This is a genomic window from Mesorhizobium sp. M2A.F.Ca.ET.046.03.2.1 (assembly GCF_003952425.1).
Taxonomy (GTDB): Bacteria; Pseudomonadota; Alphaproteobacteria; order Rhizobiales; family Rhizobiaceae; genus Mesorhizobium.
This window is the reverse complement of the sequence record NZ_CP034449.1, coordinates 4,101,051-4,158,721: the sequence shown is the minus strand read 5'-3', so window position 1 is coordinate 4,158,721 and position 57,671 is coordinate 4,101,051. Positions and strand designations below refer to the sequence as shown.

The 57,671-nt window shown below is 61.8% G+C and carries 51 protein-coding genes and 2 pseudogenes (2 of these 53 cut by a window edge); 25 read left to right on the top strand and 28 right to left on the bottom strand.

The genetic code is table 11. The features are described from left to right. From EJ072_RS19875 to EJ072_RS19855, 5 genes are all read right to left on the bottom strand, one after another. On the bottom strand, positions 1-554 hold the 5' portion of the coding sequence (locus EJ072_RS19875) for an NAD(P)H-binding protein (protein ID WP_210211600.1). It extends 385 nt beyond the left edge of the window; 554 of the gene's 939 nt are visible here — the first part of the coding sequence; it begins with the start codon at positions 552-554; its stop codon lies beyond the left edge, outside the window. A 230-nt stretch (positions 555-784) separates the two neighbouring features. Beyond that, positions 785-1,477 carry a VOC family protein gene (locus tag EJ072_RS19870; RefSeq protein WP_126083688.1) on the bottom strand — a complete coding sequence of 231 codons (693 nt, stop codon included), beginning with the start codon at positions 1,475-1,477 and terminating at the stop codon, positions 785-787. Positions 1,478-1,882: 405 nt separating this feature from the next. Then, positions 1,883-3,172: an epoxide hydrolase family protein gene (locus tag EJ072_RS19865; RefSeq protein WP_126080934.1), complete on the bottom strand. Its 1,290-nt coding sequence runs from the start codon at positions 3,170-3,172 to the stop codon at positions 1,883-1,885. Between the two features lie 461 nt (positions 3,173-3,633). Next, positions 3,634-5,169 carry an MDR family MFS transporter gene (locus tag EJ072_RS19860; RefSeq protein ID WP_245467369.1) on the bottom strand — a complete coding sequence of 512 codons (1,536 nt, stop codon included), beginning with the start codon at positions 5,167-5,169 and terminating at the stop codon, positions 3,634-3,636. 132 nt (positions 5,170-5,301) lie between these two features. After that, the gene (locus EJ072_RS19855) at positions 5,302-6,516 is read right to left on the bottom strand and encodes an HlyD family secretion protein (protein WP_126080933.1); all 1,215 of its coding nucleotides are present in this window, start codon (positions 6,514-6,516) and stop codon (positions 5,302-5,304) included. Positions 6,517-6,639: 123 nt separating this feature from the next. On the opposite strand from EJ072_RS19855, the gene EJ072_RS19850 reads away from it, so the two are divergent. Then, the gene (locus tag EJ072_RS19850) at positions 6,640-7,308 is read left to right on the top strand and encodes a TetR/AcrR family transcriptional regulator (RefSeq protein WP_126080932.1); all 669 of its coding nucleotides are present in this window, start codon (positions 6,640-6,642) and stop codon (positions 7,306-7,308) included. A 1,022-nt stretch (positions 7,309-8,330) separates the two neighbouring features. Here EJ072_RS19850 and EJ072_RS19840 read toward each other — a convergent pair. The 3 genes from EJ072_RS19840 to EJ072_RS19830 form a co-directional block, all read right to left on the bottom strand. Continuing rightward, positions 8,331-9,977: an MASE4 domain-containing protein gene (locus EJ072_RS19840; protein ID WP_126080931.1), complete on the bottom strand. Its 1,647-nt coding sequence runs from the start codon at positions 9,975-9,977 to the stop codon at positions 8,331-8,333. Between the two features lie 118 nt (positions 9,978-10,095). Further along, positions 10,096-10,473 carry a response regulator gene (locus EJ072_RS19835; RefSeq protein WP_126080930.1) on the bottom strand — a complete coding sequence of 126 codons (378 nt, stop codon included), beginning with the start codon at positions 10,471-10,473 and terminating at the stop codon, positions 10,096-10,098. Positions 10,474-10,561: 88 nt separating this feature from the next. Beyond that, a complete protein-coding gene (locus EJ072_RS19830) occupies positions 10,562-11,206 on the bottom strand; it encodes a response regulator transcription factor (protein WP_126080929.1) in 645 nt (214 codons plus the stop codon). A gap of 696 nt (positions 11,207-11,902) precedes the next feature. Between EJ072_RS19830 and EJ072_RS19825 the strand changes: the two genes are divergently transcribed. The 11 genes and pseudogenes from EJ072_RS19825 (at position 11,903) to EJ072_RS19775 (ending at position 21,790) form a co-directional block, all read left to right on the top strand. Then, complete coding sequence (locus tag EJ072_RS19825) at positions 11,903-12,517, top strand: response regulator (RefSeq protein WP_126083686.1); 615 nt, start codon at positions 11,903-11,905, stop codon at positions 12,515-12,517. A gap of 238 nt (positions 12,518-12,755) precedes the next feature. Next, positions 12,756-13,466, top strand: a complete 711-nt coding sequence (locus EJ072_RS19820; RefSeq protein WP_126080928.1) for an SDR family oxidoreductase — start codon at positions 12,756-12,758, stop codon at positions 13,464-13,466. Between the two features lie 40 nt (positions 13,467-13,506). Beyond that, positions 13,507-13,743 carry a 4-oxalocrotonate tautomerase family protein gene (locus EJ072_RS19815; protein ID WP_189343055.1) on the top strand — a complete coding sequence of 79 codons (237 nt, stop codon included), beginning with the start codon at positions 13,507-13,509 and terminating at the stop codon, positions 13,741-13,743. A gap of 35 nt (positions 13,744-13,778) precedes the next feature. Continuing rightward, positions 13,779-13,925, top strand: a pseudogene (locus EJ072_RS36940) (type 1 glutamine amidotransferase domain-containing protein); the annotation flags it as partial. Positions 13,926-14,385: 460 nt separating this feature from the next. Continuing rightward, positions 14,386-16,764, top strand: coding sequence for a PAS domain-containing protein (locus tag EJ072_RS19805; protein WP_126080926.1), 2,379 nt, complete (start codon positions 14,386-14,388; stop codon positions 16,762-16,764). Beyond that, positions 16,761-17,135 (top strand): response regulator, encoded by a 375-nt coding sequence (locus EJ072_RS19800; RefSeq protein WP_126080925.1) that lies wholly within the window; start codon positions 16,761-16,763, stop codon positions 17,133-17,135. Before EJ072_RS19805 ends, EJ072_RS19800 begins: the two co-directional genes overlap by 4 nt. 210 nt (positions 17,136-17,345) lie before the next feature. Beyond that, complete coding sequence (locus EJ072_RS19795) at positions 17,346-17,972, top strand: VOC family protein (RefSeq protein ID WP_126080924.1); 627 nt, start codon at positions 17,346-17,348, stop codon at positions 17,970-17,972. A gap of 346 nt (positions 17,973-18,318) precedes the next feature. Then, positions 18,319-18,591, top strand: coding sequence for a hypothetical protein (locus EJ072_RS19790; RefSeq protein WP_126080923.1), 273 nt, complete (start codon positions 18,319-18,321; stop codon positions 18,589-18,591). 245 nt (positions 18,592-18,836) lie between these two features. After that, entirely contained in the window at positions 18,837-20,162 is a 1,326-nt protein-coding gene (locus EJ072_RS19785; protein ID WP_126080922.1) for an epoxide hydrolase family protein, read from the top strand. Between the two features lie 68 nt (positions 20,163-20,230). Then, a complete protein-coding gene (locus EJ072_RS19780) occupies positions 20,231-20,641 on the top strand; it encodes a cupin domain-containing protein (RefSeq protein WP_126080921.1) in 411 nt (136 codons plus the stop codon). A 39-nt stretch (positions 20,642-20,680) separates the two neighbouring features. Next, positions 20,681-21,790, top strand: a complete 1,110-nt coding sequence (locus tag EJ072_RS19775) for a redoxin domain-containing protein (RefSeq protein ID WP_126080920.1) — start codon at positions 20,681-20,683, stop codon at positions 21,788-21,790. Positions 21,791-21,910: 120 nt separating this feature from the next. Here EJ072_RS19775 and EJ072_RS36935 read toward each other — a convergent pair whose 3' ends face one another. The 6 genes and pseudogenes from EJ072_RS36935 to EJ072_RS19745 form a co-directional block, all read right to left on the bottom strand. Beyond that, positions 21,911-22,237 carry a hypothetical protein gene (locus EJ072_RS36935; RefSeq protein ID WP_245466918.1) on the bottom strand — a complete coding sequence of 109 codons (327 nt, stop codon included), beginning with the start codon at positions 22,235-22,237 and terminating at the stop codon, positions 21,911-21,913. Positions 22,238-22,271: 34 nt separating this feature from the next. Then, entirely contained in the window at positions 22,272-23,225 is a 954-nt protein-coding gene (locus tag EJ072_RS19770; protein ID WP_245466917.1) for an integrase arm-type DNA-binding domain-containing protein, read from the bottom strand. Positions 23,226-23,536: 311 nt separating this feature from the next. Then, entirely contained in the window at positions 23,537-24,946 is a 1,410-nt protein-coding gene (gene ltrA, locus EJ072_RS19760) for a group II intron reverse transcriptase/maturase (RefSeq protein WP_126080919.1), read from the bottom strand. Between the two features lie 604 nt (positions 24,947-25,550). Further along, the gene (locus EJ072_RS19755; RefSeq protein ID WP_126080918.1) at positions 25,551-26,408 is read right to left on the bottom strand and encodes a carbohydrate ABC transporter permease; all 858 of its coding nucleotides are present in this window, start codon (positions 26,406-26,408) and stop codon (positions 25,551-25,553) included. After that, a pseudogene (locus EJ072_RS19750) lies at positions 26,408-27,327 on the bottom strand (sugar ABC transporter permease). The gene EJ072_RS19755 and the pseudogene EJ072_RS19750 overlap by 1 nt, the downstream one beginning before the upstream one ends. Further along, entirely contained in the window at positions 27,324-28,544 is a 1,221-nt protein-coding gene (locus EJ072_RS19745) for an extracellular solute-binding protein (protein WP_245467367.1), read from the bottom strand. Before EJ072_RS19745 ends, EJ072_RS19750 begins: the two are co-directional and overlap by 4 nt. On the opposite strand from EJ072_RS19745, the gene EJ072_RS19740 reads away from it, so the two are divergent. Further along, entirely contained in the window at positions 28,504-28,776 is a 273-nt protein-coding gene (locus EJ072_RS19740; RefSeq protein WP_189343389.1) for a hypothetical protein, read from the top strand. The genes EJ072_RS19745 and EJ072_RS19740 overlap by 41 nt on opposite strands. A 25-nt stretch (positions 28,777-28,801) precedes the next feature. Here EJ072_RS19740 and EJ072_RS19735 read toward each other — a convergent pair whose 3' ends face one another. Then, positions 28,802-29,746 (bottom strand): helix-turn-helix domain-containing protein, encoded by a 945-nt coding sequence (locus tag EJ072_RS19735; protein WP_126080915.1) that lies wholly within the window; start codon positions 29,744-29,746, stop codon positions 28,802-28,804. Between the two features lie 78 nt (positions 29,747-29,824). Between EJ072_RS19735 and EJ072_RS19730 the strand changes: the two genes are divergently transcribed. Together EJ072_RS19730 and EJ072_RS19725 are read left to right on the top strand one after the other, a co-directional pair. Further along, entirely contained in the window at positions 29,825-31,159 is a 1,335-nt protein-coding gene (locus EJ072_RS19730; RefSeq protein ID WP_126080914.1) for an alpha-glucosidase/alpha-galactosidase, read from the top strand. Beyond that, the gene (locus tag EJ072_RS19725) at positions 31,156-31,950 is read left to right on the top strand and encodes an SDR family oxidoreductase (RefSeq protein ID WP_126080913.1); all 795 of its coding nucleotides are present in this window, start codon (positions 31,156-31,158) and stop codon (positions 31,948-31,950) included. The genes EJ072_RS19730 and EJ072_RS19725 overlap by 4 nt, the downstream gene beginning before the upstream one ends. A gap of 58 nt (positions 31,951-32,008) precedes the next feature. Here the strand turns inward: EJ072_RS19725 and EJ072_RS19720 are convergent, their stop codons facing one another. The 7 genes from EJ072_RS19720 to EJ072_RS19695 all read right to left on the bottom strand — a co-directional run bounded on the left by EJ072_RS19720 (position 32,009) and on the right by EJ072_RS19695 (position 38,336). Next, positions 32,009-32,902 (bottom strand): adenylate/guanylate cyclase domain-containing protein, encoded by an 894-nt coding sequence (locus tag EJ072_RS19720; protein WP_126080912.1) that lies wholly within the window; start codon positions 32,900-32,902, stop codon positions 32,009-32,011. A gap of 197 nt (positions 32,903-33,099) precedes the next feature. After that, entirely contained in the window at positions 33,100-34,035 is a 936-nt protein-coding gene (locus EJ072_RS19715) for an anti-sigma factor (protein ID WP_126080911.1), read from the bottom strand. After that, a complete protein-coding gene (locus EJ072_RS19710) occupies positions 34,022-34,591 on the bottom strand; it encodes a sigma-70 family RNA polymerase sigma factor (RefSeq protein ID WP_126080910.1) in 570 nt (189 codons plus the stop codon). Before EJ072_RS19710 ends, EJ072_RS19715 begins: the two co-directional genes overlap by 14 nt. A 229-nt stretch (positions 34,592-34,820) precedes the next feature. Next, positions 34,821-34,946 (bottom strand): hypothetical protein, encoded by a 126-nt coding sequence (locus EJ072_RS37320; protein WP_281059467.1) that lies wholly within the window; start codon positions 34,944-34,946, stop codon positions 34,821-34,823. Between the two features lie 119 nt (positions 34,947-35,065). After that, on the bottom strand, positions 35,066-36,454 hold the full coding sequence (gene chrA / locus EJ072_RS19705; protein ID WP_126080909.1) for a chromate transporter: 1,389 nt from the start codon (positions 36,452-36,454) through the stop codon (positions 35,066-35,068). Continuing rightward, positions 36,451-37,269, bottom strand: a complete 819-nt coding sequence (locus EJ072_RS19700) for a sulfurtransferase/chromate resistance protein (RefSeq protein WP_126080908.1) — start codon at positions 37,267-37,269, stop codon at positions 36,451-36,453. The genes chrA and EJ072_RS19700 overlap by 4 nt, the downstream gene beginning before the upstream one ends. Before the next feature lie 278 nt (positions 37,270-37,547). After that, positions 37,548-38,336: a 3-hydroxybutyrate dehydrogenase gene (locus EJ072_RS19695; RefSeq protein WP_126080907.1), complete on the bottom strand. Its 789-nt coding sequence runs from the start codon at positions 38,334-38,336 to the stop codon at positions 37,548-37,550. A 226-nt stretch (positions 38,337-38,562) separates the two neighbouring features. Between EJ072_RS19695 and EJ072_RS19690 the strand changes: the two genes are divergently transcribed. Together EJ072_RS19690 and EJ072_RS19685 are read left to right on the top strand one after the other, a co-directional pair. After that, on the top strand, positions 38,563-39,351 hold the full coding sequence (locus EJ072_RS19690; protein ID WP_126080906.1) for an acetoacetate decarboxylase: 789 nt from the start codon (positions 38,563-38,565) through the stop codon (positions 39,349-39,351). Further along, a complete protein-coding gene (locus EJ072_RS19685; RefSeq protein ID WP_126080905.1) occupies positions 39,344-40,504 on the top strand; it encodes a patatin-like phospholipase family protein in 1,161 nt (386 codons plus the stop codon). The genes EJ072_RS19690 and EJ072_RS19685 overlap by 8 nt, the downstream gene beginning before the upstream one ends. Positions 40,505-40,952: 448 nt before the next feature. On the opposite strand, the gene EJ072_RS19680 is transcribed toward EJ072_RS19685, so the two are convergent. Both EJ072_RS19680 and EJ072_RS19675 read right to left on the bottom strand, forming a co-directional pair. Then, a complete protein-coding gene (locus EJ072_RS19680) occupies positions 40,953-42,563 on the bottom strand; it encodes an inorganic phosphate transporter (protein WP_126080904.1) in 1,611 nt (536 codons plus the stop codon). A 91-nt stretch (positions 42,564-42,654) separates the two neighbouring features. Further along, positions 42,655-43,188 (bottom strand): TetR/AcrR family transcriptional regulator, encoded by a 534-nt coding sequence (locus tag EJ072_RS19675; RefSeq protein ID WP_126080903.1) that lies wholly within the window; start codon positions 43,186-43,188, stop codon positions 42,655-42,657. A gap of 138 nt (positions 43,189-43,326) precedes the next feature. Here EJ072_RS19675 and EJ072_RS19670 point away from each other — a divergent pair, with 138 nt between their 5' ends. Further along, the gene (locus tag EJ072_RS19670) at positions 43,327-44,586 is read left to right on the top strand and encodes an efflux RND transporter periplasmic adaptor subunit (RefSeq protein WP_245463393.1); all 1,260 of its coding nucleotides are present in this window, start codon (positions 43,327-43,329) and stop codon (positions 44,584-44,586) included. Continuing rightward, on the top strand, positions 44,583-47,666 hold the full coding sequence (locus EJ072_RS19665) for an efflux RND transporter permease subunit (protein WP_126080902.1): 3,084 nt from the start codon (positions 44,583-44,585) through the stop codon (positions 47,664-47,666). Before EJ072_RS19670 ends, EJ072_RS19665 begins: the two co-directional genes overlap by 4 nt. Positions 47,667-47,842: 176 nt before the next feature. Here EJ072_RS19665 and EJ072_RS19660 read toward each other — a convergent pair whose 3' ends face one another. After that, a complete protein-coding gene (locus tag EJ072_RS19660; RefSeq protein ID WP_126080901.1) occupies positions 47,843-48,298 on the bottom strand; it encodes a L,D-transpeptidase in 456 nt (151 codons plus the stop codon). A gap of 352 nt (positions 48,299-48,650) precedes the next feature. Here EJ072_RS19660 and EJ072_RS19655 point away from each other — a divergent pair, with 352 nt between their 5' ends. Then, positions 48,651-48,983 (top strand): hypothetical protein, encoded by a 333-nt coding sequence (locus EJ072_RS19655; RefSeq protein WP_126064138.1) that lies wholly within the window; start codon positions 48,651-48,653, stop codon positions 48,981-48,983. Between the two features lie 33 nt (positions 48,984-49,016). After that, positions 49,017-49,181, top strand: a complete 165-nt coding sequence (locus tag EJ072_RS19650) for a hypothetical protein (protein ID WP_108702949.1) — start codon at positions 49,017-49,019, stop codon at positions 49,179-49,181. A gap of 72 nt (positions 49,182-49,253) precedes the next feature. Here EJ072_RS19650 and EJ072_RS19645 read toward each other — a convergent pair whose 3' ends face one another. Further along, entirely contained in the window at positions 49,254-49,955 is a 702-nt protein-coding gene (locus EJ072_RS19645; protein ID WP_126064136.1) for a response regulator transcription factor, read from the bottom strand. A gap of 93 nt (positions 49,956-50,048) precedes the next feature. Here EJ072_RS19645 and EJ072_RS19640 point away from each other — a divergent pair, with 93 nt between their 5' ends. Beyond that, positions 50,049-50,777 carry a response regulator transcription factor gene (locus EJ072_RS19640; protein WP_245466915.1) on the top strand — a complete coding sequence of 243 codons (729 nt, stop codon included), beginning with the start codon at positions 50,049-50,051 and terminating at the stop codon, positions 50,775-50,777. A gap of 153 nt (positions 50,778-50,930) precedes the next feature. After that, positions 50,931-53,039 (top strand): sensor histidine kinase, encoded by a 2,109-nt coding sequence (locus EJ072_RS19635; RefSeq protein ID WP_245466914.1) that lies wholly within the window; start codon positions 50,931-50,933, stop codon positions 53,037-53,039. Between the two features lie 269 nt (positions 53,040-53,308). Here the strand turns inward: EJ072_RS19635 and EJ072_RS19630 are convergent, their stop codons facing one another. Continuing rightward, positions 53,309-53,719: a hypothetical protein gene (locus tag EJ072_RS19630; RefSeq protein ID WP_126080900.1), complete on the bottom strand. Its 411-nt coding sequence runs from the start codon at positions 53,717-53,719 to the stop codon at positions 53,309-53,311. Between the two features lie 477 nt (positions 53,720-54,196). On the opposite strand from EJ072_RS19630, the gene EJ072_RS19625 reads away from it, so the two are divergent. Then, positions 54,197-55,399, top strand: coding sequence for an aromatic ring-hydroxylating dioxygenase subunit alpha (locus EJ072_RS19625; RefSeq protein WP_126080899.1), 1,203 nt, complete (start codon positions 54,197-54,199; stop codon positions 55,397-55,399). A 40-nt stretch (positions 55,400-55,439) separates the two neighbouring features. Here EJ072_RS19625 and EJ072_RS19620 read toward each other — a convergent pair whose 3' ends face one another. Then, positions 55,440-56,858: an aminotransferase gene (locus EJ072_RS19620; protein ID WP_126080898.1), complete on the bottom strand. Its 1,419-nt coding sequence runs from the start codon at positions 56,856-56,858 to the stop codon at positions 55,440-55,442. 387 nt (positions 56,859-57,245) lie between these two features. On the opposite strand from EJ072_RS19620, the gene EJ072_RS19615 reads away from it, so the two are divergent. Next, positions 57,246-57,671, top strand: the start of a protein-coding gene (locus EJ072_RS19615) for an ABC transporter permease (protein ID WP_245466913.1). 441 nt of this gene lie beyond the right edge of the window; only the first 426 of its 867 coding nucleotides appear in the window; its start codon is at positions 57,246-57,248; its stop codon lies off the right edge, out of view.

The window sequence follows — 57,671 nt, the reverse complement described above, 5'->3', positions numbered from 1 at the left end:
GAGGTCCTGCTGTCGCCCAGCGGCAGCGCCAGCTCGTCATTGTCCCGGACGCTTGCCTTGGCGAGACGCAGGAAGAAGCTTTCGAGAAAAACCGTCGGCCGCACGGTGACAACCGACAGCTCCGACCAGGCCAATGCCTGTTCCGCAAGCCAGTGCAGCTTGTGCTGCGGGCTGCCAGTGGTATCGGTGATGCTCATCTGTGTCACGGTCATCTGCGACATGTTCACAAATGCCTCGGCGCCGTGGTGGCGCGCCACCGCTGCTAGGTTCACCGTCGCTTCGAGATAAGCCGCCGAGATCGACATTCCGAAATAGATGCGCGGGCAACCTTCGACCGCACGGTGCACCGAGGCAAGATCCGTCAGATCGCCCTGCACAACCTCGGCCCCGAGCTGGCGCAAGCCCTCAGCGCGTTCATCCTCCCGCCGTACCAAGGCTCGCACCTTATGCCCCTTGGCGAGCAGCATTCCGGTGAGGTGGCGGCCGATAGCACCAATGTCCCCGGCCGCTCCGGTCACCAGGATCGAGCCCCCAAGTGTCGATTTCATCGTCATATCATTTACCTTACATTTGCGTTGTACCGCCGCCCCGAGCGACAAACGCCGGAGCCACCGCCTCCCGGGGTACAGCAGTGTCTTGGACGGAATGCAGGCCAAGTAGGAGCATTCGCAGCCTGCCAGCTCGGCCTCGACGAGCGCGACGCGTAGCCCGCCTTCTGCAAGCGCACCGGCGCAGTGCTCGCCTGGCGAGCCGCCGCCGATGATGATGACGTCTTAGCCGCTGATCACAAAGGCAGCTCCTTGCCGGCGTGCTCCGCCACCATGTACGCGGCGTACCAGTCCGGCCAGTTTTCATCACGCTGGCCGCCCGTCCGCGCTTCGTGCTCGCCATGGGCGGCCGAGGCGCGTCGGAGCGCGGCCGCCAGCTCGGTCGGCGAGGTGAATGTCGTGAGGTTCGCTTCGACACGCCCGGGCAATCGCGCGGTGACTTCCTGGAGCAGCCAGCCGTTGCCGTCCGGATCGCTGAACGAGGCGTACGAGCGGTAGCTGCGGTGCTCGGGATCCGGGCCGCTGACCCGAGCTCGCCCAAACAGGTAGGGCTCGTCTGTGCCCGCATACACGCCGCCCGCGTCGTGAAAAACCTCGCTGATGTCGACGTCGCGACCAAGCAGCTCGTTGCGGGCGGCCTTTATGTCAGAGACAATCAAGTACAGTCCCTGAGCGGAGCCGGGTGCTGCCGCGGTGACGTTCTTGCCGAAAATGACCGAGCACTCGGAACCGGGCGGCGTGAACTGGATCACGCGCCAGTCGTCACCGGCAGCGAAGTCGGCGTCGAGCCTCCACCCCAAGCCGCAGTAAAAACTCTTGGCGCGATCAACGTCCGAAACAGGAATGACCACGATCTCGAACTTCATGTCGAGCGTCCGTGCTTTCGGAGTCCCGATTGCAGTTTCGCTGCGCTCCTGAGTACTGCTCATGTTGATCTCCTCGGGATTTATTGTCTTGAGAGTTGGCAAGCCGCTCGAACGGCGCCAGACGCTCGGCGACACGCAGCCGCATTTCCACCCTGGCCAGAGCGAGTACGCCATTGTCCGGGGCGGCATCCCCAACTCGAAACGGGCGAGGACAGAGTTGCTGCGAACAGATGACAAACCCGTCAGCGGCAGCGTAGGATTATTCATGGGTGGTGTGGTCTTCGGAACATCGCGCGGATCGGCCAAAGCAAACAAATCCTACGCCATTTCAACGGTTGCCCCGCATCCGCCACCTGCCATGAATCTCCAGGCTAAGAACCGGCAATCGGTACTTCGATTGCCGTTGCGAGTACAGCGGCTACTACCCACTGGTTTGTCTTCGCCGGTCAATGGGCGCGCCGACGTTTTTCAGATGGATCCACGGAGGGTTCTGAACGCTGCCCGAAGCTCACTGCAGAAGACCTCTGGCTGTTCCCAGGAGGCGAAGTGCCCGCCTTTATCGAGCTTGTTGTAGTAGATGAGCTTGGGATACGCCCGCGCCGCCCAACTCCGCGGGATTGTACAGACCTCGTCAGGAAAGGCGCTCACGGCGACGGGTATGGCGACCCCTTTCGGGGCGAAAAAGGCGAACTTGTTTTCCCAATAGATACGCGCCGACGACGTCGCCGTATTCGTCAACCAGTAGAGCGTGATGTTGTCGAGGACATCGTCTCGCGTGAGGCCGCCGGGTTGTCCGTCAAAGGCGCGTGCGATGAGCTCATAACTGCGCGGGTCGTGGTCGAGTAGGAAGGCTGCCAGGCCGATCGGTGAATCTCCGAGTCCGTACAATGTCTGTGGGCGGTTCGCCATCTCGACGGCGTAGCCCACACCTGTCTTGTAGAAGAAGGCCAGTTGCTCGCACGCCCGTCGTTCGTCGACTGAGAGATCGGAGGGCAGCGGGCTGCCGGTCTGGATCGCCTTATCGATGTCTGGTGGAACCGCGAAAACCCAGTTGAGGTGAATGCCGATCAATTCGGGAGGCGCCTGCGTACCCATCACATCCGAGACCATCGCACCCCAATCGCCGCCTTGCGCCACAAACCGCGTGTATCCGAGGCGCTTCATCAGCACGCCCCAGGCACGTGCCATGCGGGCCGGGTCCCAGCCGGTCGTGGTTGGCTTGCCTGAAAACCCGAAGCCCGGCAGCGACGGAATCACCAGATGGAAAGCGTCCGACGCACTGCCTCCGTGCGCTGTGGGATTGGTCAGCGGATCGACGATCTTCAGCTGCTCGATGATCGAGCCGGGCCACCCGTGCGTGACGATCAGCGGCAGAGCATTCTCATGTTTTGAACGAACGTGGATGAAATGAATGTCGAGCCCGTCGATCTCGGTGATGAACTGCGGCAAGGCGTTGAGCCGCGTCTCGACCTTGCGCCAGTCGTAGTCGGTTTCCCAGTAGCGCGCGAGTTTCTGGATCGTCCCGAGTTGCACGCCCTGCGAATTGTCCGCGACCGTTTCGCGGTCGGGCCAGCGGCTGGCAGCGATGCGCCGTCGAAGCTCGGCCAGCTCTTCGTCTGAGGCGTTGAACGTGAAGGGGCGGACCGAGTCGCCGCCCGCTGCCGCGTTCAGCGGGTCGGGAAGCAGGCTGACGGCCCCGACCGCAGCTGCGGTGGCAAGAAGTTCACGCCGCGTAGGCGAGAGCGGTAATGTTGACATGACATCCTCCTCTGTCTGCCCGATCTGTTCGGGTGCGACACAGATCGACTATCAGGACGCGCAAATCTATTGCACGATGGTATCGGCAATACTTTCGGATTGGCGAGGGCAGTGAGCAATCGGACCAAAGGTGGAAACCGGTTCGCCCGCGGCGAGCACCGCGCGATCTCGGGCGGCACGATCACATGCAGATTGATGTGGACGCCCAGCAAGGCAGACGGCGCCTAGCGCAATGAAGCTCCATCAGCCGACCTCCAGCGCATTCCAAGGTCCAGTCTCAGCTGCGGGGAAAAGACGCCTCACACACGCTCAGCGACGAGGGAACGAAGTTCCTCGTGAATAGGACGGGCTAGAGTCCCCGACTCTGCTCGGTTCCAGCACAGAGATCGACTTTCAAGCAGGTCAATCCATTGCACGTTGGTATCGGCAATAATAGGTCCGCCGGCAGGCGGTTCGGGTCGCTAATGGCCTCCACCGCCGCTAGCACCGCCGATCTGGATCTTGCGGGCAAAGAGCAGGGCAACCGCGGCGAGCGAAAGTACGACACCAATCACCGCGAACGTGTCACTAAACCCCAGGATGAGAGCCTGGCGGTGCACCGTGGCGCCGATCGCAGCGACTGCCTTGTGCTGCGCGACAGCCGGATCGGTGACCCCGTGCGCCATGAAGTATTGTGTCAGCTGGGCGATTCTGTCGCGCACTTCCTCGCGTGCGAAGGTGACGGACTGGCCGATGATGTTCGAATGGAACTGCTCGCGCTTGGTCAGCACCGTCGCAAGCATCGCCGTGCCGACCGCGCCGCCGAGATTGCGCAGCATGTTCGACAGGCCCGACGCGGCGCCGGCCTCGCTCGGTGCGATGCCCGCCGTGGTGATCACGGTAATCGGGGTCAGCACCAGAGCCTGGCCTATGGCGCGCACGAGGTTGGGCAGAAAGAACTGGTCGCCGGCGCTGTCCAGCGACAGGGTGATGTTCATGAAACAGCTTGCGGCGAAAATGCTAATACCGACAAAGCCGACATACCGCACGTCAAAGCGTTTTATCAGCAGCGGCACGAACGGAATGATGAGCAGCTGCGGCAGGCCGGTCCAAGCCAGCACAAGCCCGATCTGCTCGGCGTTGTAGCGCTGTACCTGGCCTAGATACTGCGGCAGGATGTAGACGGTGCCGAACAGCGCGACGCCGACCAGCACGTTGACGACGATGCCGATGCCGAAATTGCGCCGCTTGAGGAGACGCAGCTGGACCAACGGCTTCGCCACGGTGAGCTCGATCGCCACGAAGACGGTCAGGAACACGGCCGCCGTCAGCGCGAGCTTCACGATGAACGGCGACTGGAACCAGTCCTCCTTGTTGCCTTCCTCGAGTACCGTCTGCAGGGCCGCAAGCCCGATCGCCATGGTAGCGATGCCGGCCCAGTCGCCCTCCTTGAGCTGCGACAGCTGCATCGGCTTCTTCTCCAGTGTGAAGAACAGAGCAACGATCATCACGATGCTGGGCGGCGTATTGACAAAGAAGATGGACTGCCAACTGTAATTCTCGGTCAGGTAGCCGCCGATGGTCGGGCCGACCGCCGGCGCGAAGGTGACGGAGAGCGCGAACAGTGCCAACCCAAGCGGCTGCTGCGCCTTAGGGAGCCTGGTAAGCACCATAGTGAAGGCCATCGGGATGAGGACGCCGCCGGCGAAGCCTTGCAGGCCGCGCAGGGCGATCATCGAACCGAGGTCGTGGGAGAAGGCGCAGGCCGCCGAGAAGAGCGGGAACAGCACGGCGTTCGCCAGCATGTAGCGGCGGAACGAGAAGACGCGGCTCAGATAGTCCGTTAGCGGGATCACCACGATCTCGCCGATGAGATAGGAGGTCGAGATCCAGGCGCCGTTGTCGACGCCGGTGCCGATGCCGCCTTCGATGTCGAGCAGCGAGGCGTTGGTGATCTGGATGTTCAGGATGGCCATAAATGCGCCGATCATCGCGGCGAGGACGGCGATCCATGCCATCGTGCTCGCTCTCTCGGGAAGAGGCGCCGCTACGGTGGCGGAACCGGGAGAACCGACCTGGATGTTTTGCGTCATGGTGGCCATCGCACTCTCCTGCCATGTCTGGCTGGCGAAACGGGCGTCCGGTCGGTGTCAGTGGATGCTTTCCGATGCCGAGGCGACCTGGGTTGCCACAGCCTTGGTGTCGATCGTCGGGTAGACCGACATGCCGGGGCGCAGCACGACGGAAAGCGGGCTTGTCCGGTCGAGCACGATCTTCACCGGGATGCGCTGCACCACCTTGGTGAAATTGCCGGTCGCGTTGTCGGGCGGCAGCAGCGCGAATTCCTGGCCGCTAGTCGGCGAGAGGCTGTCGACATGGCCCTTGAAGACCTGCCCGGGAAAGGAGTCTACCTTGATATCCACCGGCTCTCCGCGCTGCACGTTGGCGAGCTGGGTCTCCTTGTAGTTGGCGATGATATAGGGGGTCTGGTTTGGCACCACTGACATCAGCTGCGAACCGGTCTGGACATATTGGCCGATCCGCAAGGTGCGGTTGCCTATCACGCCGTCAACCGGCGAGACGAGAGCGGTGTAAGAGAGGTTCAGCTCGGCTTGTGCCTCGGCTGCCTGGGCGCGGCTCAGCGCCGCCTGCGCCTGCGCAAGCTCGGCCTTGATCACATCGAGCTGCTTGGCTGCGGTGCCGATCACGGCGGTATCGCGCGTTACGGCTGCCCGCGCCGCGGCGATCTTCGAGGCCGCCTCCTGGGCGTTCTGGACGCTGCCGTAGCCCTTCTTCGCCAGTTCGGCATAGCGCTGGTCGTCCTGCTCGGCGAACGTCGCGTTTGCCCGATCGAGCGCAACCGTGGCCTGCGCCGCCTCAATCGCGGACTGTTGGGCGACGATCGCCGCCTGCTTGTTGGCGATGTTGGCCTTGGCTGCCCCGACCTCGGCCCTGGCCTGCTCGAGATTCACCTTGAAATCGCGATCGTCAATGCGGGCGAGGACCTGCCCCGCCGTCACGGGCTGGTTGTCATCCACTAGCACTGCCGCGATGTAGCCGGAGATTCGCGGCGCGATCGTCGTGTTGTCGGCCTTGACATAGGCATCGTCGGTCGAGACCTCGAAGCGGCCGACAGTCCAATACTGCCAGCCGAAATCGGCAGCGCCCGCGAGGACGGCGACGGCCGCGCCGGCTAGCAGCAGGTTCCGCAGCAAGCGCTTGCGCGACGTGTTCGGCACGTCAGCGACTACCGTCGGAACCTGCGGAACAGTAATGGGAAGCTCTCGCGGCAGCTCCAGGCCGGGTGCCGCCTCGGCGGTGGGGAGAGCCTTCTCCGCGGTGAAGACTGCCTGGTGCTCGCTCATGGTAAGCTTCCTTTCCCCGTGGCTGGGGCGCCGGGTCACCGGCTTGCCTTATTTAGGAAAACTGATAGTTTCCGAAACATAGGCAGGCCGAAACTGAGAGTCAAGGGGTTTTGGAAAACGATCATGGTCCATAATACCAAAGTCGCAAAGCGGTCGCGCGGACGACCGCAGGTTCGCCCGGACGAGGAGACGCGGCAGCTCATCATCGCAGCCGCACGTGACGAGTTTCATGCCAGTGGCTATGCAGGGGCCAGCATGGGTCGCGTCGCGCACCGCGCTGGCGTCTCCACGAAGACCATGTACCGTTTGATCCCGACCAAGGCCGAGTTGTTTCAAAGCGTTGTCTCGAATCGGATCTCGCGTTTCATTCTGGAGATTGACGAAGAGCATCTCGATGCGTTGCCCATTGAGGAGGCGCTCGAACACATTCTCATTTCCTATGGCACTTTGACCCTCGATGAGGAGACGCCCGCGACACTTCGCCTGGTCTATGCCGAGTGCGAACGCTTTCCGGAAATCGCTTCTGCCTTCTTCGAGTTCGCGATCCGCCGCACCACCCAGACGATGGAGCGCTGGGTGAAGCGACAGTGTGACCGCGGCAGGATCGAGATCGATGAGCCGTCGGTGGCGGTCGGCATGCTCAGGGGCATGATGATCATGGAACCCCAGCGCGCCCTTATGTTCGGCCAGCGCACGCCGCCGAGCCGCTCCGAGATCGCGAAACGCGCGCGCTATTGCGCCCGACTGTTTCTGGACGGATGCAGGCCACGACGGACTTCTAGTCGAACCTAAAGCATTTACGGCGGAACCGGTTCGAAACCATCCTGCGGGCCTCCGCCGAGTGCCGTTGGATCCGTGAGCGGGCCGATCGTCTTGATCTGCCGAAACGAAGCCCAGCCAATCATGCGTCATGATTAGCGGCAGGACATTGGGATGCTTCGAACGGACGTGGACAAAGTGAATGCCGAGCCTGTCGATCTCGGTAATGATGCGGGAGATCGTTCGGCGTAGCTTCGTCGTTGCGCCAGTAGTACTCGGCTCCCCAGTAGCGGACGATCCCCTGCAATCTTGCGAACTGCACGCCCCGCGACCGGTCATCGATCGTCTCTTGGTCCGGACACCGGGTCGCGGCAAATGCGCTGGCAAAGCTTGGTGATCTCCACCTGTGGGATATTGGCGGAGAATGGGCCGATTGAACCATCTCGGGCCCATGCCCGGAGCGTCCCGGGAAGCAAGCCGACAACCCCTGCGGCAGCCGTCGCGGCAAGTAGTTCCCGCTCTGTGGGCGATAGTGATCTTGCTGACATCACGTCCTCCCCTTGTATACCCGACCTGTTGGGCTGCCGCACAGAGATCGACTGTCAGAGAAAGCAAATCTATTGCCCGATGGTGTCGGCGATACTTTTGTATTGGCGGCAACAGAGACAACGGGACGGTCACATTGTGGTGGCGCAAAAATCACCTAAACCTCGCACGCGCGAACGGATGGCAATGGAGATCAATCTCTCCCCTGTCGGATGCGTTGCCGGCCACAATATGGACTGCGGTGCCTGACGGGCAGATCGACTTCGTCGATCAAGTCCGGCCCACACCGATGCGAAGGTCACTGCTGGGAGTGAAGGCCGTACTTAATCCCGAAACTTGCCGCAGCTACTCGAACGCTGGCGATCGATCCTACGGCCCGCTAACCCGGCGAATGGAAGAACGCACGCGCTTAGACGGGGAGTACAGCTGATTCCGACTCCTATGCAGTCCAATGCGCGACGACTCCGAAATGATGATCAAATGGTGCGTGGTCTCGACTCTTAAGGCCCTCACCCCGTGCCGACGGATGATGCCAAAACGAACTGAAATATTGAGCCCCGTGGCACGTTGGGCAATACCCAGATCAAGCCGTCGTGCGCTTGGATGATCGAACGGCAGATCGATAGGCCCATTCCCATCCCTTGAGATTTGGTGGTGAAGAGTGGATCGAACACCCTCTGCAGGTCCCGTGCGTCGATACCCATGCCTGTGTCAGCTACCGAAATCATGACATCGCCATCGTCCCGAAGACTGGAACTGACGGCGAGATCCCGCGGACCATCCACGCTAATCATGGCCTCAATTGCATTCGTGACGAGATTGAGAAGTACCTGCTGCACCTGAATTCGATCTCCCGTCACCCGCAGCGGCCACGCGATTCGTTCAACCTTGACCAATATCCGGTGACTTTTCAGATCGTCCTTAAGCAAGGCGATCACTTCTTCAATGAGGTTGTCGACGTCGAACGAAGTTCTGACGCGTTCATCCTTCCGGAAATTCGCGCGAATGCTCTCGATAACCGCAGCAGCGCGATGCCCGTCAGCGGCGATCTTCATGAACTCCGTTCTCGCCTTATCTAGTTCGGGAATCGCGCGATCGAGCCAGCGTAAGCCAGTTTCGGACCTCGTTATCATAGCAGCAAGGGGCTGATTGACCTCGTGTGCAATCGTTGCGGCAACAGCATCGCCGGTTATCAGTCGAGCGTCACGCTCGCGACGCTGCGCATCAATCGCGCGCTGTAGACTCTTACGCTCTTGCTGTAGCATCGCGTTCGAACGAGCGAGGCCCGCATACAGCCGTGTCATCTCTGCAAGCAATACCACCATCACAACGGTGGCAGTCACGAGCTGATAAAAACGGCCGGCATACCACGCAAGATTGAAGCGGCCGGCACTCAACACGGACGCCAGGGCCACCTCGAGCAGGAGCGCGCACAAGGCGACCACAAGCCACTGATCGAGCAGGGAATGCTGGCGTTGCCACAGCAACCAAAGAGCAATGCCGCCTAGCGACAAGACCACCACGCCCCCGATCACGCGACGGAATAGGCTGAGAGGAAGCACGTCTACAAAGGTTATAGGCAGCAAATCTTCATGCTGCGTAACAAACCAGAACAGTCCAAGGACGAGGGCAAGAACGCCCGCGATGCTGAGGCTGATGGCATATCCGGTGAAGCGGACATCTGCCGTGCGATCCGTGTCTTTGAGCAAGGCATAGGCGATGATGGCGAGGGGCAGCCCTGAATGCCAAGACCAGTACAGCCAGACGGCCGATTGCAATCCCGAGCCCAGGATGCCGGTCGGCGTGAACGCTCCCGGAAACGTCAGTGCATGTGCAACCACGATCAGGGCGTTGAACAGGTAGCCGCTCGCAATCGCCAAGAGTGCCCATTGCCGTAAAATGGAGAACTGGGCAAACAGAAGAGCTGCAGTGACGCAGTCGCTGACAAAAAGCGCGGCAGCCAGAGTCGGCACAAACGAGTTGATTTCCGGCAGCTTGGTGGCCGCAAACGGCCAAGTGCCGAGGAGGATTAAGAGCAGGGCCAGCAGGAAAGCGCGCGCCGTCCGGCGCTGAACGATAGTGGGGGGAACATTCGCCAGCACCTCGGGCTCAGCGCGCGCGGCCAGCGCAAACACCGGTTCCCCGCTTTCTGTCATTGGAGTCAGGATCCGTACCAATGCCCAATAGTCGACTTATCCAGCATGCGCGAGAGATCGATGGTTGACAACCCAATCTGGATGCGACCAGGCTATTCTCTTACGAGTTGCCGGCCGATCATGACTCCTCAATTTTTAGAGCTTTTTCGACACAGTCGATCAGCTCCTCCGTTCTAAATGGCTTTCGAAGCAGACAGATTACGCCGATTGCTGCCGCCTGATGGTCGATGCCCGGGTTTGAAGATGCGGTGACCATAACGACAGGCATACCGCGCCGGCGCCCGGTGAGCAGCCGGGCTAGATCAAATCCGCTCATGCCGGGCATGTGAATGTCAGTTATGACGCATTGCCAAGACGCGTCAGCTTCCCAGGCGATGAAGTCCTCCGCAGATGCAAATCCACGTGCACTATATCCGAAAGAACCAAGGCTATCGACGAGAGCCGTGCGGAACGATTCATCATCATCGACTACCGCGATTAGGAACTCTCTTGACACATCATCCTTTCCTCGGATTTTGCCAAGGTGAATAGTAAGATCGATATTCTGGCATGTAATGCCGCTATGAGGAACCTATACGGGAGTGTTAGCCCGGCACTTGCGGCCGCTGCCTGGGGCTGATCATGTCCGCCATCCGGACCAAGTCCGCCAAGGTCCTCGCGCCCATCTTGCGCATGGCTGCGCCGCGATGAATTTTGGCGGTGATCTCACTGATTCCGAGATCGGCGGCCACCTGCTTGTTCATCTTTCCCTCGGTGACCAGCAGCATTACCTGCTGCTCCCGTGCTGTCAGTGTTGCAAACCGCTCCCGCATTTTCGAAACATCACCATCGACGGCGCGCCGCTGCCGGTCGCGTTCAATAGCTGACAACACGGCATCGAGCATGTCCTGGTCTTTGAAAGGCTTTGGGAGAAAGTCCACTGCACCGTGCTTCATGGCGCGAACTGACATGGGAATGTCGCCATATCCGGTCATCATCACGACCGGCAACTGGACACCCAGCTTTGACAGCTGCGCCTGAAAATCCAGCCCGTTCATGTCAGGCAAGCGGATATCGACGATAAGGCACCCCGGACAATCCGGAATGGCCGCGGCGAGGAAATCCTGTGCGGCTGAATACGTCCGCGTTTCGAGCCCTATCGAAAGGAACAGGTCTGGCAACGCTTCTCGCAACGATTCGTCATCGTCGACCACGTGAACAATCGATTTCTGGTCCGAGGGCAGCGGCATCTCTTTGGAGAGTATGCCAGAAACTCAGGGCGTGCAGCAAACGAAAGTGTGATGGAGTTGGTTCATTCGTCTAGGCTGCGCGCTCGCTTCCATCCTGAGTCTCCTCAAGCCAAGCGTTGCGTAAAACCTCAATAACACTCAGGTCCGTCGACGCAATCGCAGCGTCGTGGCGGGACAGAAAACGGCAATCTGCGTTATCCAACTCACCCTTTGATATGAGCACGCCTTCCGATCGTTGGATAGCGAATCCAGCACAGAATCTTAGGATACCAGCAAACTACTTGAAGAGGTCGAAATCAGTCACTAGGGCCGACTGCAACTGAGCGTTGCTCGTAACTCCACCGCCTGCATCGCTGCATCGTCGTCACCCTCCGCTCCCTCGCCAAGTTACCGTTTGCCGAACTCAGGAGCCTCGCCATGAATGACGAACCCAAGTGGCACAACGTCCGCGCGATTAGGGCAGCCGCCAGCGCTATTGGCCTTTTTGCGAAGGCAGCCAAACGCGTCGCCGCAGACGCTCGGTCAGGCGAGACGCAAGGGGATAACGCGATACTTCCCTTACGCATCAACGTCCCTGAAGAGGCGCTTGTCAATTTGCAACGATGCGTTGCGGTGACCCGCTGGTCCAAGCGGGAGGTTGTCAACGACGTTTCGCAAGGCGCACAGTCGGCGAAAACTGCTGACCCCAAGTCATCTATGCCGCAAGATAAACCTGTCGTGTTTGTGGTCGACGACGACGCATCCGTCCGCGAGTCGCTTAGATCGCTCATCAGCTCTGCTGGCTGGTACCCGGAAATTTTCGAGTCCGCCCAGGCTTTCTTCTCTCATCCGCGACCTAACGTTCCGAATTGCCTGATTTTGGACGTCAATCTTCCGGATATCAGCGGACTTGATCTGCAAAAACTCGTCAATGTCGAGCGGACCGATACGCCGATCATCTTCGTCACGGGATTCGGTGATGTGGCTATGGCTGTTAGCGCGATGAAAGCGGGCGCATTTGAGTTCCTGATGAAACCCGTCCACGCCGACGCGCTGCTGACTGCCATCAAGGAGGCGCTGGAGCGCAGCAGAAGCGCGCTCGAGTTTGAATTGGAGGTGGGTGCGCTGCAAGATCGCCATGCATCGCTCAGCTGCCGCGAGCGGGAGGTCATGGCGCTGGTCGTCTCCGGCCTACTGAACAAACAAGTGGGTTTCGAGCTCGGCATCAGCGAAATAACAGTGAAAGCTCACCGGGGCCAAGTCATGCGAAAGATGAAGGCCCGCTCGCTTCCACATCTTGTGAAGATGGCCGCAGTGCTCGGCCTGGCATAGTAGGGCGGCAGACGCTGACGCGGTTAGCGCATTCACGAGCCCTACCTTTCTACTACCCACTGCTGACGCGATAACGCGACTCATTGGCGTTTGTGTGCAACGCCCCCTGAACAATCCTCGCTCACCAATCCCAAGGTATCGACGACACCATCGTACAATCGATTTCGCGCCGGGTTTTCTTCAGCATTCGCATTACATCGCACCGATTTGACAAAGAGCGGTCGGAAGGAGAATTACTTTGGGCAACGATCAAAAGGTAGCCGTCATCACGGGAGCGTCGCGCGGCATCGGCGCGGCTCTCGTCAACGCGTATCGGGGTCGGAGCTACCGTGTGGTCGCAACAGCGCGGTCAATCGAGCGGTCGGGCGACGACGACATCCTGGTCGTGTCCGGCGACATCGCTGATCCCAAGACGGCCGAGCGCATCATCGCCGCAGGAGTGGAACGGTTCGGGCGGATCGACACCCTCATCAACAACGCCGGCATCTTCATCTCTAAGCCGTTCACCCGCTATACCGAGGAGGACTTAATGGCGGTCCTGGGTGTCAACATCGCTGGGTTCTTTCACATCACTCAACGGGCCGCCGCCGAAATGGAGAAGAACGGCAGCGGCCATATAGTCCAGGTTACGACGAGCCTGGCCGCTCACCCAAACGCGGCCGTGCCAGCGGCGCTCGCCGCCCTGACAAAGGGTGGATTGAACGCCGCGACCAGATCGCTTGCCATCGAGTATGCAAGCCGCGGCATCCGGGTGAACGCGGTCTCGCCCGGCGTCATCAAAACGCCGATGCATCCGGTGGAGACGCACGAAGGGCTTGGGGCCCTTCACCCCGTCGGACACATGGGCGAAATCGCCGATGTCGTCGAGGCAATTCTCTACCTGGAATCGGCAGCCTTCGTGACCGGAGATATCCTGCATGTAGATGGCGGGCAAAGTGCGGGCCACTAACCAAACAGTTTCGCGCATCCACTTGGCAAGGAGATACCGCATGCCTATTGTTACCATTCAAGTAACCCGCGAGGGCACCAAGTCAGGAACAACGTCCGTCACAACGGAGGAGAAGGCGGCGCTAATCAAGGGCGCCAGCGAGCTTCTGCGCGATGTCCTGAACAAGCCCTTCGACTCGACTTTTGTCATCATCGAGGAGGTCGACACGGACAACTGGGGCTGGGGCGGCTTGCCTACGCTCGACTACCGGCGTGTGCGCGCGGCGACAGGAAGTTGATCCCGTTGATCAGTCGCCGCCGTCTATCATGCCCCCCTTCTGCCCTCCAAAAGGTGACCTACGAGGGGCAGCCCATCGTCAAGGGAAAGCGCGTCACCGGCTTCACCAATTCCAAGGAAGACGGCGTTCACCTGACTAAGGTGGTGCCCTTCCCCGTCAAGGACGAGCTAAGACGTCGGGGTCGCGACTTAGCGCGCATAGGGTCTATGAGAGCAAAATTCGCAACCTTCCAAGCCTACGGCCAGCGTCGATCGGATCGACATCAGCCGAGCGTGTCTCGTCGAGGCAGGTATCGCTATACTCGGTGCGCAGAGCGCCTCGAGCGACTTCACGTGGGTTGAAGTCGACAATCGAAACTCGTCAAATAGGTTCTTAGTCGTTCTCAGATCATCGAGGTCTTTGTCCCTCGGTGGATGCGCATCCACGCGTACGCTGCGCGGCTGACTTGGTGAAGGCCATGACGTCTTCGTCTTTGACCAAGGGCGAACGCTACCGCAAATTGCGTCCAGCTATTGGATGATTTGTGTCCTCAATACCCCTGAGATGGGTAGCTCCTGCACTGCCGACCGACACCATGGCGCAATAGACGCCGACATGAAGTCGACGTATATTTTCGCGCACGCGAGATCGGGAAGGGACGAGATGGAGATCGATCGGCGCCGTGTTTTGGATGCGCTGCCAGCCATGATATGGATCGCTTTGCCGGATGGGCGGGCTCATTTTGTCAATCAACGCTGGTCTGCCTATACGGGGCTAAGCCTGAAGCGAGCCCGTTCCTTGGGATGGCAGGCAGTGATCAACCCGGAGGATCTGCCATGTTTGCTGGAACGTTGGCGGTCCATACTTGCCGCAGGTGAACCGGGTGAAATGGAAGCGCGTCTGCGGAGCGCTGCCGGGGAATACCGATATTTCGCAATCAACTGCAGCCCAGTATTCGACGATCTCGGCCGTATCGTTGAGTGGTACGCGGTCAACGTTGAAATCGAGCACAGAAAACGTGCAGAAGAATCGCTGCGACAGCGAGAGGTGATGTTGGCCGCGGCCGAGCAGGATTTTCAGAAGGCGCTCGAAGAAAACGAACGAAATCTTCACCGGATTCTCGGTTCAATCCCCGCCTTAGCATGGGCTGCCAAACCCGACGGCGAAATCGAGTTCTTGAATCGGAATTTTCTCGACTATCTCGGCATTACCGCCGAGGAAGCCCAGGGCTGGGGGTGGACCGCATCAGTCCACCCGGACGACATAGCTGGCTTAACTTCGACCTTGCAGGCTATCCTGGCTTCGGGAAGGCCCGGAGAGGCTGAAGCGAGATTGCGCCGCCACGACGGACAATATCGATGGTTCCTGACCCAACCCCATCCGCACCGCGGCGACATCGACAATGTCGTGAAGTGGTACGGCACCATAGTAGATATCGACGATCGCAAGCGAGCAAACGAGAGCCTCAGGGAAAAAGGGCGCAATCTTGGCCTCATCGTCAATACGATACCCGTAATGGTGTGGTCGGCGCGTCCGGACGGTACTGCTGAATTCTTCAACGAGCACTATCTCTATTATGTCGGCCTCTCCATGGGTTCCAAGGACTGGGAACCGACCACCGAGTTGTCCGACTATTGGGATCTGACTGCCTCGGTCCATCCTGACGATGCAGCCGGTCTAAATGCAACGCTTCAGGGCATATTTGCGTCCGGGCGCCCCGGCGAAGCTGAAGCGCGTCTCCGCCGCTATGACGGCGAGTACCGATGGTGTCTATTCCGTGCAAATCCGCTCCATGATGAAGCCGGAAACATCGTGAAGTGGTACGGCACAAACACCGACATCCATGATCGCAAGCGAGCCGAAGAAGCTCTGAAGCGCAGTGAGGCGTTCTTGGCGGAGGGTCAGTACCTTGCCGGCATGGGCAATATTTCCTGGCAGGTTGGAACGGGCGAGATTTTATGGTCGGAACCTCTCTATCGAATCTTCGACTTTGAGCCTGGGACGGTCATAACGCTTGAACGGATCGCTAGTCGTGTGCACCCAGAAGATTTGGACCTGATGGGCGCCATGCTCGACAAGGCACAACGGGGCGAGAGCGATTTTGAGTTTCAGCACCGGATCATCTTGCCCGATCAGACGGTCAAGCACCTTCACCTGATTGCCCATCTGGCTAAGAACGATTCCGGTCAGATCGAATACATCGGTGCGGTCCTCGACATCACGCAACGTCGCCGGGCTGAAGAAGCGCTGGAAAAAGTCCGGTCCGAACTCGCATACACCACTCGGATCATGAGTTTGAGCGCCCTGACGGCGTCGATCGCACATGAAGTAAACCAGCCGCTCTCGGGCATTGTCATCAATGCTGGCACTTGCCTGCGGATGCTGGCGGCCGATCCGCCCAACGTCGATGGAGCGCGGGAAACCGCGCGGCGCACCATCCGGGACGGCAATCGGGCGGCCGAGGTGATCGCGCGGCTCCGCTCTCTCTTCGAGAAAAAGTCTGTAACTATCGAACCGGTCGATCTAAACGAGGCCGCGGTTGAGGTGATCGCATTATTTTCCGGTGACCTTCAACGAAACCGGGTGGTGCTTCATACCCACCTCGCAGGCGGGCTACCCTTCGTCGGCGGCGACCGGGTTCAATTGCAGCAGGTCATCATGAACCTCTTGCGCAATGCCGCCGACGCTACGATCCCGGTCGACGATCGTCCAAGACTTGTCGTGCTTGGAACCGAACTTGGCGAGGAAGGCGATATCCGCCTCTTCGTTCGAGACGCTGGCGTCGGACTTGATCCACACGGATCAGAGCGGCTTTTCGAAGCCTTCTACACGACCAAGGCTGAAGGTATGGGCATAGGGCTTTCCGTCAGTCGCTCGATCATCGAAAGCCATGGCGGCCGCCTTTGGGCAGAGGCAAATGAGGGTCACGGTGCAACTTTCTCTTTTTCTATTCACGAGTATGTACGGCCGGACATACCTGTCCACTTCTCCTCGGTCATATCGACGCCGGTCAGCGCTTCAATAAACCGAGGTTTTGCATGAGCGGCCTCCGCCCCCTTGTGTCGATTGTGGATGACGACGAGTCTGTTCGCGAGTCGCTGCCCGATTTGCTGAGAGAGTTCGGTTTCCGTGCCGAAGCGTTTTCTTCGGCCGAGGAATTTCTGGTGTCCAGCGCTATTGATCAGACAGATTGTCTGGTTCTTGACGTCTACATGCCCGGTATGACAGGGCCAGATCTTGAACGAGAGTTGGCGCGCCGAGGCCAGTCTATGCCAATCGTGTTCGTTACGGCACCAAGGCACGAAACGGTTCCACCGATTCTTCTCAAAAAGGGTTCGGCCGGATGCCTGATCAAGCCGTTTAGCGACACAGCGCTGCAGAAGGCGCTCGACCTAGCCCTCGCGTCCGACTGAGCGCGGCGGGGTTTCGCGGCCCCCGAACAGAGTATTTCGAATCAGTAGAGTTCAACGCACCCGGCTCACCGTATTGCGTGACCGGTATCACAGAATGCATCGCGTCCGCGCCTAGCAATCCAAAGGTATCGCCAACACCTTCGTGCAATTGTTTTCGGCCCGGTGCCGGACAATCCTGGCGAGAGCATCTGATACGCAAAGGAGATCAAGATGAACGCCATTCTGGCGAGCGGCGAAGTCGCGACCAAAATCCCGAAGGCGCGCGCAGTCGACATGAAGCTTGAAGTCGCTGTCATCCCAGTTGCCGATATCGATCGCGCCAAGAACTTCTACTACGATTTGGGCTGGCGGGTCGATGCGGACTTTGTCAGGGGTGACGGCTCTCGATCCGTCCAGCTGACTCCCCCAGGCTCGCCGTCATCGATACACCTCGGCGAAAAGCCGGTCCTTTTTCTCGTCGTATCCGACATTGAGGCAGCGCGCGCCGAACTAGCGGAGCGCGGGGTCGAGGTCACTGAAGTGTTCCATCGAGGCAACGCAGGTCCGGTCGGTGGCCTAGCTCCGAACCGGGCAAGCTATGGCTCGCTCGCGTCATTCAGCGATCCGGATGGCAACCGGTGGCTGCTCCAGGAGGTCACCGCTCGATTGCCAGGGCGCGTCGACACGAATGTCACGACGTTCACGTCGCCAGCCGAGCTTGCGGCTGCAATGCATCGTGCGGCGGTTGCGCATGGCGAGCATGAGACGCGAAATGGCGGCCAGCGCGATGAGAACTGGCCCGCATGGTACAGCGAATATATGGTCGCCGAGCAGGCAGGCAAGCCGCTTCCCTTGTGAGAGCGGCGAGGCCTTGGTGGCGCAGGCTTGCCACCGACGGCCTGCCTTGCGTCACGTTTCCGTTTCTGGAGCGGCAGTCGCCTTGCGAAGCTCGACGCCTCAAGCGTCGGCCTCCTAAGGCGAAATCTTTCGATAGGCGGGCCGACATCGCGCGACGGTTGTCTTGGTGCTATGGGCAGGCCAATTTACAATAGCCTGCATCACAAATGTATTGCCGATACCATCGTACAATATAATTAAGTACGTTACCGAGATAACCTTCTTATCACATCTGCTCATCGTCAGATGTACCTTTGAGCGCCACCGTCATTGGTGCGATGGTGAAAACCAAGAGAGGAACTACACCATGAATGTCAAAGCAATCAGTCTCGGTGGATTTGCACTTTTCGCTATCGGCGGGACGGCTCTCGCCGGCGCACTCGATGTCGCCGACAACCTGGCGCCCTTTTATACGGATGCGTCGATGAAGACCCTGAAGCCGATGCCGCAGTTCAAGGCAGCCTTCATGGCCATGCCGCAGAACATGCGGGAAATGATGAAGAGGGAGTGCAACGACGCGGCGATGAGCAAGCCCTACGCCGAGTTCTGCGCCAATGTGAACGCTCTGGCCGGTTCGTAACCTCCAGTCATTGGGCGGGAACGGCCGTCGTAGAAATGGTGGCGGCCACGGCAGCCCGCCATCAACTCGGCCTCCCAGTGTCCGCTGGCCATCGCACAAGGCCAGCTTCGCCGATGCCGGCCGGCGGCCTTGCCGGTCCCCTCCCCCGCCACGCGCGATGGTCTCGACCGGCATCGGTCCTCTTTCACTCACACCATTTTCTCGACAGCTTGCCAGGAAACAAAACGACCCCAGAGGATTGGAAAATGGATAAGATGGAAGCTTCAGAAGGTATCAATCAGGATCGACGCCGACTTCTGGCCGCAGTCACGACCGGCGTGGTGGTTGCTGGTGCGGCAATGCTGCTCCCGTCATTGCCGAGTGCGGCGGCCGCCAGCGACGCCATCCATCCCTTCCACATTCACGTTCCGAAAAAGGAACTCGTCGATCTTCGCAAGCGACTTGCTGCTACGCGGTGGCCCGACAAGGAGACCGTCGCCGATCAGTCGCAGGGTGCTCAGTTGGCGAAGCTGCGGGGCCTAGTTCAGTACTGGGGCACCGATTACGACTGGCGAAGGATCGAAGCGAAGCTGAATGCATTGCCGCAGTTCATCACCAATATCGATGGGACCGACATTCACTTCATTCATGTTCGTTCCCGTGGAAAGAATGCGCTTCCCCTGATCATGTCGCACGGCTGGCCCGGATCCATAATCGAGCAACTCAAGATCATCGGTCCCCTCACGGATCCGACAGCGCACGGAGGCAGCGCCGAGGAAGGATTCGACGTCGTTATCCCCTCATTGCCCGGCTTCGGCTTCTCGGGCAAACCGACCGGCACCGGGTGGGACCCCGACCATATCGCGAGAGCATGGGCCGAGCTGATGAAACGCCTTGGCTACACGAACTACGTCGCCCAAGGCGGTGACTGGGGCAGTGCTATCTGCAACTCCATGGCGCGTCAGTCTGCTCCCGGATTGCGCGGCATTCATGTCAATCTGCCGGCAACGGTGCCCCCGGAAGCGGCCGCGGCGCTCGGCGGCGGGCCGTTGCCGGCAGGCATCTCCGATCAGGAGCGCGCAGTCATAGAAGCGCTCATGATGTCCGGAAAGAATGGGAACCTGGCGTATTTCACGATGATGTCGGCGCGGCCGCAGACAGTGGGCTATGGCACGACGGATTCTCCAGCCGGCCTTGCGGCATGGGTTCTCGTGCACCCCGGCTTCTCGCACTGGACGTACGGTGCCGATCCTGAAAACTCGCCAACGAAAGACGACGTGCTGGACAACATCACGCTCTACTGGCTCACGAACACTGGGGCCTCGTCGGCGCGACTCTACTGGGAGAATGGCCCCCACGGCAGCATCATCTTCGCGGCCGCGCAAAGGACCTCCGAGATATCGCTCCCGGTCGCCATCACCGTGTTTCCTGAAGACGTTTACAAGCCGCCAGAGACATGGGCGCGCCGTGCCTACCCCAACCTGACCTACTTCCACGAGGTCGACAGGGGCGGACACTTCGCTGCGTGGGAGCAGCCAGAATTGTTCAGCGCAGAGCTTCGCGCGGCGTTCCGGGCTCTCCGGCAGGCCTGACTTCCACCACATCTCACCCGACCGAACATGGCCGGGAGGATCGGCGTCACGATTTGTAAGAGGCTGACATGAAGGTAAGGCAGGTTGGTGCGTTCTTGTTGATCGCTGGAAGCGGTATCGCGCTCAACACAAGCCGGGCGCAACAGATGGAACAAATGCCCGGGATAACACGGACGGACCTGCAGAGGCATGATCTCAGCGTCCCGGGACAGGAAGCCGTTCAGACGCGCGTAGACTTCGCGCCCGGAGCGGCGTTTCCAATGCACCGGCATCCCGGTGAAGAGATCGTCTACGTCCTCGAAGGCTCGATAGAATACGAGGTCGAGGGCCAGCCGTCGCAGATCATCGATGCCGGCAGCGGGCTGTTTATTCCAGCCATGGTGCCCCATGCCGCGAAAAACGTCGGCAGTGTCACCGCGGCCGAGGTTGGCACGTATGTCGTCGAGAAGGGCAAACCGCTCGTCGAGTTGGTGAAGTGAGATTCGGAGACCACAGTCAGACCACGGAAGGATTTCCGCATGATGACGAACCGCTTGTTGGCCTCATTCTTGTTTATGAACGCAATTGGGCTGCCGGCCGCCAGTTTCGAAGCGAAGGAGCAACCGATGGCTGTCAGGGCACCGCAAAGTTCATCCGTCCATGGATCCATTTTCGGCTGGATAGCCGGCCAATCTGAGCTGGCGTCTATTGAGCGAGCTAACGAGTGGCTCAATTCCCCGCCACTGACGCCGGCGGCCCTCCGCGGAAAAGTCATCCTTGTCAGTTTCTGGACTTACACCTGCATCAATTGGATGCGCGTGCAGCCCTACCTCCGAGCATGGGGGGAAAAGTACAAGGGCCAGGGGCTGGTCGTGATCGGTGTGCATTCGCCGGAGTTCCGATTTGAAAGGAACATCGACAACGTCCGCCGCGAGGTGAAAGCACTGGGCGTCGAGTACCCTGTTGCGGTCGACAGCGAGGGCGCAATTTGGCGCGGCTTCAACAATAATTATTGGCCGGCGTTCTATTTTATCGATGCGCAAGGATACGTTCGCGATCAACATTTCGGCGAGGGCTCGTACGAACAGTCGGAAATGATTATTAGGCGGTTGCTCGCAGAGGCTGGCGCCCAAGGCATAGGCTCCGAACTGGTGTCGGTCGACGCCGGCGGCCTTGAGGCCGCCGCGGATAAGGCCAATCTCAAGTCTCCGGAAAACTACGTCGGCTACAAACGCACCCAGGGCTTCGTGTCGCCGGGCGGTGCGGTGCGCAACAAGCTTCACCTCTATGAAGCGCCGGCCCAGTTGCAACTGAATGAATGGGCGCTAGCCGGCGGCTGGACGATGGGCAGCGACGGCGCCTCTCTAAAAGAGCCGAATGGCAACATCACGTACCGATTTCACGCCCGCGATCTTCATCTTGTCATGGGGCCGGCATCGCCTGGAACCTCCGTGAAATTCCGCGTCCTGATCGATGGTCAGCCACCGGGCAGATCTCACGGGCTTGACGTTGACGAACAGGGGAATGGCACAGTGAGCGAGCAGCGTCTGTTCCAGCTGATCCGGCAGCAGGGGCCGATCACAGATCGTCAATTTGAAATTATCTTTCTCACCCCGGGCGCCGAGGTTTTCTGCTTCACGTTCGGCTGATCCGAGGCCAGCCGGCCCGGTCTCGGTCGCGACATCGAGGGAAGCCGAGCAGACCGGCACTGCTCGAAGCTATCTCGGGGCAATATCGACTTTGCCCGCGAGGGCTACTGCTTCATGTCGCTAACCCTTCCCGCTCATTAGATCAGAAAGTATGCGCCTGCTTGGAAGCGCGGGCCAAACGTGAGCCGGACCTTTCGCCTCTTCCTGTCGCGACCGACCGGCTTCGAGCATCCGACGCGAGATGGTCTCCTGCTGCTGGCGCAGGTGGTCGCTCAGCAGCTTGTTGCGGGTAATGTAGCCCGCATTAACGCCCGGGATCGAGTGGTTCATCAAAAGGTGAACGTCCAGCTCCGCAACGCCGGTAGCCTGGGCGACTGTGCGGAAAGTCTGTCGCAGGTCATTACCCCATTTCGACAGGTCCTCGCGCTTCTCCTTGTGCTCGGCCATGTGGCCGCTTCTGCTGTCGGCCGGGAACAACCAGTCACGCGATTGCTCGCCATAGAGAGCCCGGCCAATACGCATCACGCGAACCAGACAGCGGATCATGGCATTCGAAATGCGGTATATCGAATGCTTTGACCTCGCCACCCTTCGGCCTAGGTATGTGCAAGACACGCGCCCGAAAATCGACATGCTCGGCCCGTGCCTTCCTGATTGCTTCGGGGCGATGGCCCGAAAGCAGCATGAACAGATGGAACTCCCGCCGGACAGGGTTCTTCAAAGCAGCGAGTTGGGTGAACCACCCTTCCAGATCCGACAGGCCAAGTGCTGTGTTGCGCCGGTGTTCGGCATTCCAGTCTATGGCTGACACCGGGTTGTCCGCAGGCAAGGAGCGGGCGGCCTTGCGCGCATGGTTGTAGACGGCACGCAGCGTTCGCATGCAACCATTGGCGATGTAGGCACCGTTTTCCTTGGTCAATTTCTCGTGCCGAGCCGTCACCAACGCGGGGTCGTTGCCAAATTTGGAAAGCGGTCCGTCAAGCCAGTCGGCCAACAGCCTCTCGACATGATCGCGATAGTTGTTGATCGTCCCGTCGCTCCGGCCCTTCTTCTTCATGCCGTCACGGTAGCGTTCCCAGGCAATACGCAACGTGGGGTTCCCGAGCGATGGCAGATCCACTGCTGCGCTATCAGCCTCCGGCTCTTGCCTCGACGGCCGAGGATCCACGCCCCCGGCAATCTTCCCGAGAATGGTCTTGGCCTTTGCCCGCGCCGCTCGAGTCGTGAGTTCTCCGACTTCAGCAACCTTCATCCGGACGGACAGGCGCTGTCCTGCCTTCCTTCGCTCACCCTGGACAACAAACGTCTTTCGCCGTTTGCCGACAAGCACCATGAAGCCCGGCAGGTCTGTGTCCCGGGCAAAATACTGCCCAGAAGATGCCGGCTGGAGGTCCGCGATGGCGCGGTCGGAGAGGACGAGTCGAAGGTCTGTCATGGCAATTAGTACGGCATTAGTACGGCGATTGCGTCGTGCTCGATCTGTTGGTTTGTCTACGCTACGATAACTGCGCAGCACGAATATTGCAACAAGTTGAACGCGTTAGGAGGACTTTAATCGTACAACAGCGTGCGTTGGGAAACGACAGGATAGACAGTATGACAGATTCCTAATCTGTAGGTCACAGGTTCGATTCCTGTCGGGATCACCAAGGGTCGTGGTCGAGTAGCTCAGCCATTCGGCTTTCGCCCTCACAGATCCGGGCGGGCGGATTTCCCGCACCCGGCTCTTCCCGAGGGTAACCCGCGTCATATCCGTGCTTGCGCCCAAGTTCGAGTGATGCGCGGAGTTGGCAGGGGGAAGCGCGCCGTCAGGGTCTCGAACTCCGACCAGCCCATGCGCCGGCTTTTCTGGCTGCGCCGTCTCAGACACCGTAGCCATATCCGACGCACTTGCCGATGGAATCCGTTGAGCGCTGGGTAGTTGTGCGGCCTGCCGTAGTAGCCGTAGTGTCCACGCAGAATGGCGGCGAACCACCTGTGCTGCGCAGCCATTGGCGCGTGCATGAGCCGCCAGGCATCCTGGCGCAGCGCCGTCAGCTTGCGCGTCAGGCGTTTCCCTTCCGTCTTGTGCTTCACGATGAACCGGCCATCCCGGGTCCGCCCGCAGTAGTGGGTGAAGCCCAGAAAGGCGAAGGTCTCGGGTCGCCGCTCGCCACGCCGCTGTCGTGAGAGAGCCGCGAACCGCCCAAACTCGATCAACCGCGTTTTGTCCTCGTGGAGCGTCAGGCCAAAGCCGGCCAGCCGCGCCTTGAGGGCCAACAGCATCTCCTCTGCATCGGCCTTCTTCTCAAAACCCATGACGAAGTCGTCAGCGTAACGCACGATCACAACGCAACCGTGTGCATGGCGCCGACGCCACTGGTGAGCCCAGAGATCGAGGATGTAGTGCAGGAAGATATTGGCGAGGAGCGGACTGATGCCCGCCCCTTGCGGGGTACCCCTGTCCGTCTCTTGCTTCTCGCCGCTCTCAAGGACGCCAGCCCGCAACCACAGCCCAATGAGCCGTAGAATACGAGGATCAGCGATCCTGTGCGCCACCATCCGCAGCAGCCACTCGTGGTCGACCGAGTCGAAGAAGCTGCGAATGTCGGCATCGAGCACCCAGTTCACACGCTGGCTCATGATCGCCGTATGCAGGGCATCAAGCGCCATGTGAGGGCTCCGCCCCGGCCGGAAGCCGTAGGAGAACCCCAGGAAGTCGACCTCGTAGACAGCACTCAGCACCTCGGCCACCGCGCTTTGGACGATCTTGTCTTCCAGCGCCGGCACCCCGAGCGGCCGTTTGCCGCCATCGGCTTTGGGAATGTAGACCCGCCGCACCGGCTGTGGCCGGTAGCGACCGGTGTGGACCCGTTCGCAGAGGTCGTGGAGGTTATCCTCCAACCGCTCTTCGTATCTGACCACTGTCATCCCATCGACCCCAGCACTCGCCTGCCGCTTTTGTCGCCGGAACGCCCGATACAGAGCGGCCTCGTCGACATGATGCAGCAGGGCCGTAAACCGGGTTTGGGCAGCCTGGCTGGCCGCCGCGTTCACCCGCTCGAGGTTCGGCGGCAAGGCAACCCGGCTCTGTGTCCGGACCTTGGCTTCCTCGCGCAGGCTCCCCTCGGGCTGGTCCCTTCCCTCCACGCGTCTCGTTTCCTTCGACGGCTTCACGGGTACTATGAACCAGTCCGACTCCCGACCTCAGCTCGGACAGCAACTCTGGCAGTGCCTTGCTGCTGTCCCCCGCCGGAGACCAATCCAGCGGACCCGGTCGGGCCTCTCATGTTCCGATGACTACCTTCCATGCGTGATCCGGCCTTCGACCCCGGCGGAGCGGCATCGTCTCGCATAGCGACGACACTCATATTGCCTTCGTGAGTAGGGAACGCACTCGGCCTCCGCGAACATCCACCTTTCGAGGCTCAATCCCGCACCCCGCATGGCTCCTGTCTATACTTCAGACCCCGCGTTGCCGCGACGCCCGCAAGACTCGGTCCCGGCTTGCCCGCTACGGCTTTGGCCGGATGGGACTTGCACCCACAAGCAATCATCAGCTTGGCATGACGTACTCCCACCAGGTGGTGTAGCTGAGGGTTATGAAGCCGCTCGCGAGCGCGCCGTGAGTAGCGCTGTAGCGAGTGAGCGGCCTGCCGGTGGTCATCGGCGCTTTCCGGCAGGGTCTGGATTATTGACGCGCGACAGGGCGGAGATCGTGTTCCACTAACGCAGACCGCCGCGCCGTTTGAGGCATTGCTCCAGTTGTGGCCTACGGACGCTATTTGGTTGAACCTGCAAGCAGGCCGGAAATGAGGTATCGATTGAGGAAGATCACCAGCAGGCAGGGCACCGCAATGGCGATAGAACCGCCGGCCATGATAAGCCCGTAGTCGACGAAGTTCTTCCCTGCGAATTCCGGGATCAGAACCGTCAGCGGCTTTGTGTCCTTGGGTGAGAAGACGAGCGGCACAACATATTGCCCCCAGGCACCGAGGAAGGTGAGAATGGCAGCCGCCGTAAGTCCTGGTGCAGCGATCGGCGCGATGATGGAAAAAAGAATGCGCATATGGCTTGCCCCATCGATGCGCGCCGCCTCTTCCAACGATCGCGGCAGCGTGTCCATGACGCCTTTCAGGAGCCAAAGGCAAAGCGGTAGGAACGCCGAGACGTAGATGAGCGTCACGCCGAGATAGGCGTCGATCTGCCGGAGCGACACCATCAGCCGGAAGAGCGGGATGAGAACCGCATATCCCGGCACCGCCATGGTCCCTACCACAGCATAGAAGAGCACCTCACGTCCGGGAAAGTTCAGGCGCGCGAAGGCATAGGCCGCAAGCAGCGACATCAGCACGCAAAGCACGGTGGCGGCACCCGAAGTGAGTATGCTGTTGAAAAGCGCAAGCCGAAACTCGCCAGCCACGTCGACGCCTCCCATATGCCCGTCAAGCACGCCAAGAAGCCTCAGATAGTGCTCGCCGGTGGGATGCTCGGGAAAAAGATGAAGCGGCCGCGCATTGAACTCGACCGTCGGCGTCAGGCTGGAGGCGAGTGTCCAGTAGATCGGAAGAAGCGACCAGGCGAGCAGCAGCGCAACGCCGGCCCAGATTCCAAGACGGATGTGCCAAGGTTTCTTCATCAGTCGAGCCTCGTGCTGCGGTGGATGCGCAGCACATAACCAAGCGATATGGCGAGCGAAATGAAGGTGACCATCAGCGACAATGCCATGCCGTACGAGAAATTCAGTTTCTTGAAGGCCTCAAGATAGATCTGCAGCAGGATCGGCCGCGTCTCCAGACTGTTGGGGCAAGCACGATCGCTTCGTCGAACAGGTTGAAGGCCGACACTGTGGCATTGGTCATCGCCACCGCGATCGCCCCGCGCGTCAGCGGCAAGGTAATATTGCGGAACATCACCAGGCGACTGGCGCCGTCCATGCGCGCGGCCTCATAGAGGTCGCCCGGAATGCTTTGCATCGCCGCCAGCACGATAACGATGGTAAGCGGCAACATGCGCCAGATATGCACCACCGAGACTGCAAGCATCGCGCTGGTGCTGTCATTGAACCAGAGATGACCCTCGTAGTCCAAACCGATCATCACCAGCAGCCCGTTGAGGAGGCCGGGGCCGGGCGAATAGATCCATTGCCATATCACGCCGCTGACCACGCCGGGCAGCGCCCACGGCAGGACCACGGCTGCCAACACCCACTGACGCCCGCTCTTCAACTGATTGATGAGTGAAGCCGCCAGGACCCCCAGGACCGTCTCGGCGAAAACGGCGATTACGACATATTTGAAGGTGTTGAGCCAAGCCTGCCCCACCTCTACGTCGCTGAAGACGCGCGTATAATTGGAGATGCCGACGAACGGGGTCCCTGCTTGCATCGGGTTGACGCGGTGCAAGCTGTCCCATGCGGTGCTCAGCAGTGGGTAGAAAACGAGCCCTCCCATGGTGAGCAGGATCGGCAGCACCATCAAAAAGGCGGTCGTGGCGTCCCCAACTTTGCGGGCGCCACGACCTTGTCGCGGGAGGACAGTTACCGCTTGCGACGTCACTGCTTCACGGCTTCAGCCGCGGCCTCGGCGATGCGCTGAACAGCCTGGTCCACACTGATCTCACCCTTTGCCGCGCTGTTGATCGAGGTGTTTACGGCCAGCGAGAATTGCGGATACCAGGCTGGCGCGCCGGACGGAAACAGCGCCTCGACGGTAGGCGCCTGTTCCACAAGCGCCTCGCCGCTGACCAGCTTGCCCTGTTGTTGCAGCTCTGCGAGCGCGGACGTGCGCGTCGGCAATACCCCGTTTCCGTAGTTGTGGATCTGATAGTCCTTGGATGTCATCCATTTGATGAATTCCTTGGCCGCTTCCGGATTCTGGGCATTCCTTGGGATGCCGAGGCCCTCCAGCAACCCGAATGACCGCGTCTTGCCGCTTTCGGTGGCGACCGGAATCGCCTGAACCTGTCCGGCAACGACAGACTGTGCGGGGTCATTGTAAGCGCCAAGACGGCCCGGTTCGCCGCTGATCATGATGCTGGTCAGGCCCTTGGCGAAAAGTGTCTCATTGATCTCGCTGTCTTTAAGGCCGGTGGAGGCGGGGTCAACCAGGCCCTCCTTCAAGAGCATCATCTCGAAGGCCATCGCTTTGTAGCCGGCCGAGTCCGGCGCCGTGAACAGAGGTTTCATATCCTTGTCGAAAAGATCTCCGCCGAACGCCTTGGTCAGAAGGTACCAGCTTGTCGATGCGCCTTCGGTCGCGGAAAGCGGCAGGCCGATCGGATACTTTACGATTCCCTTGGCCTTGACGGCCTTCGCCGCCGCTACAAGCTCGTCGAGCGTCTTTGGCATGACGGTCACGCCGGCGTCGGCGAACTGCTTCTTGTTCACCAGCATGACGCGAAAGTCGTTCGTGTAAGGAATGGCCAGAACCTTGCCGTTCACGTTGAAGATCGTCGACCCCTTGATGTCATCCAGGGTCGCGGCGTCAACGGTGTCGTTGAGCGGCGTATACCAGTCTGCCGCAGCGAACTGGCCGGTCCAGGACCAGTCGAACTCGGTCACATCGGCCGGCGCCGTGCCAGCCAGCAACGCCGTCGAAATCTTCACCGACACGTCGTCCCATGACGCTGTCTGCATATCGAGCTTGATGCCGGTGGCTTTCTCGAAATCGGCCGCCATGTTTGCATCCTGAGGCGAGGGTAGGAGCACCGAAACTGTTTGTCCCGCAAAGGGCTTGGCATCATCGGCCAGCGCAATTCCGCTGGTAGTGGCCATCAAAACGACGCTGAAGGCGAAAACCAGATCAGACTTCGGCAAACGCATGATTATCTCCCGTGACGTCGCGAGCGGGCAGCATTGTTCCCACTATGCTTTTTGGCCGCTGCCCGCACCAATAGACCGTAAAGCTATCGCTGGAAATTCTGATATTCTTGCCGGTTTCGACCCAAATTTTCAGGTTTTTCAGCCCTGCGGTCTGTCGCAGCAGCAAAAAATCCAGCGCTGGTGATGAAGCGTCAACGTCCGGGTGATGTTCAGGCGCGGAAGCGGCGCCTGTAGTCCTTCGGCGTACAGCCAACCTGCCGCTGGAAGGCATCGTAAAAGCGGCTGAGAGAGCCGTGGCCACTTTCGAAAGCCACCTCGATAATTGCCATATCGCTGTCGGCCAAAAGCTTCAGTGCATGGTTGAGCCGCCGGCGGCGCAGATATTGCGCGATGGATTGTCCCAGGACCTTCTGAAAGGTCGCGGTTGCGTTCGTCGGATGGAGTCCGCCGACAAGCGCTACGTCCGCAACGTTGATCGGCCTGGCGAATTCGTTGTTGATGAAGGTCGTCATCTGCTGCACCCGCGCAACCACCCGCCGGTCGGCGACATGCATCGCCTGGCGCCGATGTTCAGCTTCGAGGGCGCCCAGGCCTATCTCGGCGATGCGCGGGTCGGCCGCCAGCCGGCGAAGACGAAGGCGAACCTCGTCGCGTAATATGTCGGCGGCCAGTTCGCTGTTGGTGTCCCACTCTCGCGCCCAGCGGGTCACCAATAATGTGTCGGCAGCGTCGATGGACGAGCCCGTGACGACGTGACCCGCCATGAGGTCGTTCTTGAAATCACTTGAGACCGCAAGGGACAGCAGATCGGCGAATGGCACGTAGATGCAGACGAGCTCCGTTCCGTCACCAGCAGATATCACCTGGTGAGGAACAGCGGCCCAGAAGCAGTAGATGGCACCTTCGCGCAGGCTGACCTGCTTGCCATTGATGAGATAGGTCATGCCGCCGCGCGTGATGACGTTGAGTTCCACATGGTCGTGCCAGTGGGCTTCCGGCATAGGCTCCACGATATGCGTCTCAGCCAGGAATTCGTCCGGCTTGAGAAAGCGGTTGCCGGTCTGGCGCGGGTCAAGCTGACGCATTCGCTCCCTCCGTTTTTGCGCGCCCCGGCTAGCGCGGTTCCACTTAAAAACCGGAAATATCAATTGCATTCAAGCAAGCATTTTCCGGTTTCCAATGGCAATAGGGAAGCTGCGCCGAAAGCGCATAGCAAGGACTGGATACTCGCAATGCCCAAGATCTGTCTCGTCGGCGCCGGAAGCACGGTGTTCGCTCGCAACATCCTCAGCGACGTGCTGAGCAATGAAGCTCTCTCGCGTTGCGAAATCGCGCTTCACGATCTCGATCCGGACCGCCTTGCCACCTCCGAAATCATGACACGCCGCATCTGCCGCGCGCTTGGGATCGAGGACGAGGTAAGGCTCGTCGCGACAGTCGATCGGGCAATCGCCCTCAAGGACGCCGACTTCGTCATCCTGATGATGCAGGTGGGCGGCTATAAGCCGGCCACTGTCACCGATTTCGAAGTCCCGAAAAGGTTCGGCCTGAGGCAGACCATTGCCGACACTTTGGGCATCGGCGGCATCTTCCGGGCTCTGCGTACAATTCCCGTCGTGTTTGCCATCGCCGACGACATGCGCAAGCATTGCCCGCAGGCGCTGATGATGAACTATGTGAACCCGATGGCCATGATCAGCTGGGCCATGGCAGAGGGCTATCCGGACATTCGCTATGTCGGCCTGTGTCACTCCGTTCAGGAAACATCGCAATTCCTGGCCCGCACTCTCGGCGAGGATATTGCCGACATCGACTATCTGTGTGCCGGCCTTAATCATGTGGCCTTTTTCCTCAAGTTCGAAAAACGCCTACCCGGCGGCGGCCGTGTAGACCTTTATCCGCGGCTTCGGCAGATTGCCCGCGATGGGACTTTTCCCGTCGATGATGCAGTTCGTTTCGCGGTCATGAAGCACTTCGGCCATTTCGTTACCGAGAGTTCCATCCACTTTTCGGAATACACGCCCTGGTTCATCAAGCGCGGGCGCGAGGACTTGCTGGAAGAATTCAGGTTGCCGCTCGACGAATACATCACCCGTTGCGAAAGACAGGTCGCGCAATGGCATGAACTGCGCCACGAACTGGAAGACGAGAGTCGGCCGATCGAAGTCTCGCGCAGCAAGGAGTATGCTGCCGCCATCATTCATGCCTGCGTGACGGGTGAGCCAAGCCTGATCTACGGCAATGTCGCCAACCGGGGCCTAATCGAAAATCTGCCATCGAACGCTGCGGTTGAAGTTCCTTGCCATGTCGATCGCAACGGCATTCAGCCTATCCGCATCGGACGCATCCCGGTTCAGCTTGCCGCCATCATGCGGAGCAACATCAATGTGCAGGAGCTGGCCGTGACGGCCGCCCTCACCGGGAAGCGCGAGCACATCTACCACGCAGCCGCCATGGACCCTCACACGGCAGCGGAGCTTTCGCTTGCCGAAATCGATTCCCTGGTGGATGCGCTGATCGAAGCTCATGGCAGCTTGTTGCCCGCTTTTGCTCGGGCTGCCCAATGAGTGGCTTCGACCTGTTGGGAAAGGTTGCCATCGTCACCGGCGCACAACGCGGGATCGGACTGGGTGTTGCTACTGAACTGGCGCGCGCCGGAGCGCAAGTCGTCCTGACGGGCATAAAGGACGTCGACGGCTATCGCGCCGCCGCCAACATTTGCGCAATGGGTCTGGCAGCAACTTATCGCCGCATGGATACAAGCGATGAGTCGGAGGTCACGCACGTGATCGATGATATCTTTGCCGAGATGGGTCGACTTGATATTGCCGTTGCCAATGCTGCGATCTATCCGAACACCAATATCGCATCGATTACGCCCGACGAGTGGGACAGCGTCATGGCGGTCAACCTGCGAGGGCCCTTCCTGCTGGCGAAGGCTTGCCTGCCCTATTTTCAGCGGCAGCGCCACGGCAGGGTGGTCTTTTTGTCCTCAATAACGGGTGCGCGCGTATCTTCTCCTGGGTATTCTCACTATGCGGCTAGCAAGGCAGGAATTCTGGGCTTCATGCGCACGGCGGCCCTCGAATTTGCGCCTTGGAACGTTACGCTGAATGCCGTTGAGCCGGGCAACATCCTGACAGAGGGCGTGATGGAGCATCAGTCACAAAGTTTCGTGGATGCACAATGCGCCGCCGTGCCGCTTCGCCGTCTCGGCACACCGCAGGACGTTGCCCACGCGGTGCGTTTTCTCGCTTCCGATGAAGCGGCTTACATCACCGGCCAAAGTATCATCGTAGACGGCGGGCAGACCTTGCCCGAAATGTCGACCGCGATCCTGCCGGAAGCGGCGCGTTGAAGGTGACTATCAAGCGGCTGATGAAACTTGGTGCGGCGGTCCTGCCCAACCGGCCAGATCAGCCTGAGACAATTTCGTAGTGCAGGACCTGGGCGTCGCGGAGGGACGATCTGCGTCCAGGCGAGATGACGCCGGAGCCGAAGAGGAGAATATCTTCGCGGCGTACGAATACTTCTTCCTGGCCGGGTCCCATCGACACAAATGTGCCTGACGAGCTCCGCTCGACAAGCCGTGCCTTGCCATTCGAAATGGTGAAGGTCGCGTGGTGCCTTGAGACCCAGGGCCGCTGGACGACGATATCGCATTCCGGAGATCGGCCGATCGTCACGAATTCATTGTTTCGGCAGGACCCCAACTGATCTCCATAGCGGATGACCAGATTGATCTGCCGCGGCGGCGCGGAGCGCCTTTCGATAATGGTGCCCCGGCTGGTGACGTTCGTGCTGGGGACCCCATCGTCGCTCCGCAGCGTATAGACATCGAAGAGTTCCTGCTTGCCCTTGAACGCCATTTTGTCGAGGAGCCGCAAGGCGCTGCGGCTGCCAGCCGAAAGCGCTTCGAAGAAGCTCTGGCTGATCAGCACCTCCCCCGGATTGGCCGTAGTGGACAGCCTTGCGGTGACATTGACAACATCGCCGAATACCGCGCCGCGCGCGCGAATAACCGCCCCGAAATGCAATCCGATCCGGGCGCTCAACGGCCCTCTCGTCAGTTGGCTGTTGATTTGGCAGACGGCCCTCAGCGCCGCCTCCGAGCTCTCGAACAGACTGAGCACGTCATCGCCCTTCGAGTAAATGAAGTCACCGCCGTGCTCGGCGACGATCGCGCGTATCGCGTCGAGGCAATCCGAGACCTGCCGCAGGGCGGCATCGTCGCCGATGCGCTCATAGAGCGGCGTGCTGCCCACGACATCAGCTAGGAGGACTGCGGCTAGAAGTCTTTCCTGATCCATTGCCCCGTATCCGCCCCGAGAATGGAGCGTTTATAACATACCAAAGTCGACCTTGACCTATCTACTTACGCGCCTTGGGGCCGGCGCAACGGGGCAAGTGCTTTGGCGCGATCATCTTGGACAGGCACCTGCCTTCGCTCATCCAGCCAAACGGACTATCGGCCTCAGAAATAGCGGCGATAAAAGGTTTCGTTTCCCTAGCCCGGGCTTCCCGCGGCCGGATTGGCGATGACCGCGGCCCGGAAGCGGGCGACGAAATCGTCGAGCGCCGGGCGTTCGGCATCCGAGATCGCCCAATAGGAGAAGGCATCGTCGGTCCAGTGGACCAGGAGGAAGCCGCCTGCCGACAAGTCGTCCGCCACCGGCATCGATTTGGCCTCGTTCTGCCGGGGTGCGGCGACCAGCGTGATCAGGTGCTCGTGATGGCGATAAACCAGCGCCGGCATCGGTCTGTCGCCGATCACCTCGACGCGGCCGCCGAGCAGCGCGTAGCCGTCCTTGGCCAGGTCCGGCGCCGCCGGCGACACGCCGATACGGCCGTCGAGCCATGGCTTCACCGTATGGCGGTCGGACGACACGATGTCGACCGGCGTCGCCGCGAGCAGGCTGCGGCGATGGCCGTTGGCGACGGCCACGGCGAAACTTTCGGCCCCGTTATCCGCCGTCGCCAGCCACTGCGTCGCGCCGCTGGCGAGGAACGCCGTCAGTACGATTGAGGCCGCCATCTGGCGCCAGTCGAAGGAGTTGAACCAGCGCGACGCGCGCGGCCGCATCGCGACGACATTGCCTTGCTGCTGTTGCGGCAGCTGCCCCGCCTTCGCGGAAGAGACGTTTGGCGCCTCGGCTTCTTCCGGGCTTTTCACCTCGGCAATCGCCGCGATACGCGCCAGGAAATCGTCGCTGACGGTCGGGCGCGGCACGTTGGCGACAGCGCCGCGCAGCGCCACAAGGCGCGCATGCTCGGCGGCCAGTTCCGGATCGGCGGCCATGCGCCGCTCGACCGCCAGTGCGGCCGCGGCATCGAGCTCGCCATCGACAAGGGCGTGGATCATCAGCTTCACATCCTGCGGGTCTTGCGGCAATCCATCCTCACGGGGGCCATCCTCACGCGGGCGATCTTCATGCGGGCTCATGGCGCCCTCCAAGTTCCGTCATCAACAGGCCGCGAGCCCTTGCCAGCCGCGACATCACCGTGCCTTGCGGCACGTCGAGCATGGCGGCGATCTCGCGGTAGCTGAGACCGTTTATGTCGCGCAGCACAAGTGTTTCGCGGAAGGCTTGCGGCAGCCTGGCGATCGCCGCTTCCACCGCCGCCGAATTCGCCTTGGCGATCAGCGCCGCCTCCGGGCTGTCGGCATCATTGTCGGGCGGCGGCGAGACGTCGTCGAGATCGGCGAGGTCGCCGACCGCCACCACGCTCCGCGGACGGTTCTTCGCCATCCACGTATAGGAGGCGTTGCGCACGATGGTGAGCAGCCACGCGCGGGCGTTTCCCCCAGCGAACCCGGCAATACCCGCATGCGCCTTGAGGCAGGCCTCCTGCACGACATCCTCGGCGTCGGCGGTGTTGCCGGTCAGCCAGCGGGCGAGCGACAGCGCATCGCCAAGATGCGGCAGCACCACCTCGGCAAAACGCGCGGCCAGCATCTTTTCGCTCAACACCGTTCCGCCGTCGGGCGCTCCCGCCATGGGTCTGCCGCCGCCCTCAGCGGGAGGCGACGGTCTGTCCCGGCTCGTGCGCGTGAAGATCGCGACCGCAGGCGATGGCGCCTGCTTCGGGGGAAGAGAGGGCATTGGTGTCACCGGAGTCAAGTGTCTCGGAAGCAAGGGGCGCCTCGCAAGGGGACGGCGCATCGCTGGCTGCAACAGGGTGCTCGCCGTCATGGTCGTGGATCTCGATGGTTGCGACCGGCACGGATCAGGGCCGGCGGCGGGGCGGCATCGCCCGGAACAGATGCGCCCAGCGCCAGCGCTCCATGGGACGGCTGCGGTAGACGCCTTCGCCCTCTTCAGCCCTAGCGTATTTGTCTTCATGCCGTTTCATGACGGTCTCCTGCTGGTGCGCACAAAACGCGCATGCCCTGGAGACCGGCGGACCGGGCCGTTTATTCCCGGCCGCTCCGCTTTTTCATTCACGCTGATGTGATCGGAACTGCGCGCGGCCTATAGCGCCGACAGGAAAAGTCCCGCCAGCGCCGATGCCGCCAGCGTCGGCAGCATGCCGAGTTTCAGCCTGAACATGGCAACCATCGCCGCAACCGACAGCAGCGCGGCGCGCCAGTCGAGCGAGGACAGGACCGGCACCTCCACGCCCCAACCGACGCTTGCGACCTTGCCGAAGACGACATGCAGCGCGAACCACAGCGCCAGGTTCATGATCACGCCGACCACCGCCGCGGTGATCGCGCCGAGCGCCGCTGCCAGCGCTCGGTTCTGCCTCAGCTGCTCGATGTAGGGGGCGCCCAGAAATATCCAGAAGAAGCAGGGCACGAAGGTCGCCCAGAGCGTCAGCAGCGATCCGAGCGACCCGGCGAGCAGCGGGCTGGCAAGGCCGGCATGGCGATAGGCGGCGGCGAAGCCAACGAATTGCAGCACCAGGATCAGCGGTCCGGGCGTTGTCTCGGCGAGGCCCAGCCCGTCGACCATCTGGCCGGGTGACAGCCAGCCGAAAGAGGTGACCGCCGCCTGCGCGACATAGGCCAGAACCGCATAGGCGCCGCCGAAGGTGACGACGGCCATCAGGCTGAAGAAGCCGCCGATCTGCGCCCACACGCTGCCTGGCCCCACCAGCACGGCGATCAGCGCCACCGGTCCGAGCCAGAGCGGCAGCCAGATGGCGATGGTGCGGACCGCGTGCCATTTGGTGGGCACGGTGTGGGCCAGCTCGCCGCGTTCGAACATCAGGTCGACCACGCCGATTCTGTCGACGGTAGCCCCACCCTTGCCATGGGCCGAGCCGGAAAACAGGCCTGGCGCGAAGCGGTTGCCGATCCAACCGATGAGGCCAGCCGCAAGCACGATCAGCGGGAACGGCAGCTTGGCGATGTAGATCGCCAGGAAGGCCACCACCGCGATCGCCACCATTACGCGGTTCTTCAGCGCCCGCTTGCCGATGCGGATCACCGCCTCGACGACGACGGCCAGCACCGCCGCCTTGACCCCGAAGAACAGCGCCTCGACCACCGGCGCGTCGTTGTAGAGCATGTAGAAGCTGCTCAGGCAAAGCATCACCAGCGCGCCAGGCAGCACGAACAGTGTGCCGGCGACGAGGCCGCCGGCGGTCCGGTGCAGGAGCCAGCCGATATAGACGGTAAGCTGCTGCGCCTCGGGTCCAGGCAGGAGCATGCAATAGTTGAGCGCGTGCAGGAAACGCTCCTCGCCGATCCAGCGGCGCTCCTCGACCAGCTCCTTGTGCATCAGCGCGATCTGCCCGGCCGGCCCGCCGAAGGACAGCAGGCCGATCTTGGCCCAGAGCCGCGTCGCCTCACGGAAGCTCGGCATGCCGGGGGTATCCACCGGCGGCGCGGCGTCGTCCTTGGCGAGCGCGGTCATGGCGCCTTGCCTCCGGCCGGCCAGTTATGCGTCTCGTCCGCGGCGTCGCGGCACCAGCGGAAGAAGGCGTCGTAAAGCAGCATGCCGGCTTCCAACTGCTCGAGATCGTCGCGAAACATGCGCGACAGGCCGAGCGAGGCAGCGAGGAAGCCGGCCGCCTGCGGCGCGAGGTCGAGCCGCGCTGTATCGGCGGCGCGCACGATCAGCGCCAGTCGGTCGAGCGCGTCGACGCCCAGGCCGAATTCCTCGATCATCGTGTCGAAGCTGCAGCGATCGCCGCGATGGCTCCAGAACACGCCTTCGATGTCGAAGGGAACCGCGCCGAAGCGATCGGCCACCAGAGGCACCTCGGCCGGATCGACGAACAGGAACACCGCATCGGGATCGACGAAACGGCGGATCAGCCAGGGGCAGGCGATGCGGTCGACCTTCGGCCGCGAACGCGTGACCCACACGGTACGCCCCATTTCGTCGCGCGGCGGGATCGCACCGGCGCTGACCAATGGCGCCTTGGCGGCGACCCAGGCCTCGAAGCCGCCTTCCAGCGACTCCGCCGCAATGCCTTCATGGCGCAGCCATGCGGCAACGCCTTGCGAGAGTTTCTGCCCCCTCTGGCAAATGACGGCGACTTTTGCTCCGGAGAACTCGGCGGCCCAGGTCGAGACGGTTCTGAAATCGCGCCGGCAAGACGCCGGCAGCAGGCGCGGGTCGATTTCATAATCCTCGTCGGTGCGCACATCGACCAGGCAAGGCGTGTCGGGCAAGCCGACGAGACGGGAAAGCTGCGGAACAGTGATTGCGGTTGTTGACGGCATGGCGTCCACCTCCTGAACAGAGAGAGTCTGGACGCGATCGTTGGGCTGACGCCTCACGGGGTCATCGCGGGGAACCCCTTACGGGAATGCTGGAACGGTCCCCTGCGATTGTCAAGAAATCAAATTGCCTAGAGCAATTCCAGGAAAAGTGTGAGCGGTTTTCCGTCCGGAATTGCGCAAAAACAGAGAGATAGAGCGGTTCACTGTTTCCGTGAAACGGTGAACTGCTCTATGAGGACGCGAGCTCCGCTCCGCCCTTCCCTGAAACGACCTTTGCCCTACTGCGCGGTCCAGCCGCCATCCATCGGCAGGGTCGCGCCGGTGATCTGCTTGGCGGCGTCCGAGCACAGGAAAAGCGTCAGCGCGGCAAGCTCCTCGACGGTGACGAATTCCTTGGTCGGCTGCGCTGCCAGCAGCACATCGTGCTTGACCTGTTCCTCGGTCATGCCGCGCGCCTTCATCGTGTCGGGGATCTGCTTCTCGACCAGCGGCGTCCAGACATAGCCGGGCGCGATCGCATTCACGGTGATGCCGTCCTGCGCCAGTTCCAGCGCCACCGTCTTGGTCAGGCCGGCAATGCCGTGCTTGGCCGAGACATAGGCCGACTTGAACGGCGAGGCGACCAGCGCATGCGCCGAGGCCGTGTTGATGATGCGGCCCCATTTGCGACCCTTCATGCCCGGCACCGCCGCCTTGATGGCGTAGAAGGCGGCCAGGAGGTTGATGCGGATGATGGCCTCCCACTTGTCGTCGGGAAATTCCTCGATCGGCGCGACATGCTGGATGCCGGCATTGTTGACCAGGATGTCGAGGCTGCCGAACGCCTCCTCGGCCTCATGGATCATGGCGGTGACGGCTGCGCCATCCATCATGTTGGCGTCCGAGTAGCGGCACTTGACGCCGAAATCCTTTTCGATGCCGGCCCGCTCCTGCTCGATCGCCGCGGCATCGCCCAGGCCGTTGATGGTGACGTTGGCGCCCTCGGCGGCGAAGGCCCGGGCGATTGCCAGGCCGATGCCGCTGGTCGAGCCGGTGACGAGCGCATTCTTCGAAGACAGGGAACCCATGGGAGATCTCGCGACAGGAGGGAAGGGAACTACAAGGGCACATAGTTTGTGCGCCGCAGGATGACAATGCCATGACCATATGTCGTAGCGATTACAATGTTGTGATGCTGTCCGATGCCCGCCAAGCTGGCGCTCGATGCGGGTGACATGGCACTGTCATGGTGCCGTGCAACATATCCTGCCGCGCGTCCAGCGCGTGTCGTTCCTGAACCGATGGGTGAATAGCTTGGAAATCGACGATGTCGTGAAGCGCGCCTACGCGATGCCCCTCACCAACCCTTCCTTCCCGCCCGGACCCTACCGTTTCTTCGACCGCGAATACATCATCATCACCTACCGCACCACGCGTGAGGCGTTGGAGGCGGTCGTGCCCGCGCCGCTCGAGATTGACGAGCCGCTGGTCAAATACGAGTTCATCCGCATGCCGGACTCGACCGGCTTCGGCGACTACACCGAGACCGGCCAGGTCATCCCGGTGCGCTATAAGGGCCAACATGGCGGCTATGTGCATTCCATGTATCTCGACGACGACGCGCCGATCGCCGGCGGCCGCGAGCTCTGGGGCTTCCCCAAGAAGCTCGCCAGCCCCAAGATCGTGCATGAGGGCGAGGTGGTGGTCGGCACGCTGCATTATGGCAGCGTTCTGTGCGCCACCGGCACCATGGGCTACAAGCATCGCGAGGCCGACCACGACCAGGTGCTGGCAGCGCTCGCCGCGCCCAATTTCCTGATCAAGATCATTCCGCATGTCGACGGCAGCCCGCGCATCTGCGAGCTGGTGCGTTACTATCTCACCGACGTCACACTGAAGGAGGCCTGGACGGCGCCCGCCGCGCTCGACCTGCGCCCCCATGTCATGGCCGATGTGGCCAAGCTGCCTGTGCTCGACATCGTTTCGGCCGTGCACTTCACGGCCGATCTGACGCTCGGCCTCGGCGAAGTCGTGCATGATTATCTCGCCGACCACGGCCGATCGACTGCCGGCGTGAAGGCGCTGGAGAAAGCCGGTGCTTGAGCGCAACCGCAACAGGGCGGCCGCCGCCACCATCGCTGAAATCACCGCGCAATACGACCGCATCGCCCTGGTCTTCCAGGGCGGCGGCGCGCTCGGCGCCTATCAGGCCGGCGTCTATCAGGCGCTAGCCGACGCCGGCTGCGAGCCGACCTGGCTGTCCGGCGTCTCGATCGGTGCCATCAATGCCTCGATCATCGCCGGCAACGAGCCGAGCCGCCGCCTGCAGCGGCTGGAGCAGTTCTGGCAGACCGTCTCGGGCCGCAAGATCTGGGCCTATACGCCGGAAGGCGACATCTATCGCGATATCCGCAACCAGACCTCGTCATTCATGACCATGGCCATGGGCCAGCCGGGCTTCTTCAAGCCGCGCAGCCCCAACCCCTGGTTCCAGCTGGCCGGGGCAGACGGCGCCACCAGCTTCTACGACACCGCCGAGCTCAAGGACACGCTGGAAAGCCTGATCGATTTCGACGTGCTGAACGACGGCAGGAAGCGGTTGAGCGTCGGTGCGGTCAATGTCCGGACCGGCAATTTCGTTTATTTCGACACCGACAAGGTGCGCATCGGGCCGGAGCACATCATGGCGAGCGGCGCGCTGCCGCCGGCCTTTCCCTCGATCCGCATCGAGGGCGAGTATTACTGGGACGGCGGCATCGTCTCCAACACGCCGCTGCAATATCTGCTCGACCAGGAGGAGGACCGCTCCTCGCTGGTTTTCCAGGTCGATCTGTTCAGCGCCCGCGGCGTGCTGCCGCGCGGCATGGCCGACGTCCTGTCGCGCCACAAGGACATCATGTATTCCAGCCGCACGCGCCAGAACACCGACAATTTCCAGCGCATCCACGCGCTCAAGATGAAGCTGCTTGACGCGCTGAAGCGCGTGCCGCCGGAGCAGTTGAAGGACGGCGAGAGGGAATTGATCGCCGATTATTCCGACGCCGGCGTGGTCAACATCGTCCACCTGATCTACCAGCACAAAGGCTATGAAGGCCACGCCAAGGACTATGAGTTCTCCGGCACCTCGATGCGCGAGCACTGGGAGATGGGCCTGGAAGACACCGAGCGCACGCTGCGCCACAAGAAGTGGCTGATGCTGCCCGACAATGCCGAAGGCGTCACCATCCACGACCTGCATCGCGAAGACCCGACCTGATCAGCCCTGCGCTGCGGCTTTCAGCGGCATCGTATCTGTTGGCCGCGAGAACCCAGTCGTTCGATCGAGCGGATCGGCCCTACGAGACTGTCGAAACTCTGCCTCGCGTCGTCATCCACGGGCGGAGCAGCCGCGAAGCGGCGTCGCGAAGACCCGAGGATCCATTCCGTGGCTTGGCGCGAAGGGTAAAGACGGCGCAGAACAAAGATCTTTCTGACCGCCGTGACGCTCATAGGTAACGGAATGGATTCTATGGTCTGCGCCGCGTCGCTTCGCTCCTTGCTCCGCCATGGAATGACGACATGAGGGGCGCCTCGGCTATCTCCGAGCGCTATTTCGACGCAGCAAATACATCCCTCGCGACTCGTGTCCCGAACATGGGTTTTGCCCAAACAAAAAAGGCAGCGCCGGCGACCGGCGCTGCCTTTTTGAACTCTTTGCGCTAGACTCAGAAAACGTGGCGGAAGATCACGAACAGCACGAAGGCGAGCGCGATCGAGCAGGGCAGCGTGAGCACCCAGGCCAGCAGAAGATTGCGCACGGTCGACCACTGCAGGCCGGAGCCGTTGGCCGCCATCGTGCCGGCGACGCCGGACGACAGCACATGGGTGGTCGACACCGGCAGGCCGAGACGGTCGGCCATGCCGATGGTGACCATCGCGACCAGCTCGGCGGCGGCGCCCTGGCCATAGGTCAGGTGGCTCTTGCCGATCTTCTCGCCGACGGTGACGACGATGCGCTTCCAGCCGACCATGGTGCCGAGCCCAAGCGCCAGCGCCACGGCGATCTTCACCCACAGCGGGATGAACTTCGTCGCGTTGTCGACCGCCTTGTGATAGTCGGTGACCGCCTTCAGGTCGGCGTCCTGCATAGGCAGCAGCTTCTTCTTGTCAATCAGCTTCAGCGCCTCGCCGATCAGGTAGATGTCGTTGCGCGCGTTGCTGACCAGGTCGGTCGGAACGTTGTCCACGGTGGCGTAGGGCTGCAGCCCGGCGGTCGTGCTGTGGATGTAGGTCTGCAGTGCGAGCGTCGTCTGGTCGTTCCACGACTTGCTGCGCACAGCTTCCTGCACGGCGGCCTTTGCGGCATTGGCATCCGCGACGGTGACCCCCGGCTTGACATATTTGCCCAGCGCCTGCTCGACGGCGACGGACGCCGACTTATAGGCGTCGAGATAGTTGATGTCGGGCGTGCGGTTGAGCGCATAGGCGGTCGGCACCACGCCGATCAGGATCAGCATGATCAGGCCCATGCCCTTCTGGCCGTCATTGGAGCCATGCGCGAAGCTGACGCCGGTGCAGGTGAAGATCAGCAGCGCGCGGATCCACCATGGCGGCGGCGTTTTGCCCTTCGGCGCTTCGTAGAGGGCAGGATTACGCACCAGGAGCTTCATCGCATAGAGCAGCACCGCGGCGGCGAAGAACCCAACGATCGGCGAGACCAGCAGGGTGGTGCCGACATTGGTCGCCTGCCCCCAATCGACGCCGCTGGTGGCGCTTCCTGCCGGAGCCATGAACTGGTTGGCGAGGCCGACGCCGATGATCGAACCGACCATGGTGTGCGAGCTCGAAGCCGGCAGGCCGAGGAACCACGTGCCCAGGTTCCACAGGATGGCGGCGACCAGAAGGGCGAACACCATAGCGAAGCCGGATGACGAGCCGACCTGCAGGATGAGCTCGACCGGCAGCAGCGACAGGATGCCGAACGCCACGGCGCCGCTCGAGGTCAAGACGCCGAGGAAGTTGAAGACGCCGGACCACATGACGGCGAATTCGGCCGGCAGCGACCGCGTGTAGATGACGGTGGCGACGGCGTTGGCGGTGTCGTGGAAGCCGTTGACGAATTCGAAGCCCAGCGCAATCAGAAGCGCTATGCCGAGCAGGATCCACGGTACCGTCTTGGCGATCGCCAGATCCTGGCTGAGCGCGTAGCCGACATAGATGATGCCGACGAGCACCAGCACGCCGAAAGCCGGCAGAAACCATTTCGCCCCGCCCGATTGCTCCAAGGGATGATCCGGTCTCGGGATCCCCGCCTCACTTGAAACTACGTCCACCATTGTCCCACTCCATTTGCATTGCAGCAAAGAACCGGGAAGGACGCTATGTCCCTAGGATGAAGCTGGTGTGACGCCTTGGCCGGCAGGCCACCTATCCGGCTATCTTCAGGAGCGAGGCCACCAGAAGCTTATGCTCGTCTTCGGAAAGCACATCGGAATCGAAAAGGTTCATGCTGCGCATCCCCTCGATGGCGAGAAAGCAGACCAGCAGCGAGCCGAGATCGCTGGTCTCTTCCTTCAACCGTTCGAGCAGTTGGTGCTTGAAGGCCTTTATCGGCGCCAGGAAATCGGGATCTTCGGCGATCGCCGAGAAAATCCAGGAGGCCGAGGGTTTCGGTCGCTCGCAGTCGTCGGCCGACAGCTTGATATAGGCCGAGAGGGCGCTTTCGTGCCTGGCCTCGGCGGTGCGTGCTTCCAACGCCGTCTGGAAGTCGCGGAGATAGCTTTCGACAAGGCCCTGCATCAGCTTGGCCTTGGTCGGGAAGTTGTAAAGCAAGCCGCCCTTCGACACCCCGGCGCGGCTGGCGACTGCCTCGAGCGACAAGCTTCCCGGGCCTGCTTCGCGCGCCACGTCGGCGGCGGCGGCAAGTATCTTTTCGCGTGAGTTTGCCCTGGGTGCTCTCATCACGCCTCCCCTATATTAGCTTAGGCGGAATTGACAAGACCGTCCAGCCGGTACAGTAAGGCGCCGTTTGAAGTCGGGACCTGTTGTCGATATCCCGGCATCGATTGTTTGCCGGTTGCCGACTCGAGGGGACTGTCCGTGAAGCGCTTTTTCACCATCGCTGTGTTCCTGATTCTGCTCGCTCTCGTCTGCGTCGGCATCGTTGGTTTCAACTTCATGCGCGATGCCGGCATCAAGCAGTATTTCGCCACCATGAAGCCGCCGGCCGCCACGGTCTCGACAGTGGTCGTCAAGCCTTCGGAATGGACGCCGGGCGTCGAGGCCATCGGCACCGTCAATGCCGTGCGCGGCGTCGACCTTACCGTCGAAACGAGCGGCATCGTCAAGAACATCCTCTTCCACGCCAACCAGAAGGTCGCCACCGACGCGGTGCTCCTGCAGCTGGACGACGCGGTCGAGAAGGCTGATCTGGTGGCGCAGAAGGCGCAGGCCGCCTCCGACCAGGCGGCGCTGACCCGCGCGATCGAATTGCAGCGGCGCGGCGTCGGCACGGACGCGACGCTCGACGCCGCGCGCGCCGCCGCGGATGCCTCGGCGGCACAGGTGAACAAGCTGCAGGCGGTGCTCGACCAGAAGCAATTGTCCGCGCCCTTCGGCGGCACGGTCGGCATCCCGAAGATCGATATCGGCCAATATCTGGCCCCCGGCAATTCGGTGGTGACGATCCAGGATCTGGACACGATGCGGGTCGACTTCACGGTTCCCGAACAGCAGCTGCCGCTGCTCAAGATCGGCCAGACCGTCAAGCTCGGCAGCAGCCTTGCGGACATGTCGTTTGCCGGCTCCATCCGCGGCATCGATCCCAAGATCGATCCGGCAAGCCGGCTGGTTTCGATCCGCGGCGAGGTCGCCAATCCGGAAGGCAAGCTGACGCCTGGCCAGTTCGTCCAGATCCGTGTCGAGCTGCCGCAGGAAGACAATGTCATCTCCGTGCCGCAAACCGCGGTGACGACGAGCCTCTACGGCGATTATGTCTTCGTGGTTGTGCCGGCAAAGCCGGCGGAGGGCGCCGCTGCCGCGCCGGCAAAGCCGGACGAGCAGAAGGCCACCGCCGATGCCGCCAAGCCGCAGGCGGACGCGTCCAAACCCGCCGACAACGCCACGAAGCCGGCTGACGCCAAGCCGGCCGATGCCGCGCAGCAGCAGGCGTTCACCATCTCGCAGATCTTCGTGAAGCTCGGCCGCCGCAACAACGGCATGGTCGAGATCGTCGAGGGCCTCAAGGACGGCGACCAGGTCGTCACCGCCGGCCAGAACCGGCTCTTCAACGGCATGTCGGTTGCTGTCGACAACACTATCGACCCCAGCAAATCGGCGAACAAAGAGGTTCAGCAATGAGCTTTTCCGACCTCTTCATTCGCCGGCCCGTCTTGTCGACGGTGCTGGCCTGCATGATCCTGCTGCTGGGCTTCCAGGGCATCTTCGGCCTGTCGATCCGCCAGTATCCCAAGGTTGACGAGACGGCGATCACGATCACCACGGCCTATCCGGGCGCCAGCGCCGACCTCATCCAGGGCTTCATCTCGGCGCCGATCGCGCGCGCCGTCGCCTCGACCGAAAACATCGACTACGTCACCTCGTCTAGCCGTCCGTCCTCGAGCACGGTCACGGTGCAGATGAAGCTCGGCTCCAATCCGGACGTCGCGCTCGCCGAGGTGCTGTCCAAGGTCCAGGGCGTGCGCGGCACCTTGCCGGACGCCTCCAAGGATCCGGTCATCGTCAAGGGCACCGGGCAGCAGTTCGCGATGATGTACATCTCGATGCAGAACCCGAACATGACGAAGGAGCAGCTCACTGAGTATATCGAGCGCGTCATTCGGCCCCGCATTTCGACCGTGGAAGGCGTCGCCGACGTCCAGATCTTCGGCGCCCAGGAATATTCCATGCGCATCTGGATCGACCCGATCCGGCTCGCCGCGCGCGGCGCCACGGCGGTTGACGTGCTGACCGCCATCAACAACTCGAATTTCCTGTCGGCGCCCGGCAACACCCAGAACGAGTATGTGGTCTCCTCGATCACCGTGCATTCGACCCTGCAGACGCCGGAGGCCTTCGCCCAGCTCCCGATCCGCTCGACGAACGGCGAGGTTGTGCGCCTGCGCGATGTCGCGCGTGTCGAGCTCGGCGCGGCCAGCACCGACACCAGGGTGAGCTTCAACGGCAAGCCGGGAACCTTCCTCGCCATCTTCCCGACGCCGGCCGCCAACCCGCTGACGACTGCGGCCGCGGTCACCAAGCTCGTGCCGGTGATTCAGGAAACGCTGCCGAAAGGCATGACGATCGAGGTCGTCTACGACGCCACCGGCCAGATCAGCGCCTCGATCGAGGAAGTGTTCAAGACCATCGGCGAGGCTGTCGCCATCGTCATCGTGGTGATCCTTCTGTTCCTCGGCTCGTTCCGCTCGGTGATGATGCCGATCGTGACCATCCCCCTGTCGCTGATCGGCGTCTGCTTCATCCTGTTTGCGGTCGGCTACTCGATCAACCTTCTGTCGCTGCTTGCCATGGTGCTGGCGATCGGCCTCGTCGTCGACGACGCCATCGTGGTGGTGGAAAACATCCACCGCCACATGGAAGAGGACCACATGTCGCCGATGCAGGCGGCCTTCAACGGCATGCGCGAGATCGCGACGGCCATCGTGGCGATGACCATCACGCTGGCCGCCGTGTTCGCCCCACTTGCCTTCACCGGAGGCCTGACCGGCGCGCTGTTCCGCGAATTCGCGGTGACGCTGGCCGGCTCTGTGGTGCTGTCGGGCCTGATCGCCATGACGATCACGCCGATGATGTCGGCGCGTTTGCTGAAGGCTGGCCAGCACGGACGCTTCCAGCGCATCGTCGATGGTACATTCAGCCGCGTCGAGCGCTTCTATGAACGGGCCGTCACCGCCTCGCTCCGGAACCGGCCGGTGACGCTGATCATCGTCGTGGCGCTTGTCGCCCTCACCGGCTTCATGTTCACCAAGACCTCGACCGAACTGGCGCCCGAAGAAGACCAGGGCTTCCTGCTCTCTCTGGTGACCGCGCCGCGCTATGCGACCTCGGACTACACCGAGACCTATGTCAACCAGATGCTCGGCCTGGTGAGGGACATCCCCGAGACCCGGGCGCAGTTCTCGGCCGTCGCCTTCGGCGGCGCCACCAACAGCGCCTTTGTCGGCTTCGCCTTCAAGGACTGGGCCGACCGCAAGCGCAATTCGAAGGAACTGCAGGCCGACATCACCGCACGGCTCGCCAAGGTCGCCGGCGTTCAGGCCTTCGTCTTCGCGCCGCCGACGCTGCCCGGTTCCGGCGGCGGCCTGCCGATTTCCATGGTCGTGCGCTCCACTGGCGACCCTTCGGAGGTCTTCGATCAGGCCGAGAAAATCAAGAACAAGGCGCAAGCCTCGGGCCGCTTCATCGTCGTGCAGAACTCGATGGCCTACGACGCGCCGCAGGTGACGGTCACCATCGACCGCGAGCGCGCGGCGGCGTTGAACCTGCCGATCGCCGATATCGGCAATACGTTGACGCTGCTGGTCGGCGGCGCCGAGGTGGCGCAGTTCGACCGCGATTCCAACAGCTACGACATCATCCCGCAGGTGCCGCAGGAATTCCGCGACAACCCCGAGAAGCTTGGCGAGTATTTCATTCGCAGCGTCGACGGCAAGATGGTGCCGCTGTCGGCGGTGGTGAAGATCTCGACCAACGCCTCGCCGGCGGCCATCGAGCAGTTCAACCAGCTGAACTCCTCGACGATTTCGGCCTTGCCTTTGCCCGGCGTGACCACCGGCGACGGCTTGAAGGTGCTGGAGGATATCGCCAATGAGACCCTGCCCGACACCTTCTTCATCGACTATTCCGGCCAGTCGCGGCAGGAGAAGGAGCAGGGCAACACCATCCTGATCGCCTTCGCCGCGGCGGTGGTCGTGATCTATCTGGTGCTGGCGGCCCAGTTCGAGAGCTTCCGCGACCCGCTGATCATCATGATGGCCGTGCCGCTGTCGATCTTCGGCGCCATCGTGCCGCTCAACATCGGGCTCGGGACGCTCAACATCTACACCCAGGTCGGCCTAATCACGCTGATCGGCCTGATCACCAAGCACGGCATTCTGCTGGTGGAGTTCGCCAACCAGCAGCGCGAGGTGCACGGCATGCGCCGCCGCGACGCCATCATCGCTTCGGCCAAGGTGCGCCTGCGGCCGATCCTGATGACGACGGCGGCGATGGCGCTGGGCGTCGTGCCGCTGATCATCTCCAGCGGCGCCGGCGCGGCCGCCCGCTATTCGATGGGCCTGGTCATCTTCACCGGCATCCTGGTCGGCACCATGTTCACGCTCTTCGTCGTGCCGATGTTCTACACCTTCATCGCCAGCAAGGACCTGCCGCATCTCGCCGAGAAGCCCGATCCGAAGCTGATGCCGGCGCTGCCGAGCTGATCGGCACGACAGCAAAAAAACAAAAGAGGCCGGAAATTCCGGCCTCTTTTTTGGCGGCTGCCTCACGGCTTCAGCTGAGCAATTCCAGGAAAAGTGTGTAACGGCTTTCCGTCCGGAATTGCGTCTCACAAAGTACGCCGAAGGCGGCAACCGGCCTGCTACCCTAACCCAGCCTTTTACTTGACGATGACGATGCTGGTGTTGGCGGGGCCGAAGGCCTCGACGAGCTGATAGAAGTCGGCTGCCGCGTCGGGATGCAGCCGCACGCAACCATGCGAAGCGGGACGGCCGAGACGGCTAATGGCGTAGGTGGCGTGGACGGCGTAGCCGCCGCTGAAGAACACCGAATGCGGCATCGGCGCGTTGTCGTATTTCTTCGAGTACCACATCTCATGCATGCGCGTCGGCTTGAACGAACCGGTCGGCGTGATGTGCCCCCTCGCGCCGGTCGAGACCTTCCAGGTGTAGGTCGGGCGACCGTCGACGGTGACTTCCATGATCTGCTGCGACAGCGAGACCTTGGCGACGATCTGGTTGGCGTGAGCGGCATTGCCGGCGCCGAAGAGCAGCGCGGCACCGGTGAGCGCGGCGGCGGCGACATGGATGAGCTTGGCGGAAATGGCGGTATGCATGACGGATCCCTCTGTTTTTTGCCGTTGTGTCCGGCTTCAATTTCGATGGGCTCTTATCGTGCTCGTCCGTTTCCGAGCTATTTCGCTTGATGCTCGTTTCTGTTTCGAATTCGTTTCCATAAGTTAACAAGAAGCTCCGGCCAGCCATTACATCGCACCTCTTCCGGGGCGCGGCAGGTCGGCGCTACACAATGAGCTTAGTCCCGGAAACGAAAGTTCATTTCATTTCCAATATTAAACACTTACGCCCGGCTCGAAACCAAACTGCAACAAAGTGCAGCCACGGCGGCATGATCTGGATACAGGCCGGCGGCAGATTTGACGCAACGGGAACAGACAACTGCAAACGAAAATGGGCAGGAAATCGAAACTCCGCTCCTGGCTTCTCAGGATCAGCGTCGCGGCAATCGCGCTCGGCGGCGCAGGCTCTGTGGCCGGCAGCCCGGTGACGGCGCTGGCGGCGATGACGTCCGGCGAGGTTTCGACACTGCACATGGCTCTGTTCATCGCCACGGTCTGGATTGTCTCCAGCCTGCGCGTCCACCGGCTGAAGGCCCTCTGGCGGGTCGGCCTCCGGCTGCTGAGGACGCGCGGCCCCTCCGGCTACTTGCTGCCGAGAGGACCGAAGGCCCGCGCCGCAGCGGGGGGCTCCGTCAGCGGCGCGGGCGCTTCGGGAGTTTCCTGAAGCACCGACGACATCGAGATTGAGGATAGGGACATGAAGACGAAATTTGCCGCCTCCGTGCTTTCCGCGCTGCTTTACGCGCAGGGCCTGCTCGGCTTTGCCGCGCTGGCGACGGTGCTGCTCAAGGAGCGCGCCCACGCCGAGACAACCGCCGGCGCCGACATTTTATCCGGCCCCTCGATCATTGTGGTGCGCTGAGCGCCAGGCGCCGGACCCAAGATGACCACCGCTTTGGGGAATCCGATGCTTGATAGACTCGTCGACCCGAATTCACTCGTTGCGCGAGGCTGGTGGATCGAAACGATAGCCGGCGCCGCGGATGGTGATGATGGTCTCGGTGTCGAGCTTTCGGCGCAGCCGCACGATGCGCGAATCGATCGAACGGTCGAAAGCGTCAGCATTCTCGGCCGGGGCCGCGGCAATGATGTCGTCGCGGGTCAGCACCTTGCGCGGGCTCGCCAGGAACAGCTTCAGCAACGCCACCTGCCCCGGGGAAAGCTGATCCTCCGCACCCGAGCGATGCATGACCATGGCCGATCGCAGGTCGACAGTGGCGTTCTCCAGCACGATCAGCTCCCCGGCGGCCCTGCCGCGTCTCATCAGCAGGCCGCCGATGCGCGCGGCAAGCTCGCGCACGTTGAGCGGGCTTTCGACCACATCGGCGGCGCCGAGCTCGAGCGCCAGCACCTTGTCGACAAGGTCGCGCGGCCGGCAGATCAGGATGAAATCGGGGCCGCCCTCGCCACCCGCGCCCTGGCTGCTGTAGCGCTTGAGCAGTTCGCGGCTCTCGGCCTGGGTGACCTCGTCGCCGACCACCACGACATCGATACCGCCGGCCGAAAGCAGCGTCTCCGCCTCCCAGGGCTGGCGCGCCTGGCGCACGTCGTGCCCACGCCGCTCGAGATGGTCGGCGAGATCGCCCGCCACCACCTCGGCGACGGACACAAGCGCAATGACGGATCGTGCGGCCATTTTCTCCACCCCGCCACAGACAACTCGAGATGAGTGCTGGACATCATGTTTATACCCAATCTACTTTCCGCTGAAAGCGGGAGCGAGCGCGTCGTGAAGGCACGCATCATCGTCGTCGAGGACGAACCGGATCTGAGGGAGGCCGTGGCTGAGTATCTCGGCGCCAGCGGCTATGACGTCGTGACGGCCGAGAATGCCGTGGCGGCGCGCGCGCTGTTCGAAACGCAGCCCTTTCACCTTGCCATCCTCGACATCGCCATGCCCGGTGAGGACGGGCTGTCGCTCGGCCGCTGGCTGCGCTCGAAGACGCCGATCGGCATCATCTATGCCACCGCAGCCGGCACCGCGCTCGACCGCATCGTCGGGCTGGAGCTCGGCGCCGACGATTACATCGTCAAGCCGTACGAATTGCGCGAGGTGCTGGCGCGGGTGCGCAGCGTTTTGCGCCGCGTGCCGCAGCCGGCCGAGCCGCAAGCCGCAAAGGCCGAGACCGGCAATCGGCGTTTCATGAATTTCGGCGGCTTTCAGGCCGATTTCGACGGTCGCCTGGTCACCGCCGCCAATGGCGCGGTGATCGAGATGGCCAAGAGCGAATTCGACGTGCTCGAGGTTTTCCTCACCCGCGCCAACCGCCTCCTGACGCGCGCGGCGATTTCGGAAGCCATCGGCTTCGTCGAGGACCCGGAATCGTCACGCGCGGTCGACATCCGCATCATGCGGCTGCGAAAGAAGATCGAGGCCGACCCAGCCAATCCGAAATTCCTGCGCACGGTGCGCGGCGAAGGCTATATCTTCTCGCTGCCGAATGGCGACGCCAACTAAAGCAATTCCAGGAAAAGTGTGAGTGGTAGGCTCGGCGGTTTCGCCGTAGCCTTCCGTCCGGAATTGCGTCAAAACAAAGCGATAGAGCGGTTCGCCGTTTCCGCGGGAACGAAGGGTGCTCTGAACGACCGACGTCCGGGCCTGGAATTTACCATGACTGCCGATGCAGCACGCACCGATACGCATGCCTCGCGCCCGGGCGGCGCAGCGATGGCGGCCGTGCATGTCGTGCGCCGCCTGCGCGAGGCGGGCGACTGGCAGCGCGAGATGGACGGCATACTGGAGACGGTGTGCCGCAAGATGGATTGCCAGCGCGGCATTCTCTTCCGGCTGCGTGAATTGCCGGGCGAAGGTTTCGCCCAGTCGGTCGCCGCCTACTGGATCGACCCCGACTCCGGCGGCGACCTGGCCTCGCCCACGGTGATAATGCAGTCGATCATCAACTCGGATACCTTGCTGGAGCGCCTGCAGGAAGACGAGCGGCAGGGCAAGATCTTCTCCGGCCACACACGCAACTTGGACGGTTTCCTGCGGGACGACTTCGAGAAGCAGAGCATCAAGTCGTTCCTGTCCGTCTCCGTTTTCGCGCATGGCCACCTCTGGGGCACGCTGGCGGTCAACGACTGCGTCGCCGAGCGCGAATGGACGGATGAGGAAGAGGCGACGCTGCACATCATCGCTCTGGCCATCGGCGACGCCATCGAGCGCTCGCCATCCGAGGCGCATGCCAGCGAGGTGATCCGCCGCACCATGCTGCAGGCCTCCCTAGACGCCATCATCGTCATCGACGAGACGGGCTCGATCATCGAGTTCAATCCGGCCGCCGAGAAGATGTTCGGCTTCCAGCGCAGCTCCATCCTCGGCAAGGACCTGCTCGATACCATCGTTCCGATATATTACCGCAAGGGCTACGCCTCGGGTGCCGAATACATGGCGGGCCGCGGCGCGCCGATGGTCGGCCAGCGCCTGGAGACCGTCACCCAGAACGCAGCCGGCGAGATTTTCCCGATCGAGCTGACGGCGACGGAGATGCGCGTTGCCGACCGCCGCCTGATCTTCGGCTCGATCCGCGACCTGCGCGAAAAGCTGCAGGCCGAGGAGGAGATCAACCGCCAGCGCGAGAAGCTGCACCAGAACGAGAAGATGGCGGCGATGGGCTCGCTGCTCGCCGGGGTCTCGCACGAGCTCAACAACCCGCTGGCAGTGGTGGTGGCGCAGTCGACGCTGCTGCACGAATTCGCCGGCGATCCGCAGACCAAGGTGCGCGCCGAGAAGGTGCGCGCGGCCGCCGAGCGCTGCGGCCGCATCGTCAAGAGCTTCCTGTCGATGGTGCGGCTGCACCCGACCGAGCAGGCCGAGACCGATCTCAACCAGGTGATGCGCTCGGCGCTCGAAGTCACCGCCTATGGTGCCCGCTCCAGCGGCATCATCATCGACACCGATTTCGCCACCGGGCCGCTGCTTGCCATGGCCGACGCCGACCATATCACCCAGGTGGCGGCGAACTTCCTCATCAACAGCCAGCATGCGCTGGCCGGCATCACCGGCGAGCGGATCATCAAGGTGCGGACATTCCGCAACGAGCACGGCAATCCGGGCTTCTCCGTCGAGGACAACGGCCCGGGCATTCCCGAGGCGATCCGCGCGCGAATCTTCGAATCCTATTTCACCACCAAGCCGGTCGGGGTTGGCACCGGCATCGGCCTGTCGATCTCGAAGTCGATCGTCGAGCGCCACAACGGCAACATCTGGTTCGAGGAAGTGCAACCGACCGGCGCGCGCTTCGTCGTGCAATTGCCGGCGATTGCCGGCGGTGCCGCAAGCGCGGGTGAAGGGCCGGCGCGCTCGAGCGGGTTGCGCCATGCGTTGATCATCGACGACGAGCCCGACGTCGCGGGCTCGCTTTCGGATATACTGGAGCTGATGGGGCTCAAGTCGCGCGTGGTGGCAAGCTGGACCTCCGCCGCCGACGTGCTCACGGGCCATATGCCGCCGGACATCGTCTTTTCCGACCTGCGCATGCCGGGCACTAGCGGCATCGCGATCTACCGCGAGCTGCTCTCGCAGCAGCCCGCTTTGGCCAAGCGCTTCGTGCTGGTGACCGGCGACCTCATCGGCGCCAAGGCGGAGATCGAAGCGCTGCCGCCGCCGCAGCGCCCGCACATTCTGGAAAAGCCCTTCTCGACGCTCGACGTCCGCGGCATCCTGTCGGCGGTAGCCGACGAGGCCGCAGCCGCGGCCGACAATGGCTCCCATATCTGAGCGGGCTAACCTGGAAAGGCGCGCGGCCGAATTCCGACTTGGCGCCTGCGCGGGGTCTGTTCAGATTCAGGTCAGGCCGAGCCGAGAAGGGTGGCTTCCGAGAACCGGAGCGGAGCGTACTTAAAGTACGTGAGCACCGGAAGCGCAGGAGGCCACCCTTCGCAGGCCGGCCTCACCTGAATATGGGCAGACCCCAAAAAAGAGGCTCCCGACCGACTTCAGCGGCGGGAGCCTGACTTGAGCGCAGGAGGGAGCGCTCTGGGGAGGTCTTAAAAAATGTTCGGCGTGTTGGTGACCGGGGCGGCGTTGGCGATCATGCGCACAGCGCGCTCACGGTGCTGGCCGGACTGCTCGGCGATGGCGCGCAGGCACTCGACGCTCTCGGCGCCCCAGTTCTGGCCCTTACAGGCAAAGTCGATCGCAGATTCCGGCAGGCGGGCGGTCTTGAGCGTGGTCTGCGCGCCTTCAACGACATTGGCCGGCGGGTTGATCGAAGCGAAGGCCGGACCGGAGGCGGGCGCGGCCAGCATGCCGACGAAGGCGCAGGCGCCGATCAGCATGAACATCGCCATCGGATGGTCGCTGGCGCGCTGGCGCAGCGCAAGTTTCGGCCGGCGGTCATTGCGCTCCGGGCCATGCTGGCGGCGATTGGTATCGGCGGCATGAACTTTCGCAAACATAGGGTGTTCCCTTCGTTATCTTTCTTTTTGCTGTGAAACGAACTTAGTCGCACCACGTAACAGTCGGATGATTGGCGGCGATTGCCTGTGTAACAGGATTGAAACAGACGCTGAGCGGTGCGGCCTTCCGATCCACGGCAACCATTCGACCGACTATCGAAGCTGGTTGGCGCAGCTATGCGCCTGTCGCGCCTGCCCGACTGTAAACAGCCTCACACAGCAATGCTTGTATCGAGCGCGTCGCTGTCGTCTGCCGCAGCTCGGCATCAATCGAAACATGCCCTTTCCGACGCGGGCACCGGCGCTCGCAACCGCCGTTCCGCTTCCTCGATTAAGGCCCGGATTCTACGGGATTTTTCCGGCCCAGACGAGGTCGAACTTACAGCCTTGGCATTTCCATATTCCTACAAGCCGTTGCATTTCAATGGAAAATATGTCTATATTGAATGAGTATTCAACAAAAAGAAGAGCATTCCGATGAACCCGCACCTCCGTGACGTGGCGATCCCCAACGATTGGGACCGGCGGGGTTTGCCGGGGTGGAGCTACCATTCCAACGCCCTTCTCGAGCTCGAGAAGGAATATGTCTTTCGCAATCACTGGCAGATCGCCGGCCATGTCTCCGACGTGCCGAAACCGGGCGACTATTTGACCATGGACGTCATCGGCGAACGCGCGCTGATCGTGCGCGGCAAGGACGGCGTCGTGCGCGCCTTCAACAACATGTGCCGCCACCGCGGCAGCCGCGTCGTAGCCGACAGCCAGGGCAGCTGCAAGAACGCGCTGGTCTGCCCGTTCCACGGCTGGGTCTACAATCTCGACGGCACGCTGCGCGGCGCTGCCCGTCCGCGCTCCTTCCCCGAGCTCGACAAGACCGAGTTCGGCCTGATGCCGCTCGACCTCGAAATCTGGATGGGGTTCATCTTCATCCGCTTCCGCAAGGGCGGCCCGCAGCCCTCGGTGGCCGAGCTGCTCAAGCCGATCGAAGCCGAGATGGCGCATTACAACGTCGCCGACATGGTGCCGTCCTGGGGCATCTGGACCCAGAAATCGCCGGTCAACTGGAAGTCGGTGCGCGACGTCGACAATGAAGGCTATCACGTCGCCATGGCGCATCCGGCGCTGCAGGACCTCTACGGCGCCACCTATTTCGACGAGCCTTTCATCAATGGCGTGTCGCGCTCCTTCGCCACCTACAATCCACATGCCGGCCGGCGCTGGAGCGTGCGCGAATACATCAAGCTCGCGCCCGAGGCCACGCATCTGCCGGAGCATCTGCGCAAGGCCTGGATCTATTACGGCATCTTCCCCAACAACGCGCTGTCGATCATGCCGGAATCCGTCCAATTCTATCAGGAGTTCCCGCTGTCGACCGGCGAGACGCTGCTGCGCGGCGCCATCTACCGCCACAAGGACGAGACCCGCGAACAGGCGGCGGCGCGCTACCTTGCGTACCGCATCGACCGCGACACCATGAACGAGGACGTGCAGCTTTCGGTGTGGTCGAACGAATCCATGCTGTCGGAGGCTTTTGAAGGCTTCTACTTGTCGGATTTGGAGTACGGCGTGCGCACCCACCACGACCATCTGCGCAGGCAGGTCCCGGTGCTGAACCTGGAGACGGCGCCCGAGGAAAAGGACATGTGGGGACTGAACGACGCGCTGCGGTCGAGGGGATGAGCTCTTCCTTCTCCCCGTAAAGCGGGGAGAAGGAAAGACTTTACCCCCGCCAGACGCCTTCCTTCCGCAAATCATCCATAGTCCGCGAAATCCCTTCGCGCAGGATCGCCACCATGTCGTCGACCTGCTCCCTGGTGATGATCAGCGGCGGCGACATCACGCACATGTTGATCAGCGGCCGCACCAGAAGGCCGAGCTCGTGGCAATGCGCGTCGATGCGTTTGCCGACATTCTTGTCGAGTTGCAGCGGATCCTTGCTTTCGCGATCGGCCACGCATTCGACGCAAGCCATGAGGCCGACGCCGCGCACCTCGCCGACCAGCGGCAGCTCTTCAAGCGTCTTCAACTGCGCCTGGAAATAGGGCGCGATCTCGCGGGTGTGCTGAAGCACGCCCTCTTCCAGCAGGTCGAGATTCTTCAGCGCCACCGCGCAGCCGATCGGATGGCTCGTGTAGGTGAGGCCATGACCGAACAATGCGTCGGGATGGTTGGAGCGGCGCAGCTCTTCCAGCAGCCGCTCGGACATGATGACGCCGCCGAGCGGGAAATAGCCCGACGTGATCCCCTTGGCGAAGGTGATCATGTCCGGATCGATGCCGAACACATCGCCGGAGGCGAAGACATGGCCGAGCCGGCCGAAGCCGGTCACCACCTCGTCCGAGACATAGAGGATATCGTTCTCGCGGCAGATCTGGCGGATGCGCTTCAGATACCCGTCCGGCGGCACGACGACGCCGCCCGAGGCCTGCACCGGCTCGCCGACAAAAGCGCCGATGCGGTCGGCGCCGACGCGCGCGATCGTGTCGCGGAACTGATCAACCAGGAAGTCGGTGAAGGCGGCAACGCTCATGCCTTTGGGCCGGCGGAACGGATCGGGCGAGGAAAGCTTGATCACCAGATCGCTTGCGCCGTCCATCCAGTCGTGATCGCGCGGACGACCGTTGAGCGAGGCCGAGAGATAGGTCGAACCGTGATAGGCGCCGCCACGGCTGAGGATCAGCTTCTTCTCCGGCCGTCCGCGCACATTGTTGCAGAACTGCATGAAGCGCAGCGCCGTCTCCACCGCCGATGATCCGCCGGTGGTGAAGAAGGTGTGGCTGAGGTCGCCGGGCGCCGCATCGGCGATGCGGCGGGCAAGCTCAGCCGATGGCGCGTTCATAGTGTACCACGGGGTGTTGTAGGAGAGCGCCATCGCCTGGTCGTACATGACCTTGGCCAGCTCCTCGCGGCGGTGCCCGACATTGATGCACCACATGCCGGCCGGGCCGTCGATCAGCCGCTTGCCGGAGGCGTCGGTGATGTAGATGCCGTCGCCCTCGCCGATCAGCGTGCGCGCCTCGGCGCCGACCGAGCCGGCATAGGGCCAGGGCTGGACGAGATGGCGCTTGGCAAGCTCGACCGCATCGTCATCGCCAGGCCCGATCAGTTCGCTTGCCTTGATCTTGCTTTGAGCCGCCATCTTCGCCTCGCATCGCCAGAGTTGCCGAATTCTTACCGAACATCGAACGACGCGGAAGACCATGGAAACTCGGCTTTCTGTCGCTATATTTTGAATATCCGTTCAATCAATATCGCAGAAATAGCGCTTGATTTCAATCGGCGGATGCGCTCATGATGAAAGAAAGCTGGCAAGCTAGGAGCGATCGCGCTCCAAGCATAAATCGGGAACAGGCGGCCGGCGCCAAGGCATGATCCCGAAAAGTGGGAACCGGTTTTCGGATAAGATCATGCTCAACGAGGAGTTAGGCCAGGATAACGATCTAGCGGAACGTTATCCTAGCGAATGGGAAGGCCGAATGGCGGGACAGTCCGAGCCAGCTACCGAAATCACGCCCGGAGCGCTGCAATGACGGTTGCCGCGGAAGGGTCGCCCCCGTTGCGCATGGCGGGGGCCAGACGAAATCCCCTTCTGCAGTCGGAAGCCGTCCAGGGCTTTGCCCTGATCAGTCCCACCTTTGTCTACGCCCTTATTCTTCTCGTCCTGCCGATCCTGGTCGTTATCGCCCATTCCTTCTGGACGCAGAACTATCTCACCATCGACCACACCTTCACCCTGGAGAACTACCGGATCGCGCTGACCGAGCCGATCTACCGCGACCTGCTCTGGCGCTCGCTCTACATCTCGCTGACGGTCAGCCTGTTGACGGTGGCGCTCGCCTACCCGATCGCCTATTTCATTTCCTTCCATGGCGGCCGCCACAAAAGCCTGTGGCTGTTCCTCATCACCATCCCGTTCTGGACGAGCTACCTGCTGCGCGTGATGTCGTGGAAG

Excerpts from the sequence above, each read along its gene's own strand:
- EJ072_RS19870 (WP_126083688.1), bottom strand. The coding sequence starts at position 1,477 with ATGAGCAGTACTCAGGAGCGCAGCGAAACTGCAATCGGGACTCCGAAA.
- EJ072_RS19865 (WP_126080934.1), bottom strand. The coding sequence starts at position 3,172 with ATGTCAACATTACCGCTCTCGCCTACGCGGCGTGAACTTCTTGCCACC.
- EJ072_RS19860 (WP_245467369.1), bottom strand. The coding sequence starts at position 5,169 with ATGGCATGGATCGCCGTCCTCGCCGCGATGATCGGCGCATTTATGGCC.
- EJ072_RS19855 (WP_126080933.1), bottom strand. The coding sequence starts at position 6,516 with ATGAGCGAGCACCAGGCAGTCTTCACCGCGGAGAAGGCTCTCCCCACC.
- EJ072_RS19850 (WP_126080932.1), top strand. The coding sequence starts at position 6,640 with ATGGTCCATAATACCAAAGTCGCAAAGCGGTCGCGCGGACGACCGCAG.
- EJ072_RS19840 (WP_126080931.1), bottom strand. The coding sequence starts at position 9,977 with ATGACAGAAAGCGGGGAACCGGTGTTTGCGCTGGCCGCGCGCGCTGAG.
- EJ072_RS19830 (WP_126080929.1), bottom strand. The coding sequence starts at position 11,206 with ATGCCGCTGCCCTCGGACCAGAAATCGATTGTTCACGTGGTCGACGAT.
- EJ072_RS19825 (WP_126083686.1), top strand. The coding sequence starts at position 11,903 with ATGCCGCAAGATAAACCTGTCGTGTTTGTGGTCGACGACGACGCATCC.
- EJ072_RS19815 (WP_189343055.1), top strand. The coding sequence starts at position 13,507 with ATGCCTATTGTTACCATTCAAGTAACCCGCGAGGGCACCAAGTCAGGA.
- EJ072_RS19805 (WP_126080926.1), top strand. The coding sequence starts at position 14,386 with ATGGAGATCGATCGGCGCCGTGTTTTGGATGCGCTGCCAGCCATGATA.
- EJ072_RS19800 (WP_126080925.1), top strand. The coding sequence starts at position 16,761 with ATGAGCGGCCTCCGCCCCCTTGTGTCGATTGTGGATGACGACGAGTCT.
- EJ072_RS19795 (WP_126080924.1), top strand. The coding sequence starts at position 17,346 with ATGAACGCCATTCTGGCGAGCGGCGAAGTCGCGACCAAAATCCCGAAG.
- EJ072_RS19790 (WP_126080923.1), top strand. The coding sequence starts at position 18,319 with ATGAATGTCAAAGCAATCAGTCTCGGTGGATTTGCACTTTTCGCTATC.
- EJ072_RS19785 (WP_126080922.1), top strand. The coding sequence starts at position 18,837 with ATGGATAAGATGGAAGCTTCAGAAGGTATCAATCAGGATCGACGCCGA.
- EJ072_RS19780 (WP_126080921.1), top strand. The coding sequence starts at position 20,231 with ATGAAGGTAAGGCAGGTTGGTGCGTTCTTGTTGATCGCTGGAAGCGGT.
- EJ072_RS19775 (WP_126080920.1), top strand. The coding sequence starts at position 20,681 with ATGATGACGAACCGCTTGTTGGCCTCATTCTTGTTTATGAACGCAATT.
- EJ072_RS36935 (WP_245466918.1), bottom strand. The coding sequence starts at position 22,237 with ATGGCCGAGCACAAGGAGAAGCGCGAGGACCTGTCGAAATGGGGTAAT.
- EJ072_RS19770 (WP_245466917.1), bottom strand. The coding sequence starts at position 23,225 with ATGACAGACCTTCGACTCGTCCTCTCCGACCGCGCCATCGCGGACCTC.
- EJ072_RS19755 (WP_126080918.1), bottom strand. The coding sequence starts at position 26,408 with ATGAAGAAACCTTGGCACATCCGTCTTGGAATCTGGGCCGGCGTTGCG.
- EJ072_RS19745 (WP_245467367.1), bottom strand. The coding sequence starts at position 28,544 with ATGGCCACTACCAGCGGAATTGCGCTGGCCGATGATGCCAAGCCCTTT.
- EJ072_RS19735 (WP_126080915.1), bottom strand. The coding sequence starts at position 29,746 with ATGCAATTGATATTTCCGGTTTTTAAGTGGAACCGCGCTAGCCGGGGC.
- EJ072_RS19730 (WP_126080914.1), top strand. The coding sequence starts at position 29,825 with ATGCCCAAGATCTGTCTCGTCGGCGCCGGAAGCACGGTGTTCGCTCGC.
- EJ072_RS19725 (WP_126080913.1), top strand. The coding sequence starts at position 31,156 with ATGAGTGGCTTCGACCTGTTGGGAAAGGTTGCCATCGTCACCGGCGCA.
- EJ072_RS19720 (WP_126080912.1), bottom strand. The coding sequence starts at position 32,902 with ATGGATCAGGAAAGACTTCTAGCCGCAGTCCTCCTAGCTGATGTCGTG.
- EJ072_RS19715 (WP_126080911.1), bottom strand. The coding sequence starts at position 34,035 with ATGAGCCCGCATGAAGATCGCCCGCGTGAGGATGGCCCCCGTGAGGAT.
- EJ072_RS19710 (WP_126080910.1), bottom strand. The coding sequence starts at position 34,591 with ATGGCGGGAGCGCCCGACGGCGGAACGGTGTTGAGCGAAAAGATGCTG.
- EJ072_RS37320 (WP_281059467.1), bottom strand. The coding sequence starts at position 34,946 with ATGAAACGGCATGAAGACAAATACGCTAGGGCTGAAGAGGGCGAAGGC.
- chrA (WP_126080909.1), bottom strand. The coding sequence starts at position 36,454 with ATGACCGCGCTCGCCAAGGACGACGCCGCGCCGCCGGTGGATACCCCC.
- EJ072_RS19700 (WP_126080908.1), bottom strand. The coding sequence starts at position 37,269 with ATGCCGTCAACAACCGCAATCACTGTTCCGCAGCTTTCCCGTCTCGTC.
- EJ072_RS19695 (WP_126080907.1), bottom strand. The coding sequence starts at position 38,336 with ATGGGTTCCCTGTCTTCGAAGAATGCGCTCGTCACCGGCTCGACCAGC.
- EJ072_RS19680 (WP_126080904.1), bottom strand. The coding sequence starts at position 42,563 with ATGGTGGACGTAGTTTCAAGTGAGGCGGGGATCCCGAGACCGGATCAT.
- EJ072_RS19675 (WP_126080903.1), bottom strand. The coding sequence starts at position 43,188 with ATGAGAGCACCCAGGGCAAACTCACGCGAAAAGATACTTGCCGCCGCC.
- EJ072_RS19665 (WP_126080902.1), top strand. The coding sequence starts at position 44,583 with ATGAGCTTTTCCGACCTCTTCATTCGCCGGCCCGTCTTGTCGACGGTG.
- EJ072_RS19660 (WP_126080901.1), bottom strand. The coding sequence starts at position 48,298 with ATGCATACCGCCATTTCCGCCAAGCTCATCCATGTCGCCGCCGCCGCG.
- EJ072_RS19655 (WP_126064138.1), top strand. The coding sequence starts at position 48,651 with ATGGGCAGGAAATCGAAACTCCGCTCCTGGCTTCTCAGGATCAGCGTC.
- EJ072_RS19650 (WP_108702949.1), top strand. The coding sequence starts at position 49,017 with ATGAAGACGAAATTTGCCGCCTCCGTGCTTTCCGCGCTGCTTTACGCG.
- EJ072_RS19645 (WP_126064136.1), bottom strand. The coding sequence starts at position 49,955 with ATGGCCGCACGATCCGTCATTGCGCTTGTGTCCGTCGCCGAGGTGGTG.
- EJ072_RS19635 (WP_245466914.1), top strand. The coding sequence starts at position 50,931 with ATGACTGCCGATGCAGCACGCACCGATACGCATGCCTCGCGCCCGGGC.
- EJ072_RS19630 (WP_126080900.1), bottom strand. The coding sequence starts at position 53,719 with ATGTTTGCGAAAGTTCATGCCGCCGATACCAATCGCCGCCAGCATGGC.
- EJ072_RS19625 (WP_126080899.1), top strand. The coding sequence starts at position 54,197 with ATGAACCCGCACCTCCGTGACGTGGCGATCCCCAACGATTGGGACCGG.
- EJ072_RS19620 (WP_126080898.1), bottom strand. The coding sequence starts at position 56,858 with ATGGCGGCTCAAAGCAAGATCAAGGCAAGCGAACTGATCGGGCCTGGC.